We start from the raw sequence: 57,188 nt of genomic DNA, 5'->3' as shown, positions 1-57,188 counted from the left end.
AGATATAAAATTATATATTTCAATAACTTAGAATTTTTTTCTTCTAGAAAACGTTATTTAAAATATTCCGAACAACCAAATCGCAACAATGCTTAGGGCAATAAAAAACCCGCGAATGCGGGTATTCAAATGGCTCTGCTTACCAGGCCAATTTATATTGTTCTAATTCATGCGGCACAAGCTCAACCTGATCCTGGAAATCAAGCAAGATATCATTTTTAATAGCCGCCAGACGGTAGTCTTCACGCTTACGCGGACGTTCCAGATCCACTTTCACAATACGTTTGATTCGTCCCGGATGTGGCTGCATTACCACTACCCGATCACCTAACAATACTGCTTCCTCTACATCATGAGTGACCAGAATAGAGGTGATCTTTTCTGACTGCCAGATCCGCTGTAATTCCTGTTGCAAGTTGGCACGGGTCAAGGCATCCAAGGCACCAAAAGGTTCATCCAGTAATAAAATTTGTGGACGATTCACCAGACTACGCGCAATTGCCACACGCTGGCTCATCCCCCCAGACAGCTGACTTGGATAGGCAGTTTTAAACTGGCTCAATTGCACCAACTCCAGATGATAATCAATCAGTTCCTGCTTTTCGGCTTTGCTCAGACCTGATTTTTCTAGCGCTAAAGCTACATTCTGCTCGACACTCAGCCAGGGAAACAAACGGTGATCCTGAAACACAATACCGCGATCCAGACTGGTGCCCTGAATCGGTTTGCCATCAATCAAAATACTGCCTTGAAACTCGGCATCAAGGCCCACCAAAAGCCGCAATAAGGTTGATTTACCACAGCCACTATTACCGACAATACTAATGAACTCGCCTGGCTGGATATTCAAATTAATCTGATCTAAAACCTGTAACTCTTCCCCATCTTTAGGGAAGAACTTGTCGAGTTTCTGGATCTCGACATGACCCTTAATATTCACCTGTTGATTCATGTTGTTATCTCACATCTTTTATTTATTGGCCGCCTGACGCCAGCGTAAGTTATAGTTTTCAAAGAATTGTGCTGCCTTGGAAAATAACAGCCCGACAATCGCAATAATGGCCATGCCATATAGCACCACTTCCATCTGGAACAGGTTCTGTCCGTCCATGATTGGATTGACCACGCCAACCGAGGACACAAAAAAATACTCCGCGCCCACAGTCGCCACCCATGAAAATACCAGCGCAATATTCAAACCGGCAAAAATACTTGGGGCTGCTGCGGGTAAAATCACTTTAAAAAAAGTACGTACCGGACTGAGCTGGAAAATCTGCGCCACTTCCTTAATTTTGACCGGCACATTCTTGACCCCGTCATAGGTATTAAAGAACACCGGATAGAACACCACCAAGGCAATAAAAATCACTTTTGAAACTTCACCATGTCCAAACCACATGATCATCAGTGGAATCCAGGCAAATACAGCTACATGCTTGATGGCATTCAGTGTTGGAGAAAAGATTCGATCCAGCCAGACGTTTAGACCCAGGGCCAAACCCAGCACTGCACCCATCCCTCCACCGGCAATAAACCCTGCCGTGTTGCGAAGTAGGCTGGCGATAATGTTTTCTGTCACCTCGCCTGCCTGCCAGCTTTCTACAAAGGCCTGCCATACAGCAGCTGGCGGTGCCAGCAAAGCAGGATCAACCCATTGTTTTGCGGTCACGATCAACCAGGCAACCCACAGAACCAGAGGAATGACCCAGCCGCGATAATCTATTTTTTTCATGACATTTTCCCTATCTAGCCTGATCCCAACCACGGAACTGTTTTTGTATGAGGCGGATAATGACGTCAAAGCCAAATCCCACCAGTCCAATCACCACTACAGTTGCCATCACCACATCGAGCTGGAAAATCTGACGGCCATAGACCATCACATAGCCGATCCCTTCACTTGAGGCCAGCAGTTCTACTGCAACCAGAGCGCCCCATGAACTTGCCAGAGATAAACGCAGACCACCGATAAAACTGATAAAGGCACCTGGCAGAACCACATTTTTAAATCTGGACCAGGTGCTCAACTGATAAACTTCCGCGACTTCGGTCAATTGCTGTGGAATATTGCGCACGCCTTTAAATACATTGATGGTCATCGGTACCAGCGCGGCTTTAGCAATCAGAATAATCTTGAGGGCTTCATCAATCCCGACCAGTAAAATTAACAGTGGAATCCAGCCGATCACGGGTACCAGATTAATGGCTTTGAATGTGGGCCAGATATAGGCTTCTGCTCGACGTGACAGCCCCATAGTCAGACCTAAGACCAGTGCCAGTACAATGCCGGCACTAAAACCATAGCCAATCCGGCTCAGACTGACACTCAGATTGCTCCACAGTTCGCCAGTTTGATACAGATCTTTCAGGGCGACCCAGACCAGTTCAGGTGCAGGCAGCAATAAAGGATTCACCCAGTTCCGTTCTACCGACACATGCCACAGATAGAGCAGCGCGATGGGGAAAATGATTCCGATTCCCCATATGAACACCTGATTCTGTTTTAAAAAATTCAGAATACTTTTTCGGTTCAATCTGGATGCAGCATTGTCCTGTGTCGGTGTCTTGGCTGTTTCAAGCTCGATTTCCTGTAACATCACTCAACCTCCTCAAGGGCATGATGGTTATTGCCCATTGGCATTCAGAGGTTTCCAATAGTTCTGTAAATTCAAAGTTTTTAAAGCATTATTGACATACTTCGGCTCAATCCAGGAATCAACATCAATATTGCCGCGAATCAGTTTCAAATCTTGACCCGCTTTAAGCTTCTGCTTAATGAGTGACACGTTATAGGCATCAAAAATCGGGGCACTATGACGTTTCAGATCTACCCCAATATGGGCTTTATTGATGTTGCTATACGATATTCCAGATTTTGCCCAGAGTTTAAACAGGGCATCTTTATTAGCGGGCTTGCTTTCCCAAGCCGCTTGTTTGACCAGCACATTCACTACACGCTGAACCACTTCAGGATATTTTTGCTCAAACTTGGAATTCACCAGTACATAGCCTGAGGTTTTATAGAGATCAGGTTCATTTTTGGCACTATAAATAATCTTGGCAATACCGCGATCGACTACAGGAAAAATATAGCTACTGCTCCAGATTGCATCAATATCACCACTGGCTAAAGCGGAATACGCCACTGGGCCATCCATGTTGACAAAACGGAAGTCTTTCTCACTGAATCCGTATTTTTTGACCACATTAATAATCGATAAATGCAGATTGGTTCCTTTAAAGAAGCCTATTCGTTTCCCTTTTAAATCAGCAATCGATTTAGCCGGAGAACCCGGTGCTACCACCAGATAAGTATTATCCTGTGAGCCAGCCATGGCGACCAGTTTAGTGTCCAGACGACTGGCTTTGCCAATCAGTCCAGGCAAATCACCAATCCAGGTAATATCGACCAGACCATTCGCATAAGATTCATTAATCGCAGGACCCGCTCCTTTAAAGTTATTCCATTGTACTTTGATGCCATCTTTCTGGAATTCTTTTTCAAATAAACCCAAGGTCTGTGCAGTCGCATAGTAATTACCATAACCTACAGGGCGATTACCTGTACCGACCATCGGCGAAGCAAAACGGATCACGCTGGGTTTCGCCTCTGCGGCAGAGGTCTGAATCGCTGGCAGCAGTGTTGTTGTAGAGAGAAGGCCAGCAAATAATACTTTTGACCATTTAAACATGTGAAAATTCCTCAAAATATAAAATTAGAATCCGTACTGGAATTGTGCGACCAGTTCGTTATAGCTCTTGTTTGTAATGTCATTGTTGACATGGTTCAGGTTGATCTGAAACTTGGTGGTTTCCGCAAAGAATGCATTCAGGCCCAGACTGTGAATATCAACAGTTTGATCGGCTAAATTCTTGTCACGATCAATGGTGTCGTAGCGATAGAAGGCCTGGTAAGACTTTGGCCACCAGTCGTCATAACGGCCCTGATTACGGAATCCTTTGACAAACTGCTCACCAAAGTTCCAGAACAAGGTACCTGTGTGCGACTCACTTTCACGCTTATAGGTCTGTGCAGTTTGTGAAATGTAGGTGTCATCTTCACCTTGTACATATTCATAGGTCACACCGAATGGATGGTGGTTATAGTAAATATCGAAGCCTTTACGCAGCACATCGCCCTTACCAGCAAAGGCCGCGCTGGTACCATCAATTTCAAATAGATTGCTCTTGCCTTGATACCAGGACAGACCAAAACTCAGTTCACGCAGCCATGAGTTATATTCCGCAGGCAAGGTATAACGCAGACGTCCAATAAAGTTTTTGTCATCATTGTCATCCGATTTATTGGCTCCATTACCATTCACCAGACCAAAGGCATAGCTAATCATTGGTGAGCGATAGTTATATCCATAGTCCACGGTTGGTAAGGCATCCCCACGTACAATCAAGCCGACTTCACGCAGTGCCAGTCCATAACCTAGGCCCGGCAAACTGAACAAGGCATTGTTAATGGTAGGTTTTAGGTCTTCAGTGGCCTGAACTTCCTGGCCAAATGGTAACAGTTGCTGACCTAAAGTAACGCTCAAGCGCCCCGTGTCGGCACTTAAGGTTGGCAATACGTGATAAGTCAGTTGCGCATCCAATAAGTTCAGATAACTGTTATTGGTCCCTGTCTGTGGAGAAGTACCAAAACGCAGATTGAAATCCAGGTTTTTGCCTTCTTCATAGTCTTTATACAGATTGCCAATAAAACCAATTTGGACTGCACCTAAATCAAATGAAGAATGGCGGTCTTGAACAACCATCCCGGTATTGGTACCCGTAGGTGGAGTGCGCTGTGCTTCATCGATATAAGAAGCTTTGGCCTGCACGACTCCATTAATCAGCAGTTGACGTGTTGATAATGCCGTTTTGGTATCGCGGTCACGTTGTACCTGATATTTATAGTTTTCCAGATCGCTTTGCAGACCTTGCAACTCGGCACGTGTCACAAAGCTTTGGTCATCATCAAATTCAGTTTCTGCATCAGCAGATAGTTCAGCCTCATCAGCAGTAGTGGCTTCTGTAACGGCTTCGTTCTGATTCTGAATCTGCGCTAACTGGGTTTTTAATTGTTTTAATGACTGCTCGAGTTGACTGACCTGTTGTTGTAACTGACCTACCTCCGCATCTGCATGCGTTAAGCCAATACTCGCGCTTAGCAGAGTCAGTACCGTTGCCCCTTGTTTAAAATATTGCTTCATACAATCGACACACCTACAGTTTTGCCAGTGAAACATCAGTCGATTTGATCAGCACAATCACCTGACTTCCTACCTGCAAATCCAGCTCTTCTACAGAACGTGTCGTAATTACCGAAGTGAAAATACCCGAAGCAGTCACCACATCGACTTCAGAAACCACATCACCTTTTACAATTTCCTGAATAGTACCTTTTAACTGGTTACGCACATTAATAGATTGAATTGTCATTATTAATTCCTGTTGTTTTGGTTGGAATTAATATGCATGATTTTTAATATGCAGAAAAATAATATAAATAGATTTTGATATATTATTTTATAAAATCCAAAAATATTATTTTAAATCCATTTAATCTGATAATTTAAATATTCTTTGTCTTTAATCACGATATTTTCATATTGCCAATCCAGAATATTTTGACTCGCCAGATTCTTTATCTCTTTATTAATGGTTTGGCGTGAGGCAGAGAGTAAATCTGCTAAATCATGCTGGGAGATCTTGAGTTTAATTTCAGTTCCCAGAGGATGAGATCGACCATACTGAATCGAAAGGTCATGCAAAACCTTGCATACTTTTTGATGTAAATTAGCGACTTGCAGGAATTTGACCTGCTGGATCAGATATTGCATCCGATGGCTGAGAATATTTAAAGCATCCTGCTTTAAGTAATTGTTATCATTTATTTCTTCTATAAATATATGCTGTGGAATTTGCAGGACCTTGACCTGATTAAAAGCATAATAATCATAATCAATCACTTGTGTATTGAGGCAAGGAAGCAGGTTAATCAGATGCTTTTCCGAGAAATAATTAAAGGCATGAAAACGACCTGATGGGCTTAAATATCCAATCTGGATAATCCCATCAAGCAATATATATAAAGCAGTATGGCAATTTTCTTTATTTAATATCAAATCGCCTTTTTGATATTTTCGAATCGTTGAATATTTTAAAATATAATCCAGCTTATCCTCAGAGATATTTTTAAATATATTTTTTAATATGTCATAATCCACATTATTTTTTGCAGTATGAATTCTCATAAAATGATCCACCCTATATTTTATTTAAATATTAGATGGATCATTAATGACTGGCGAATCATTTATTCTTGATTCTTTAGCTATTTATATGCAAAGTTTCCAATTGAATAAGAATTACTTATGAAACTTTTTCATAAATACCGTCTTCGCTGTTATAGCGGAAGTTGCTGATGTCCTGCTTGACGTCTTTACGCAGTTCACGGCTTGGACGGCCATCCACACCGACTGGCACATCACCCTCTAAAGTCACACGGCGAACTACACGGTGCTGGTCACCATAGTCATTAATCGCTCGGTGTTGCGTTGCACGGTTATCCCAGATCGCCACATCACCTGCACTCCAGCGCCAGCTCACAATATTTTCCAGCTTCTCTACATAACTTTGGAACAGGTCGAATAAACGGCGTGATTCACTTGAGCTATAACCGACCAAGCTCTTAAAGAAATGACCCAATAACAAGGTTTTTTCACCTGTTTCAGGATGAACGCGTACCAATGGATGTTCAGTTTCATATTCAGTTGAATTGAAATAATTTTTATATTTTTCCAAAGCTTCTTTTGGAACACTGACTTTTGCAGCATAGTCAAAGTTGTTGCTGTGAATCGCACGCAAGCTATCTGCCAGTGTTTTTAATTCTTCAGGTAAATCATTGTAGGCAGCGGTTGTATTTGCCCATACGGTATTACCACCCACTGCGGGTGCAACCACGCTACGAAGAATAGAAGCTTTTGGATAAGCATCAATAAAGCTGATGTCCGTATGCCAGCTGTCTGCACGTGCACCACGTGAATCAATTTCCAGAATATGTGCAGAGCCATCTTTTACCGGCACAGTCGGGTGATTTAACGGCGTGCCTAAACGTGCTGCAAAGGCTTCTTGGGCGACATCATCCAGATGTTGCTGATCTTTAAAGAAGATCGCTTTATGCTGCAATAATGCCTGGTTGATTTCATTTATCACTTCATCAGCCAAATCTGCTGACAGTTTTACGCCCTGGATTTCAGCGCCAATACGGCCACCAATTGGTTGTACCTGGATGTGTTTATATTCATAAGCCATGATCATTTCCTCTATCTATAATTATGTCGACCTTCGGTCTGTAAAATCATCATGCCGAATCGGCTTATCTAACGCTGTCAATTTATTGACATTCTTATGCACCATTTTTGATTTATAAAATACTTTAGCTGCTTAAGTTTTCGGGCATAAAAAAACCCGCTTACGCGGGCTTTGATCAGATCGTTTTAAGCTGACTTTTTCTTCTGCTTGCCAAGGCGGGTAGCTAAAGCCGTGACCTTCTGATAGCCAGTTGGCATGAGGCGCTGGATTAAATCAATTGCTTTAGCATCATTCCCAATCAGCAGACGGCGTTTGTCTTTTTGCACCGCGTCCAGAATTTGACGGGCTGCTTCTTCCGGTGGACAACGCAGCAGCTTATTGAAATTCTGTGCAGATTTTTCCGGGTGCATTCCCAGACTACGAATACTGTCATTCATTTTCGCTGCAATGGCGATATTGGTACGGATTCCGCCTGGGTGTACACAGAGTGCGCTTACGCCGCAGTTTTCCATATCCAGTTCCTGACGCAAGGATTCAGTAAAACCACGCACAGCGAATTTAGTGGCATTATAAGCGGACTGGGTTGGCTGGGCAGTTAAACCGAACAAGCTGGAAATATTAATGACATGACCATCACCGGTTTTCTTGATTAAAGGCAGGAACTCTTTGGTGCCATAGACCACGCCCCAGAAGTTAATGCCGACGATCCATTCCAGCTCTTCATAGCTGGCGCCTTCTACGGTAGAACCAAGGGCAACACCAGCATTGTTAAAAATCATATTCACGCTGCCATGATCTTTCTCGACCTCAGCGGCCCAAGCGTGCATTTCTTCCAGATTAGCCACATTGACCTTTTTAGTTGTGACACGAACATCAGTACCTTTCAGCAGCTCAACGGTTTTAGCCAGGCCCTGTTCATTCACATCACTGAGTGCTAAATGACAGCCCTGCTTTGCTAAAAGCACCGCAAGTTGTTGACCGATACCTGAACCTGCGCCAGTAATGGCCGCGACCTTATTATTAAAATTTTTCATTGAATTTCCTTGATTAAAACACTGCCCTTCCATGACAGCCTGTTTTTCTGTCGCATAGGGATACAGCACATTATTTCAATATAGTTTTGACAATCCATATTGTCAATAATTCCAGCATGTCTCTACGGGCCAATTTTCAAGCTTGAATTTCAGCATAGGTCAAAGCCGGATTTATTGATAAGATACTTAAAATCTCAAGCACATGAGTCTATGGTCTTTATGACGGATGCAGTAAATTCAGGACAAAAACTAGCAAGTAAAAGTAAGGAACGCCAGTTTAAAGGACTTTCCATGGCTGAGCGTCAGCAGGCGCGTCGTGAAAAGCTGATTGAGGCCGGGATTGAAGCTTATGGTCGTTATGGTTTCTTTTCAGTCACAGTGAAGGATATCTGTAACGAAGCAAAACTGACTGAACGTTATTTTTATGAATCCTTTAAGAAAAGCGAACATCTGTTCCAGACTATTTTCCTCAAGCTGATTGACCAGTTACAGCAGAATGTCATGCAGGCCATGATGCAAGCCTCTTCTGATCCAAAGAAAATGATCGAAGCCGGTCTGACTGCCTTGCTGACGACCTTACGTGACAATCCGGGTATGGCACGAATTATTTATATCGATGCGATGCTGGTTCAGGAACTGCATAATCAGGCCACGATTCATGAAACCATGGGCCGTTTCGACCGTATGATTCAGGCCTTTGTCATGCTGATGATGCCGAACCTGAATCGTTCTGAAAGAGAGATTTCCCTGGTCTCGACCGGGCTCAATGGTTATGTCACCCAGATTGCGATTCGCTGGGTCATGAGCGGCTTTAAACAGTCACTGGAAGAAATTCGGTCTTCCTGTAGTCTGGTGTTCTTTGCTTTATTAGACACTTTGGGTACAGAAAAACCGGCGGATCCGGTTAGATAATTTTTAAATCAGGATAAGGTCTATATAAATCTAGTTGTCAGTGATCTACAAGATTTTGAATTAAGACCCTCTTATAAAATAACAGCTTAAATTGTGACAAATCTTTGCGAAAGGCCCCGGAACTACCTATTCTGCAATGATACTGTCATAATTAATCTTTGTAATAAGCCTGTCATAAATATAAAACGGTCCACCGTTTGCATGAAATAGGGTATTGCGCTGTGAAAGATGACTACATTCTAATTGTTGATGACGAACTGCCGATTCGTGAAATGATCCATACTGCTCTGGATATGGCGGGCTTTCAATGTTTACAGGCAGAAGATGCCAAGCAGGCTCATCAAATGATTGTGGACCAGCGTCCAGCATTGATTTTGCTGGACTGGATGATGCCGGGTGGCGTCAGTGGTGTCGATCTATGTCGTCGTCTGAAACGTGATGAAAACCTGTCCGAAATTCCGGTCATCATGCTGACTGCGCGTGGTGAAGAAGATCATAAAGTTCAGGGACTGGACGCCGGTGCCGATGACTATATGACCAAGCCGTTTTCGACCCGTGAGCTGGTTTCACGTATTAAAGCTGTTTTACGTCGCTCCAATGCCCTCAGTGGTGAAAAATCCATTGATGCTAATGGATTGGTATTAGATCCAGTCAGTAAGCGTGTGAATTTTGGCAATACTATACTGGACATGGGACCCACTGAATATCGTCTCTTGGCATTTTTCATGACCCATCCGGAACGTGCTTATACCCGTGCGCAGTTGCTGGATCAGGTTTGGGGTGGCAACGTCTATATTGAAGACCGGACCATTGATGTGCATATCCGTCGCCTGCGCAAGGTACTCGAACCTTATGGCGCTGACCGCTATGTACAAACTGTGCGTGGCACCGGTTACCGTTTCTCGACCCGTGTCGATGTTGCACTCGGTTAATTATTTTTAGGTAAATCTCGTTTTATGTATGAGCCCTATCCTGTTCCCGAACTGTCACACGAGCACAAAAGACTTCGTTACAGCAGCCTATGGGATTTTGCCAAGCAAGATTTACGTCTCCTTCTTCTCTTCCTGGTAATTGCCAGTTGTATTGGCCTAGGCATCGGTTATTTCTGGATCTGTATCGTTCTGGCCTTTGTTGCCTTTTTTGGTACACAGTTGCGTTCACTCTACCTGGTCAATGAATGGATCTCGAACCGTCCCTATGATGTACCGCCAAATATCAACGGAATCTGGGGCGCTTTACTGTTCAATGTTTATCGGGCCCAGCGTCAGGAACGCGTTGTTCAGGCTGAAATGGTCGAGCTGATTGACCGTGCACAATCCTCGCTAGTCGCCCTTCAAGAAGCTGTAGTGCTGATTGATGAAAACCAGCAGATTGAATGGTGGAATCCGGCGGCAGGACGTTTACTAGGGATTGGTCAGGAAGATCGCGGCCGTAATATCCTGAGTTTGTTACGTCAGCCAAATTTCATTGATTACTATCATCATATTGATGATGCACCTGATGGCCTTAAAATGAAGTCTTCGATATTCGAAGATCATTATGTCCAAATCAAAATGACCCGTTTTGGCGGTGAAAGCCGCTTACTGGTCGCTTATGATGTGACCCGGATGCATAATCTGGAACAGATGCGTAAGGACTTCGTCGATAATATTTCGCACGAACTGCGTACACCTTTAACTGTGCTCAGCGGCTATATCGAAACCTTTACCGATCAGGAAGATATTAGCCCGCGCTGGAAACGCGCCTTTGACCAGATGCAATCCCAGACCCGTCGCATGAATGCACTGGTCAATGACCTGTTGCTGCTATCCCGTCTGGAAAATGACAAGAATATTGCCAAGAACCAGATTATTGACATGCCTAATCTGATGAACCAGCTGTTTGATGATGCGCAAGCCTATAACGTGGATTATGGCCATACCCTCAACTTGGATATTGATAGTCACTGTGACCTGATCGGCTCAGATATGGAAATTGCCAGTGCCTTCAGTAACCTGATTACCAATGCCATCAAGTACACGCCTAAAGGTGGAACCGTGACCATGGGCTGGCATGATGATGGTGAATCGGCCTATTTTGTCGTAGAAGATACCGGGATTGGGATTGATCCTAAACACTTGCCACGTTTGACCGAACGTTTCTACCGGGTAGATTCTGACCGTAGCCGCCGTACTGGTGGCACAGGCCTGGGTCTGGCAATTGTGAAGCATGTACTGATGCAACATCAGGCCCAGCTCGAAATTGACTCCCGTGAAAATCAGGGATCCACCTTTAAAGTGATTTTCCCTAAAGAACGCCTCAGTTTCCCAGACTGATTCAAAAATAAAAAAAGGTGCAAGTCGCACCTTTTCTTTTTTAGCGAAGGCTTTAAGACTTTAATGCCTGCTCTTTGGATAAGGCCCGGAAATAAGCCGCACGATGCGAGATTCGTTCCAGATAGGCCTGAATCGCCGGATAGCTTTTACCGGTACGGCTTTGCATAGCTTCAAGTGGGAAGCTCATCTGGATATCCGCAAAACTGAAACGACCGGCAAAATATTCATGCTGGCTTAAATGATCTTCCAGAAACTGGATATGGTCTTTTAGACGGCTTTGTACAAACTGCTTTTTTACCCCTTCACAAATTGTTTTAGCCACGGGACGAACCAGAAATGGCACTTGCTCAGGAACTTTGGTCATCACCAGTTGCATGACCAGCAAAGGCATCAAAGACCCTTCTGCATAATGCATCCAGTAGCGGTATTGCGCCTTGTTCTCGGCACTGATCGGCTGAAACTGATAGGTCGAATCATAGGTTTCTTGGAGATACTCCAGAATGGCGGCAGACTCAGCCAGTACCAGATTCTGATCTTCCAGAATCGGGGCTTTACCCAGAGGATGAACCTGTTTCAAAGCAGGCGGAGCAGAATAGTTTGGCAGGCGTTTGTAATACTTGATCTCATAATCAAGTTCCAGCTCTTCCAAGGCCCACATGATTCGAAATGATCTTGATTGTTCGAGATGATGTAAAACACGCATATTAGACTCATGATTTTATTGTTATTACTGCGTGAGCATAGCAAAAAGTCTGGCTCTAACTAAAGAGTTTATCAGTCTACTTACATTTTCCCTACCGGATATAACGTACCCTCTTTTAGCTTAAATCAGGCTGGTCCGAATCTCCAGACTACGTAACAGGGTTTTGGTCACTGGGGTTTTGGCACAAATCTCCAGAATTTTCTGCTGCAAAGCCGAATCATGAGTAATATCGAAACTTAAGCGTCGTTCAATCCATTCCTGTCCTTCTTTATTGGCAAAGAATTCTGCTTCAACCTGAAAGTCGCCCAGTTCAATGTCCTTATGCTTGGCATACATGCGCAACGTAATCATGGTGCAAGAGATCAGACTGCCTAAAAGCAGATCATAAGGTGCAGGACCTGCATCCTGCCCGCCGAAGGATTCAGGTTTATCGGTCAGATAATGATGTTGACCATGACTGATTTCTCCCTGCCACGGTATGGTTAAGCTCTGTATTTTGGCAATTGCGATACGGGCCATACTGATCCTTTGTTCTTATAGTTATATGAAAGATTTATCGAGAAACACGCATATGTTCTGGAAATGCCGGCGCTTCCATACGCGGCCCATCATAACTAGGAATGGTGCCAAAACGCGGGTGTCCCATCATCCACTGTTCACGGGCCAGCTTCAGTTCTTCCACATCACGACCAACCAGATTCCACCACAATAAAATAGGGCTTTCAAATGGCTCTCCACCAATCAGCAAGATTCGCCCACCCGCATGAATTTCGACATCTACATACTGTAATCCCGGCTCAAGAATCACCATATTATCTTCAGTCAGTTCATGCCCATTAATACTTGCCAGACCCTCAAGGGCCATAAAGCCATATTCAAATCTTGGATCTAAACTCAAATGGGCACGGGTACTTTCAGCAGCAAATAGATCCACCCCCAAGAGTTCAGTATGCACTTTAACTGGTGATAGTGTATCCAGGAATTCCCCGACCAGGACCGTACATTGAATGCCTTGTTCTTCGATCACGGGTAATTGCGGATAATGATCAAACGCCGGAGCCATATTGATCTTGTCATCAGGTAGGGCGATCCAGAGCTGTGCTGCATGCATCTTGGTTTCAGTTTCCGGTGAAACCTCTGTATGCGAAATGCCATAGCCTGAAGTCATCAGATTAACCTGTTTCGGCCGGATCAATTGCCGGTTACCCAGACTGTCACTGTGCATCATGGTGCCTTCAATCATCCAGGTAAAAGTTTGTAGGCCAATATGCGGATGCGGTCCGATATCCAGACCATCTCCCTGAGGAAACTGAGTAGGACCGGCATGATCCAGAAAACACCAGGCGCCAATCATGCGTTTATGCCGACTCGGCAAGGCGCGTTTAATGACTGTTCCCTGCCCGATTTCCGCACGCCGTAAAGGAACTTCCTGTATGAACTGATTGATATACTTTTCACAATCATCTGAATTTGACAGTTCAATATCATTATTATTCGACATGGTTGAGCTGACCTCGGCAAGTTCATTCTGGCTGTATGCTGCATCAAGACATCTTTCCCTGATCATTACAAGATGTCTACCTCATACAACAATGTACCGCGTCTACCCACAAAATCTATCTTTGGAAATATTTCGATACGTATAAAATGTGCTACTCATCAGAACAGTTCAAATACTTAAAGGCTTCAGTCTTCCAAATCCTGTAATCAAGATCTTGGTGATGAATCATATAATCATTCAAGCACCTTACATCAGTTCGTTTAAATCAACTTATTCATCATACTCATGTTTCACGTGAAACGCCTATTTTTATTGATATAAATGATTAAAATCAGCAATCTATAAAAATGTGATCCGTCTAGTTTTATGTTCACAAAACAAAAATTTTGTTACGTTTTCTTTTTAAAATTCGTACTACCCCCTGATTCTAGGGAGATTTTTTTTTATTCATTTGGTCCATAATAGGACCCAATAAAAATAAGATTGGATCAGGACATGTCATCCTCGAATGAAAATATATATTCAACGGCGAATATGTCTTTTCAAAACTCGACCACAGATAGATCATTAAAGTTGGCCGAATGTGATCTGCAAAATCGCCAGTTAATTGAAGATGCGCTTGTACATCGCGCTGCACCTATTCCTGCGCAATTCCAGCAGTACTTTTATAACTATCTTTATGTGCATCGTCATCAAAATCTTCGCCAGATTAATTACATGGCGCAGATCGCCTTTTTGCTGTATTTCTTTGCCGATATTTTTATTATTCCTGACATGTTTTTCCTGTCTGGCCTGATCCGGGTATCACTGGTCATTGCTGTCATGTTTTGCTGCTATTACCTGTTTAAGCATCAAAAGAATATCCGGGTTCTGGACATGATTTTGCCTGTGGGCACGACTGTGGCTGCAGCGACCTGGATTAGCCTGCTCCTGCTGTCGAATAGCCCGCATGTGTCAACTTATATCTATGCCTCTGCGATCTTTGTTTTAATTACCAATCTCTGTGTACAGACCGAGTTTAAGGGTGCGCTGTATTGTTCTATTTTTATCGCCCTGTTTATCATGATTGGGGTAACCCATCTCATGAGTCTATCGCAGGCCTTTATTTTCGCCGTTGTTTTCACGCCTCTCTGGGCGTTTAGTATTTATATCAACTGGAATAATATCATCAACATACGGCGCTCTTTTTTACGCACTTTGCTGGATGAATGGAACTATCAAACCTTAAAAAATCTTGCTCATACTGATGATCTGACGCAGTTATTTAATCGTCGTCATTTTGTGGATATGGCGGAACGTTCAATCCATCAATGGCCAAAGCCTGCCAGCACCTGTCTTTTGATGTTTGATGTCGATTATTTCAAGAAAATCAATGACAACTATGGTCATGATGTGGGTGACCGGGTGCTACAACTGATTGCTGAAATTACCCGTAAAGAAATGCGCTCTAGCGATGTACTGGCACGTTTTGGTGGAGAAGAATTTATTGCCTTGCTGGAAGATACCCAGCTACAGGACTGCCTGATGATTGCAGAACGGATTCGCTGTTCGATTCAAAAGCAGGTGATGCACATCAATCCCGACCAGAAAATCCAGTTCACGATCTCTATTGGTATTGCTGAACTTGAATCTCCACAACAGGAACTTGAAGACCTGATTAAGCATGCGGATATTGCGCTTTACGAAGCCAAAAAAGCAGGACGAAATCGGATTCGGGTCTATCATCCTAATATGCTACAACCGACTAAACCGCTCTCTCCAAATCCCTGGAATGTATTTAAACCTTTGAATAAACAGGAGCAGTCTGGCGCTCATCATAAAGCGAAACAGTCTTGGTCTGCTTTGTAACCTGATAGCAAAATCAAGATTATTAGACAAGAATTTAAGAATTAGGCCTAAATTTGTTTGTGATGCTTTTCAAATAATTCCTAAAAGAATAGAATATTTTTCATACAAATATAAATATTCATCTTATTCATTTCTTTGGATTTAATGTGGGAAGGCGGCATGCCAGATAAATATGAAGAAGAAGCTCGCCTCCTGTTTCAGGATGCCCTTCAAGATCCTCTTGTTCGTATTCCTGGGTCTTTAAAACCTGCCTACTTTAGCCATCAGAAACAGCTCACTTTAAAATACCTGTTGCAGGTGAACCTATTCGCACAGGTGGCATATGCCTCCTACACCCTTGCCGATATTCTGGTGCTGAATAACATTATGAATTTGCTCATTCTGACCAAGCTAGGCTATACCTTGGTGATCGTGCTGATAACCATCTGGATGTATCATTTTTACCGGAATTTGCCTGTATTTGACCTGCTGTTGCCGACCTCGATTATCGGAGCAAGTGCAATCTGGTTTTTTAATCTAAACCAGTCTGAAAGTCCGCATACGCTCATTTATCAATATGCTTCACTGGTATTTATTGTCCTGGCCAATTTATGTGTACAGATCCGCTTCTGGCCTAGCCTGATTAATTCCGGTCTGATTACACTGGTGATTTATATCGGTGTGTATTTCAATACCCAAGCTAACCTGTACCAGATGTTCTTGTTTTCCCTGATCTATATGCCGGTATTGACCTTCAGTTTATATATCAGCTGGAGTTCTACACTAAAATCCCGTTTGGTATTCCTGCAACATACCCTGAATAAATATCACCGTCAGACTTTTGAAAATCTCGCCCATACTGACTCGCTGACAGGCCTGAATAATAGACGCTGTTTTGAATATCTGGTGCAACAGCTGATCCAAAACAATCTTAAAACAGCCTGCTCCAATCAGTTTGCTGGTCTTTGATGTAGATCATTTCAAGCAGATCAATGACCGTTATGGGCATGATGTTGGAGATCAGGTACTCCAGATGATTGCGCAGACCACACGCAATGAAATGCGGCGCCATGATGTGCTGGCACGGTATGAAGGTGAAGAATTTATCGCATGCCTTCCTGAAACTTCACTGGATTGGATGATGCACTCAAAATTGCCGAGCGTTTAAGACATAAAATCGAGAATATTGTGGTCAATCTGGAACATGGGCATCGTCTTGATTTCACGGTTTCAATTGGTGCGGCCATTCTGGAAAGCAGTGAAACGGATTTAATGGCGTTAATTAAACAGGCTGATATTGCCCTGTATCAGGCTAAAGCCAATGGTCGGAACCGGGTCGAGTGCTACGATCCTGAACTCGATCAGGGCTTGCTTGGAGAGCTTCAAAATTGGCAGGTTAAACCGACTTAAATGTCATTTGAAAGATAATAAAAAAGAGCGCCGAAGCGATTTTAAAAATGATTCGAAGATTACCTTCTTTAAAAAAAATTTGTCAATTTTATAAATATAAAAGCCCTTAAACTGGAAATATTTGAATAAAATACCGTTAATAACTAATTAATGAAATTCTAGAAAATATCTATGTTAATTAAATATATGAGTGCAGAACACCTAGCCTTTTTAGATAATAGTTTGTTCCGTATTACTCAACCTCAATACTTAAATGATCCTCCAGGTGAAGCAAGATTTGCACCATTTTATAATCACTTTTCAGAGGCTGACTTTGAATACGCTCGAAAGAAGTATCAAACCTCTTGGCTAAATGATGGCAGCATTCCTGATAATAACTTCTTGCTTAATAATTTTCTTTTACCTACAGGGATGAGATATACAGTCGAATTGTTTCCTTCTTTAAAAGGCTTTACAGACTATGAAACAACAGACGAAATTGAACGATTTCAAGCAATTCAACTAATTGAAATAATAAATAATTGTTTGTTAGAGCATATGAACCAAATGATTGGGATTTTTTCATTAAGTGACTCTTTAACCAATCATGATATGTGGATTAAATATGGTCAACATGGTAAGGGTATAGCTTTAGAATTTGATAAACAGCACCAATTTTTTAAAAAATATCCTACTAGAAAAGTCATTTATTCCAATGAAAAACGAGCTTCAATTACTTATTATGAAGGTTGTATTCGTATAAATGGCATTAGATTAAAAGATAAATATGAATCAGCTTTAGATGTACAGGATCACCTTCTTAATGAAATTAATCTAAGTGATCTTATAACAAGGTTATTTTTTACTAAAAACTTAAAATGGTCGACTGAAAATGAACATCGTATTATTTTCGACTTACAACAATACGATCAAAGAAAGGAAAACATTTTTCTAAAAAAAATTCCTTTCGAAGCATTTAAAACATTAACATTCGGCTGGGATACACCTGAATCAATAATAAAAGAAATCTTCCAAAAGATTAAAAATAATCCTGCATTAAATCATCTGAGAATTCAAAAAGTACGTTATGGACAATTAGAAAATTATGACAATTTAGAAGTAGTAGATATATAAAAAGGACGCTTTCGCGTCCTTTTTATTTGAAAGGTTTAGTAAAAACTAAACTGCCTCGAACATAGTTCTTGGCATAATTTAGGCAAGAAGCGTTGCTTCTTGAAACCCCTAAATTACTCCCATTCAATTGTTGCTGGTGGCTTAGATGAAACGTCATACACCACACGAGAAACTTCAGCAATTTCGTTCATGATACGTGTAGAAATACGGTCTACCAAATCATATGGCAGATGTGCAAAACGCGCTGTCATAAAGTCGATGGTTTCAACTGCACGAAGTGCAATTACCCATGCATAACGACGGCCATCACCGACCACACCCACAGATTTCACTGGTTGGAATACGGCAAAAGCTTGAGCAGTTTTGTCGTACCAGCCGCTTGCACGAAGTTCTTGCATGAAGATGTCATCAGCAAGACGAAGAATATCTGCATATTCTTTTTTTACTTCACCTAAGATACGAACACCAAGGCCTGGACCTGGGAATGGATGACGGTAGATCATGCTGTGTGGCAAGCCTAGAGTTGTACCCAATTTACGTACTTCATCTTTAAACAGGTCACGCAATGGTTCAACTAGGTCAAATGCCAAGTCTTCTGGCAAGCCGCCTACGTTATGGTGTGACTTGATGACATGTGCCTTGCCTTGTTTGCTGGCAGCAGATTCAATCACGTCTGGATAAATCGTACCTTGTGCAAGGAAGGTTACGCCATCGAGCTTACGCGCTTCTTCAGCGAAGACTTCGATGAATTCACGACCGATGATTTTACGTTTTTTCTCTGGATCAACTTCTCCAGCCAATGCAGAAAGGAAACGATCTTCAGCATCAGCACGGATCACGCGGATCCCCATGTTGTCTGCAAACATCTGCATCACTTGATCGCCTTCGTTCAAACGAAGCAGACCGTTGTCTACAAATACACAAGTCAACTGATCGCCAATTGCCTTGTGTAGAAGTGCCGCTACAACCGATGAATCGACACCACCTGAAAGACCTAACAATACTTTTTCATTGCCAATCTGTGCACGAAGCTGTTCTACACGCAGGTCAATAATATGTTCTGGTGTCCACAGACCACGACACCCACAAATCTGGTGTACGAAGTTAGACAGTAATTCTGCACCTTTCGAAGTATGTGTTACTTCAGGGTGGAACTGGATCCCATAGAAACGGCGAGTTTCATCAGACACCATGGCAATCGGGCAGCTTGATGTGCTTGCAGTCACCTGGAAGCCTTCTGGAATGCGTGCAACCTTGTCACCATGACTCATCCAGACATGCAGCTGGTTTTCACGGTCTTGCAGCTGACCAATCAGCTGGTCACGTACCACGATATCCACTTCTGCATAACCGAACTCATGTACAGTACCTGGCTCAACTTTACCGCCAAGTTGTTCACACATGGTTTGCAAGCCATAACAGATACCCAGTACAGGTACACCTAACTCAAATACCACTTGCGGCGCACGCGGGCTGCCTTCCAGGTGAACACTTTCAGGTCCACCAGACAAGATGATACCGTTTGGATTAAATGCGCGAATGTCTTCTTCAGACATGTCATAGGCATACATTTCAGAATATACACCAGCTTCACGGACACGACGTGCGATGAGCTGACTATATTGAGAACCGAAATCCAGAATCAGGATACGATCTTCAGTAATTTGAGTATTGGTAGTCATGACAAACAACTATGAAAGGCAAACGAAAGATAAGCGCCGTATTCTAGCATTTTTATTAGGTTTAAGCACACTATTCCCATCAGCATAATAATTAAGCAGTTTATTTTTTTAAATAGAATAAAGCTTTTGATTCAGTAGAAGAGTCCTCCCTTCTCTCCACGGAATTCAGCGTATTTACGATATTACGATATTACGATATTTGGATTTCAATCATTTCAAGATCGGCCAGTTAAGTTGCTATTGAAAGTTTATTTCGCTTACCTCTATCCTCTATTACGGTCTTCACTTGGATGGCGTTAAGGGTTAAACATGGGAGCCACCTTTTAATTTTTATTTTAATGACATTTTCATGCTAAGCCTGTTTTATAGGAATTTACCGCCAATTTGTAAGATAAATTTTTAATTCACCCATCAGGGATGAGCGGGCAATTATTTTCCTGTTCGGTACTGACTTTCATGCCGCAGACTGTTAGGATTTGATCACCTTTTCGCTTGTTTTTTCCCTATGGAACTGCTTGATTTTATCCTCCACGTTGATGATCACCTGCTCGAATTCATTACCAATTACGGCATCTGGATTTATGGCATTCTTTTCCTGATTATTTTTGTTGAAACGGGACTGGTGGTGATGCCATTCCTGCCGGGAGACAGTCTGCTATTTGCATCAGGTGCACTAGCGGCTTCAACGGGTGCAATGGATCCATGGGTACTGATTCCGCTACTGTTCACTGCGGCAGTGCTGGGCGACACCCTGAATTATCATATTGGTAAATATATTGGGCCACGTGTATTTGAGATTGAATCACGTTTTATTAATAAAAAGCATTTGCTTGCTACCCAGCAGTTCTTTGTGAAACACGGTGGTAAAACCATTATTTTTGCCCGCTTCATTCCTTTTGCACGTACCTTTGCACCTTTTGTTGCTGGTGCGGGAAGTATGAATTACAAATATTTCCTGACTTACAATATAATCGGTGGCTTTCTCTGGATCAGTTCATTTGTGATCCTAGGTTATCTGTTTGGCAACATGCCAATCGTCAAAGACAACTTCACTCATCTGATTTTCGGTATCATTATTTTAAGTATCATGCCAGGTGTGATTGGCTTTATTCAGCAGAAACTCAAGAAAAATAAAATCGCCTGAAAGCCTAGAATTATTGATTGAAAATTTATTCCAGCCAATTGATCAACAAGGGCACCAGGCAAAGCAGTAAAAACAGAGCCGACCCTTTATAAATCAGGTCGGCTTTTCTTTTTGCCGACTCTCCCGCCAGAATCGCTTGTCCGAAGATCATCCAGAACAACGCAACAAGCAAGGCAATCCCGGTAAAAATCGCAAAGACCAGAACAAAGTTACTCGGGCTTTTCCAAGTAGACAGCGGCAAGATTCCGGTCGCCAGAAGTGCTGCTTTGGGGTTTTTTAGGGTTCCCTTAAACATCTGCCAGGGACGGATCTGAGGATGACTCTGATTATATTGTTCCAGTTGCCGCGCCTTGAATAAATGGAAGGTCATCCAACCCACACCGATTGCACTCAGCACATGCACCAGTTCCTGAAAACTGGGCCAGATCGGTGAAAACAGATGAACCAGCAGAGCCCACCCATTGATCGCATATAAATACCCCACCAAAATAACGGGAATATACAGACTGGTTTTGGCTGTTCCTTGCTGATAGGCAGAACTGGCCACCAATGCATTGGCAGGTCCAGGGATCATCAGCACTGCTATTGTTGCAAAAACAAAGAGCCAGTTTTCAATCATGGTGGTTAAACATATCAGACAAGGTGATTACCTTAACCAATCTCGTGTTCCGATCACAAGACGAGATCTTTCAAAATTTTATGCGCATCGGTCATTTTTTCTGGTGAATACCGTGAACTCCATCACTTGACCAATCATTTTAAGGTAGAAAAAATGCCGACTTAAGTCAGCATTTTTTTTGATGTTTAGAGGATTATTTATTGGTATTTTGACGGATCACAATTGGACAAGCTTTAAATTTTGCAGCTTGTACAATAGCTTCCTGTTCACCCATTAGACGTGCCGTTTCAGTGCGTTTGGTATTGGAAGACTGTCCCATATTCACTGATACACTCGGGCCAATGCCCCAACCGCCACGGCTGCCCCAGCCACCACCGACGCCTACCCCTACGCCGACACCTGTACGTTTAGGCGGCTCAACACCATTATCAAGATACTGCTGAATACGGTTGTATTCACCCTGAAGCTGCTGACAGTTGAGGGTCTGATAATGGGTCGGTGAAACATAGGTCGGTTTGACCGTCGTTGCACAGGCGCTCAGCAAGCTAAGTATGCTGATCGCCAGGCTTATTTTCACAAGTTTCATAGTTAACTCGATCTTAATGCTGCTCTATCTCATTGAACAATGATTGATAGGCCTGAGTCAATTTATGATCAGTTGCCAAGTGAATTAATGGCTGATTTTTTTGATGCGACTCTTTCATCAGCACCGAGGGCGGCAACATGCTGTTCAGCACCGGAAGACCTTCATCTATCAGTTGCTGTACCACTTCGCGTGGCAGTTTTGCCTGAGCCTGAAACTGGTTGACCACGATGCCTTCAATTTCCAGACGTTCATTATGATCATCCTGAGTTTCGATGACATTCTCAATCAAGGTTTGTAAGGCCCGTTTAGAAAACACATCACAGTCAAATGGAATCAGAACACGGTCTGCAGCAATCAGTGCTGAAAGCGTAAAGAAATTAAATGCCGGCGGAGTATCGATAAATACCCGGTCATAATGCTCAGCAAGTGGTTGCAAGGCATCGCGCAGCTTATAAATCTTATGTTTGGATTCCAGTGCATGGGCCAGCGTGCCCAAACTCGGACTCGCCGGAATGACATCCAGATTTTTAAAAGGTGATTGATGCAGATAACTTTCCAGCCCTTTAGCCCGGGTCTTGAGAATGGAGCCAATCGCATTACCAATTAAACTTTTGCTCTGCTGGTTCCCCAATACATCTTCAAAATAGTTTTCAATATTCGGCTCCAACGCCGGCTTGTCACTCGAATAGGTTGCATCATCTCCTAGTAAATACTGGCTGGAGTTTGCCTGCGGATCAAGATCGATCAACAGGGTTTTAAGCCCCTGATGCGCACTGATTGCAGCCAGATTGACTGCAATACTCGATTTCCCTACCCCACCTTTTTGATTAAATACCACACGAGTATGCATAAACGCCCCTCTTTATTTTTCTAATGATCAGTATGTTTTAGTTCATTGACTGATGAATAATTTAGCCAAAATTCGGCTTGATCATGACCAATACCATAATCGCAATAAGTGAAACCACAGCAATAAATAAGCCAGCACGGCGTTGTACCAGCAGAATTGAATCATCTTTTTTATAGGCTTTGCCCAGGGATGAAATCAGCACCAGAAATAAAATGATTTTGGCATAAAACCAAGGCTGTATATCAAAATTCTTTAAAAACAGGGCAATAATCCCAGTTAAGGCAATCACGCTAATCACCAGGTGCTGCAAAGCGACCAGAAATACACGTGCTTTTGGATTCGGTTGATTGCCCTGTGTACCCATAAACAGGGTAATAGCACGCGCAAGAATGGCCACAATGGCCAGTCCTGCCGCAGACATATGAATAATCTTGACTAAAAGCTGGGTATCCATAAAGTCCTCTTAGTTTTTTGGTGCATGTGCACATTCCGGACTAGACGTATCCTGTCCTGTCCACTCTTCAGGCAAGAAAGCATGAATTGCCAAGGCATGAATTTTGTCTTTAGACAGCAAATCACCTGCCGCAGCATAGACCTTTTGATGGCGTTGTACCGCACGCAGGCCGGCAAAGGCTTCACTGACAATCACCGCCTTAAAATGCGATTCCTTACCTGGAAAATACCCACCATGACCTGAAGATTCATTCACGACTTCCAGATAGGTAGGTGACAATTGTGCCAAACGGTCTTTCAGTTGTTGTTCTAAGCTCATGGCCTGACTCCGATTCAAGATATGGGTCCAGTATACCCTGTTCTATCCGCTATTTCGGTGCAAGAAATGTCTGCAATTATTTGATTGTGCCGAGATTTCATTAAATTTTGCATAAATTTTGTCTAATTGTCTGGAAGCACAGAGAATATTGCTTTTATTTTATGCAATCGACACAAGATTTTTCATAAAGTTATTGACCCTGTTTTTGCATGCTGTATTATACACGGCATGCGGGAATAGCTCAGTTGGTAGAGCACAACCTTGCCAAGGTTGGGGTCGCGAGTTCGAGTCTCGTTTCCCGCTCCAAATTCTTTTTTGTTCATTTTTTAAAGTAAAAAATCGATCGACCCTGCGGGAATAGCTCAGTTGGTAGAGCACAACCTTGCCAAGGTTGGGGTCGCGAGTTCGAGTCTCGTTTCCCGCTCCAAATTCAAAAAGCCCTGATCGAAAGATTGGGGCTTTTTTCTTGTTGATTTTATTATATTTTTTAAAAACTCTTCTTCCTTTGTTATTCGATTCAATAAAAAATATTCTTAATGTAATTTGTATTTTGTGACCAAGATGTGACCATGGCGTGCCCAGGACAATAAAAATGGTCTCAATTGACCTTAAATGTCCTCAATCGATCACCACTTTCAGAGCTTTTTTTAAGGCAAAAAATCACCCTGTTCTCTTCCAAACAAGGTGTTTTTTACCAAATGATCAATAATTTGTGACCATTTCACTTTTTGATGTGACCATTTGTGACCAAACCATTAACTAACAGATTGTTTTTTATTGTTTTTTTCAAAAACAAATAAATCTCCCACCTGTACATCTAAATAATCGCAAATACGATCGATAGTCTCCAAATCAATTCGAGTCAATTCGCCATTATAAAGCTTATGCAAAGTTGTCTTATTAATGCCTGTACCACGAATTAAGTCAGCTACACGCATTTTTCTTTCAGCCAACAATATTGGTAGCTTACAAATAACCATTAATTTTTCCTCTAATACAATGAAAATTTAATTGCATTTAATTAAATTTGAGGTTATTTTAGGTCTAAGGATGAAAAATTACTTACATCCGATGAATTACACCAGGAATACAATTATGTCATATACCTATCTCACAGCCCAGCAACTGGCTGAAAAAATCCAGTACGACGCTCGTACTATCCGCAACCAACTGAAGGACAGTGTCTTTATTGAAGGTGTTCACTACATCCGTCCTTTTGGTGGTCGAAAAATTCTTTTTGTTTGGGAACGTATTGAAACTGAAATGCTTAAATTCACCGGTTTAAGCATGGATGCCTTGCAATAAGGCTTAGGAGGTTTAACTGATGGCTACCATCCGGGAACGAAGTGGCAAACTGATTGCCGACTTTCGCTACATGGGCATTCGTTGTAGAGAGACAACCAATCTTGAAGACAATGCTTATAACCGACGCATTTTGAAAAAACGTCTCGAACAGCTTGAAGCTGAAATTACTTTGGGAACTTTTGAATACGAAAAGTACTTTCCAAAAAGTAACCGTGTTGAGGAGTTTAAGGAAAAAAGAAGTCAGCAAATTGCTGTACAGACCAAAGTTCCTCTTTTTAAAGAGTTTACTGAATTGTGGTTTAAGCAGAAACAAGTTGAATGGAGAACCTCATATCAGCAAAAGGTTTCAATTGTGATCAAAAACTATTTGATTCCTGCTTTTGGTAATCAGGTTCTCTCGAAAATCAAGAAGTCAGACTTGCTGAACTTCCGTGCCTCTCTCGCCAAAGTGACACACGGAAAAGATCAAACAAGTCTGAAAGCATCGAGGATCAATCAAATCATGACGCCTTTACGTATGATACTCAATGATGCGGCTGAACGATACGAGTTTGAGTCGCCTTATAAAAATATTAACAATCTGAAGGAAAGCAAGATTGAAGTCACACCTTTTTCTCTGGAAGAGGTGCATAAAATTCTTACCACAGTGCGTGAAGACTTCCGCCCCTATTACACCATTCGCTTTTTTACGGGTATGCGTACCAGTGAAATCGATGGTCTGCAATGGAAAAATATCGACTTACAGCGTCGTGAAATCCATATCAGAGAAGCGTTAGTAAATGGCGAGCTTGGTGGAACCAAAACTTATGGTTCTGACCGTACCATCCAAATGAGTGATCGGGTTTATCAGGCCTTTCTGCAACAGAAAAGGTTAAATAATGGTAAATCAGAGTTTGTATTCTGCAATCGTGATGGTGGACCTCTCGATTATCGTCTGGTAAACAAGCGTGTCTGGCATCCCCTGCTACGCTATTTAGGGCTAAAACCTCGTCGTGCTTATCAAACACGTCATACTGCAGCTACGCTCTGGCTGTCGGCAGGCGAGAACCCAGAATGGATTGCACGCCAGCTGGGACATTCAACGACTGAAATGCTATTCCGGGTCTATAGCCGTTACATCCCTAATGTTACGCGCCGCGATGGTAGTGCTTTTGAAGCCATGCTGGAGAGACTGAATACAGAGGAGCTTGTCCATGAACAGTAAAGCTTTCTTTGGCGGCGTAGTCGTTAGCCCAGAAGCAGATATGGTCGCTCGTGAATTAATCCATGAGCTCCACATTCCCAAACTGCACAATCTGGCCTTTTTGCTGGAAATCAATAAGTGCTTCGATGATCACCAAGTATTAAGACTCTGGTTACAACGAATGCTGGATGAAGGGCAAGCCCATTACGATGACTTGGCCCAACAGGCCCGTCTCCGGTTAATGAGTCTCGCCCACCAATAAAACCAACATAGAAGGTCATCCAATCGATGACCTTAGCCCCTCTATACCTATAAAAAGGTGAACACATGCATAAAGATATTTCAATTTGGATGCCACTCTATATTGGCGACCTACAGGCAAAATTTGCACGAATGACAGCAGAACAAATTGGTGCGGCACTGCTATTAATGATGGATTTCTGGAAAAATGGTGCCATTCCTCATGACCTAGCTACTGTATGTAGCATCACAAAATTATCGCAACATACCAAGGCTAAAACTTTGTTGAATACGCTAATGGCCCTGGAATTATTTGAAGTCGAATCTGAGCAGATTCATTCAAATTTTTTAACCAGTTTAAAAAGCCAGGCATTGCAAAATCAGCAAATGAAATCTGATAAAGCTAAAAATGCAGCTCAAGCACGTTGGGGGAAATCCGCAAGTAATGCTCAAGCATCAGCCAAGCAACGAAAAGTAAATGCTCAAGCAGCTCCTGAGAAGAGCTCGAGTATTACTCAAGCCATGCTTGAACCATGCCCTTCATCTTCATCTTCATCTTCATCTTCATCTTCATCTTCATCTTCATCTTCATCTTCATCTTCATCTTCATCTTCATCTTCATCTTCATCTTCATCTTCATCTTCAAATTTTGAAGAAAAAAATGAGGATTTTTTAGAAAATTCCAAATGGATTTAGGAGAATAATCATGAATACCATGCTTAAAACGCTCCAGTTTCGCGCAGAAACAACGGAAACACTTTGCCCTACCCATCATATCCCCCTGATGGAAATCTCCGGTCACAGGCTCTGTAAATTGTGTGCCAAAGAAACCGTCCATCACTCACATGCAGCCTATGCAGATGAGTTGCAACAGCGATTGCTACAACAGAAAATCAAAAACTCAGGGCTCAATAAACGCTACCTGGATCGTGGCTTCAAGAATTATGTAGTTGCATGCCCTGCACAAGACAATACCATCAAACTATGTCAGGCCTTTGCACAGCAGATTATTTCTGACCTCAACCCGAACATGTTGATGATTGGTACACCAGGTACAGGTAAAACCCATCTGAGTGCATCAATTATTCGCAACATTCTGCATAACAGTACAAAATCTGCACGCTACTATACCAGTGCAGAAATTGCTCAAAAAATGATGGACACTTGGTCAGATGCTTCACGCTCTGAAAAGGAAGTCATCGACCATTTCTCCAGCTTTGATTTATTAGTGATTGATGAATATGGCCTGCATGACCGGCATGAAAAACGCCTGGAGATGGTGCATAAGGTCTTATATAGTCGTTATGACAATATGAAATCTACCCTGCTGATTTCCAATTTCACAGTCCAAAATATGCAGCGGGATTTAGGTGTCCGATTATGGTCAAGGTTGCATGAAAATAGCCTGATCATTGTTCCATGCTACTGGGCAGATCAAAGGATTACTTAATACTGCTTGCAAAAAAGAGCCTTGTTAGACGGCTCTTTTTAACTTATCTCTTTTTTAAATTAAGTGGCTTTGTTGCACAAACCTATCTGTAAAGGGTTTTTCAGCGATATAATTTTCAAATGAAGAAGCCTACACACAAAATCTACCGCACAACCAATTGGCCCGCATATAACCGAGCACTCATGAGTCGCGGAAATATTGCCATTTGGTTTGATCCTGCTACGCAATGGTATGCGCCCCTTCTAAGCTAGGTTTGTGCAACAAAGCCTTACCTCAATTAAAATCCCACATAAAACTTCTCAATCAATTGCCTTGTCTTGACCAGCAAATTGCTAAAAATGCTCTCCCGTTCAAACAGCTTAACCTTATAGTTTGGTAAGTCCTTCAACTCTTCTTTACGTGGTAGGCGTTTGGTGAACTCATAATGCTCCAGAACCTGCTTCATCGCTTCTGGTTTCAGGTTTTCTTCTTTACAAAGATGCTGATAGGCCTGTTCTTTTTCAGCATCCCAGAACTGAGCAAAAGCCGTTTGGACGCTTTGGCCGTTGATCATCTTCGGCATGTTTTCTTCAATGAATTTTTGAATGAGGTCTTGCTTATCGTGCAAGCTAATATCGCTACTGATTAAATCGTAAATTTGCGCTTGGTACTTCTTACGCTTGTCCTCTGAGTCCGTATCAACAACAAGCTGTAGGAGGTTGATGATATAACCAACATTAATGCGATCACTATGCAGTAAATCCAGTTGAAAATCGACATCATCAAGTACCGATACTTTGTCTTTCTTGGTGGTCTTTCTAACGGCACGGCATAGGTCAGCATACTTAGAGGCGAAGTTTGCAAAGTGCTGCTTATCAAGTTGTGTTTGGTCTTGATCGTATTCAATAAAAGTTTGTAATTGCGCGTTATAGCGCATCACTTCACGGAAAGCTTTAATAAATTCGAGTTGCTGTTCTTCAGTAACAAGATCATCGACTGATTGGTAATTGGGCGTTAAGGCAAACAATTTGCTCACCGCAGCTTGATAATCCTGTTCGATTTCCGCATAGCTGGGAACAAGTACAATCTTGGTCGTTTCTTTATTGGAAAATAGTGCCAGTGCTTCATCTGTTGCACGTTTTAGGTTGCGGAAACAGATGATATTGCCAAATGGTTTTTTATCATTGTAGACACGATTGGTACGAGAGAATGCTTGAATCAAGCCATGATATTTTAGGTTTTTATCGACATACAAGGTATTTAGCGGCTTAGAGTCAAAGCCCGTGAGGAACATATTGACCACGATTAGAATATCAATCTGTCTGTTTTTTACGCGCTGTGCAATGTCGCGGTAGTACGCATAAAATTGATCACCAGAATTGTAGTTGGTTTTAAACTGTCGATTGTAATTCGCTATGTAGCGATCTAGCTTATCCCGACTGGATGAATTGACCTGACTTGGAATATCTGCGGCTTCTTCATGAATTAAGCCATTTAAGTCATCAGTCGGTACAGCCTCATTTGCAGCATAGGAAAAGATAGTGGCAATGGTCAACGGTTTAAATATCCGACCTTGTGCTTCATCTTCAATTTGCTTTTCAGCCTGCACCTTTTCAAAGAGGTCGTAATATTGGGTCAGTGTTTCGACCGAACTGACACAGAACATTGCGGTAAATTCACGATTACGGGTTTTGGTATCGTGGATATTGACAATGTAGCGGGCAATCATTTCTAGGCGTTGCGGGTTGTCATACAGTTCTTTGGTATCGATGCCTTCTACATCTTCCTCATAACTTTCATTCGTCGCCATGCCTTTGGCGGTGTATTTGCCACGATAATCAATCTGGAACTGCAAGACATTACGGTCACGGATGGCATCGACAATCACGTATTTATGCAAACACTCATTAAACAGGTAGTCTGTGGTGAGTTTTAAACCTGCTTTGCTTTGGCTGTTCTTTTCAAAAATAGGCGTACCGGTAAAACCAAACATTTGTGCATTGCTGAAGAATTTTTTGATGTTCTGATGGGTCTCACCAAATTGACTGCGATGACATTCATCAAAAATAAACACCACTTTTTTATTTTTAAGATAATCAATCGATTCTAAATAACGGTCGGTACTGATAGCTCGATTGAGTTTTTGGATGGTGGTCACAATCAGTTTGTCGTGGCGTTGATCCAGCTGTTTCACCAGGGTCGATGTGTTATCGGTGCTGTCCACGCTGTCGGCTTTAAAAGCATTAAACTCACGTGAGGTTTGTGTGTCGAGGTCGTTACGATCGACCACAAACAGGACTTTTTCTACATCAGGCATTTGCATGATGATCTGACTGGCTTTAAAAGAAGTCAGGGTCTTGCCTGAACCTGTAGTGTGCCAGATATAGCCGTTCTGATCGGAGTTTTGCACATGCTCCACAATTTTCTGTACTGCATAAATCTGATAGGGACGCAGCACCATCAGGCTTTTGGTGGTTTCTAGCAGCACCATGTACTGGGTCAGCATTTGGGTCAGATGCTGCTGATTTAAAAAAGCTTCGGCAAAGTCGACAATTTCATTGATATGTTTATTGGTAACATCAGCCCAGGGAAAGGCAAACTCGATGCCTGTGGTGCCGTTGGAGTAATAACGGGTATTGGCACCATTACTAATGACAAAGAGCTGAATAAAACCAAACAGGCCTTGCCCTGCCCAATAGGCTTCACGAATATAGCGTTGCGTTTGATTAAAGGCTTCGGCGATTTCCATGCCGCGTTTTTTTAGCTCGATCTGTACCAGTGGCAGACCATTCACAAGTAAGGTCACATCAAAACGGCTGGTTCTGCCATTATAGTCGCGGTGGTCGATAGTGATTTGATTGGTGACCTGATAAATATTTTTGCTTGGGTCATCGGACAGGAAAAAAAGGTGTTTACTGGTTCCATCATCAAATTTGACTGGGAACAGATCACGCAGATTTTTGGCGCGCTCAAACACGGTGCCCGTATTTAAAAAACTGATGACTTGTTTCCATTCCGTTTCTGACAGAGGCGCTAGTCCATTGGCGCGTTCAATCTGGGTTTTGAGGTTTGACAGTAGTTGGCTTTCATCCTTGAGCGTCACTGAGGCATAACCCAATTGCTTGAGCTGGCTAATCAATTCATTTTCAAGTTGGTATTCGCTTTGTACTGTCATTTCCTTCCCCTCTAAAATCTTAAATTATTCACTTCAATGTTTGTTTAATTAAACTCAAGATATATTCTAAATTTTCTGTATCTGACACGATCACCTCACAATCACCATTTCCCCAATGTCCAATATTGGTCACATCTTTCGCGAGCTGTTTCGGGTCATCCAGTTGATTAAAAGGCATATTCAGCCATATACGAATTTGCTTTGTCCCAATACTCATATAGACATAGTTACGCTTACCCTTACGGAAGGCTATGTACATTTTCTTGGGATGAACCTCTAAATCGGTGGTTAAGCCCAGAATTGAGTCCCTGAATTGCTCATATAGCTCTTTGATGTCATCGGACTTATCCGCCAAGTGATAGGCTTCATCATATTGCTGGATTTCTTTGGCAATCTTTTGAATATCTTCAGACTCAACCTTTTGCACTTGCTTGATTGAAGGGGCTGATTTGGCTTTCTGCAATGGATTGACTGAAACAATTCCACCTTGATAGCGTTTGATTTCCCACAGCTCAATGCCCAAATCTTTAAAATTGGTGGACTGCTTTTGAAAGTCGGTAAAGCTCGGTGAAACAAAGATGATTCGGCTCTGGGACCAGTCGACATCCTGACGTTTAAGCTGTTTGCTCTGGCTCTCATTGTACTCAACGATAAAATCAGCCTTATAGTCGAGCATCAGATTCAGATAAGAAACGCCTTGGTCAATCACGCTATAATTGCGTTCTCGCTTATATTCGATAATTACGAAAGCTTGGCTTTCAGGATCGAAAGCCAGTGTATCAATACGGTTATTTTTAATGGTGAATTCAGACTTGATGAATTCCAGACCTGTAAAACTGTAAAGATTGTTTTCAAACAGGCTTTGAATTTCTCTTTCCAAACGAAAAGGATCTTCTGTAAGTTCTACTAATGACTGTGCTTGGGTTTGATAAAGCTGCATTAAAAATCTCGAATTATTTATTCTTCAAATGTTTGTCTAAGCGGATTCCTCAAAGAAACGCTATATAAAAGTTTTAATCTCTCAATTGTCATTGGAATACCATTTTCGGTTTTATGCAGCATTGCATGACAATTTGGGCAGACAGGTCTTAGATCTTCTTTAGGATCAACCTCATACTCTTCACCAATCGTATTTAATGGCTCAATATGATGTACATGGATAAAATCTTTAGCAAATGAGCCATAGGTATGTTCAAAGCTCATGCCACAGACATAGCAACGAGTCCCATAAATGGCAATACATTCAGCTCTCGCTTTGGGACATCTCTCATAGCCATTTACAGTAACAGTTAGTTTTTTGCCTTCAAAAAATTTGGGGCTATTCACACCTGCTTCATCAGGATAGTTGGTCTCTTCAACATTACTAAACTGGTCAGCAATATAACTAAGCAATTTTTTATGTGCTTCAACCTTATCTAAAGATTTACCTTTTACAAATTTAGTGGTCTTATGCGACTGCAAAGTATCTTTTGGTGTGATTAGACCTAGTTCGGCTAAATATCGTCTAGACAGTGATGCTTTCTCAACTTTTTCAATTGGTTGAATTAGAAAGTAATCACCTTTATATGCCTCTAATTCTTTTTGATCTAACCAATATTCTCTATCTTTTTCTGGCAAATCAGATTGACCTGCAAATCCAACAACTTGATATTGATATTGAATTTTTCCTATTGGCTCTGTCACATACAAAAATAGAATGTCATTAATTTGGAATTCAAAATCGTATTTTGCCCAACATATTTGATGTGCATCATGATAAGCACGATCTATATCATAAATTGCAGGATTAACAGGAAATAACCATTCAGACATGAGATCCCTCTACACAAACATCTGCTGCAACAAGCCTTTTTTCCAATGTTTGGCTTGTTCAATTTGCTGTGCCACTACTTCAATTTTTTGGTCGATGGCAGATAAGAAATTAGAGATTTTGGTTTGTTCTTCTAGGCAGGGAACAGGTATTTCCTGTTTGGAATACTCTGAAATCCAACGTCGTTTATGTTCATCACCTAAAGGTAAATTCAAAAGGCTAAAGACTGAATAAATATAGAAAATATTATTCTGAAAATGGTTTAATTTTAAGATTTTCATTGCTGATGATTTTACTTTAAACCTAAAATTTACAAATTTATAAGCTGTTGTAAAGTCATCAAAAATAATCACATTTTCTTTATCACCTTCAAAAATACCACTTGTTTCATTTGTATAACCAAGAATGAATGTTTTTCCTGCTGTTAAAACAGGGGTTAAATAACTACTATCATAGTCAGTTGATTTCACAATATATTTGGTTGGCTGCTCATAGTCCAAGACTTCATTTAATTCTAAATAATCCCACTCCCCAAACTCACTGCCATCATCCGCCTTAAAACGAATTTGCTGACTAAATAGCTTTTGCATCATGCCTTGTTTATATTGGCTCAGCAGCGCATGTTTTTGCGTGAGTTGACTAATCTTTTCATCCACTGCGGAAAGAAAAGAAGCGATTTTGGTTTGTTCTTCTTTTGGAGGAACAATTAACTCAAAGTTTCTAATAGTTCCAAGATTTAATCCTGCTTTTGCGCCTGAGTCATTTAAGCTATTAAGCTTATTATTATATTTTTCAGTCGAAAGACTATAAGCAATGAATTTAGAATCAACGCTGTCTTTCATTCTCACCAAGGCAGTATGTTGATTAATATAAGCTGTTCCTAAACCTTCGGGAATCCAACCTAATTTACCCAATTCAGCGGTAATAGAAATTAAAATATCGCCAAATTTTAAACTTGTTCTTTTTCCTTCATTTGAATCTTTAGGCAACTGAACAAATTTTAAATCTGATAAATCCAAGTAAATTCCATCTCGTACAAGATTGGTCATACGAATGAATTTATCACCAGATTCAGAATAATATTGAGCCCAATCACGTGAGCCACTTGTAACAGTTTGGGCTTGATCGTTAATCTTTATTTTATCCCATTGATTATCAAACTCTTTAAACCTTAATTTTGGCGCAGCCATTACTTCACCTCCGCAAAAGGCGAAACAATGCCTAGCTCGGCACAGAAACCATTAATCACGGCATCGGTCTTTTGGCTGTCTTGTTCCAAAGCTTGAAGCTGTTTTGCAATGGCATCTAAATCAATCTCGGCTTCCGCTTCAAAAGTATCCACATAACGCGGAATATTCAGGTTGTAATCGTTATCTTTCACTTCTTGCAAAGTCGCCACATGCGCATATTTTTCAATATTTTCACGCTTTTCAAATGCCGCAACAATCTTATCCAAATGCTCAGGCAATAACTTGTTTTGATTCTTCTGCTTTTCAAAATCATTGCTGGCATCAATAAATAGAATATTGCCGCTCTGCTCACGGTTTTTCTTCAACACCAAAATACAGGTTGGAATAGACGTGCCATAGAAAATATTGGCGGGTAGACCAATAATCGCATCCACCACGTTCATCTGTTCAATCAAATACTGACGAATCACGCCCTCACTCGAACCTCGGAACAATACGCCATGCGGTAACACCACCGCCATAGTGCCGTTATCATCCAGTTGATACAGCATGTGCTGTACAAAAGCCATATCGGCTTTAGAACTTGGCGCCAGTTTGCCATACGCAGCAAAACGTTCATCTTGTAAAAATAACGGATCGGCAGACCATTTTGCAGAAAATGGCGGATTCGCCACCACCGCATCAAACTTTTTATCTAAATGCTGCGGACGGGTTAAAGTGTTTTCCTGCTTGATGTCGAACTTGGCAAAATGAACATCATGCAAAATCATGTTCATGCGTGCCAAGTTATAGGTGGTACGGTTCATTTCCTGACCGTAAATCATATCGACATCTTTCACTTCACGTTTTACCCGAAGCAATAATGAACCTGAACCACAAGTCGGGTCATAGACTGAACGTAAACGCTCTTTGCCTTGGGTGACAATCTTCGCCAGTAAAGTCGATACTGTTTGCGGGGTGTAAAATTCCCCCGCTTTTTTGCCCGCGCCTGAGGCAAATTCACCAATCAGGTATTCGTAAGCATCCCCCAGTACATCGGCTTCGGTATTACTAATATCAAAATCAATGTCATCTAAATGACTGAGGACTTTCGCCACCAGTGCATTACGGTCACTGGCATTATTGCCGAGCTTGGTCGAGTTTAGATCCAAATCTTCAAACAGGTTGGCAAAGTCATCGGCAGAGTCGGTGCCTAACGTGCTTTGTTCAATCGATTTTAAGGTCGCAGTTAAATCATCCAGAATGAATTTGCCCTGACGACTACGCTCGGCGAGAGTGTGGAATAGCTGTTTTGGTGTGAGCGCATAACCGACTTCGGCAATGGCATTCTTTTTAATTTCTTCAATGTAAGGCACATGCTCAGCATTATTTTCATCTAATTCTAAAAAGCTGAGGTCTTCACCATCGAGCAACTCGTTGGCAAAGTTCACCGATTTTTCTGATAAATATTTAAAGAAAATAAAACCCAGTATGTAATCACGGAATTCATCGGCGCCCATGGTGCCACGCAAAGTATTGGCAATATTCCAAAGTTGTTTTTGTAATTGTTGCAGTTGTACGTGGGTCATTGTTATAGGAGTCCAAATAAGTAAATCATTAATAAAATGATTTTACCTAAAATTCTAAATTATGCAGCAGTAAAAAGGTGGACAAGGACATGAATTGTCGTGGTCAAGCGATGTAATCTGTCAATTCAGGCGCTAGATAGAGACATAATCTAAACTATATAGCAGCCTACTCCAGTAATCTTCACTACAGAAAAATAAAGACATTAAAGTACTCCAGATATGGGACTAAACACCTAATATATGTTTATCTTTTCCACCTAGCCAGACTAAATATTCATTCTCTATTGCCTGCTTATACGCCCAGTCGGCAACCCGATGCGAACGTTGCAGATCGGTTAAAAAACCTAATTGAGAAATTTCCCGAACAATAGATTGATCATGTAGATAGTTCCGCTCCTGCCACTGTTGCAGAAATTGTTCTGACGCCAAATAATTACTTTTTTGTGAGTTGCACTTTTCATCCGCCAGGACAAAATTATGTCCGGTATCGGCAGGATATAGAGACCAGGGGATAAAATGATCTACAGCATATTTTGAGTTTTTTAGGCTTTTTCCACAGTAAAAACACTGGCATTGCTGTAAATCAATTAAGAAGTCCGCGACCTGCCCCAGTTGATTGCGACTCGGGGCAAACATGAATTCATCCAAGTCAGGCAAACCATCCAGTACCACTAGGTTCTGCTTGTTTAGCCGAACAAAATCAATCCAGCGCTTCTGGCACAACTCTTCAATAATTTCACTAAACTGTCTCAAGCAATACATCACTTTGGGTAAAAGCTTGAGGGACTGTTTGCAATCTTCCAAATGGTAAAGAAACTCCACCGCTTGACCATTCAGGTTCTGTAAATACACCACCGGCATTTGCTTGACCGTTGTCGCAACTGCTCGCTTCAACCTGTTCCAGTAAAGTACATCCTTTCTCAACGCGGCCAAGGTCTTGAATTGTTGCTGTGCTTTCTGGATTTCACTGATGATCTTTGCCTGCTTACCAGTGCTTTGATGAATAGTAAAAGGCTCATACTGGTTAAACTGAAACGGCAGTGACTGTTTCCAGTATAAGTCAATAAACTTTTCAGCAATATCCTGATATTCTAAATGCAACGCAGCACCAGTATCTTGCCCCTGTTCAATCGCCAGACGCGTGATACTTATCAGCAAAGCAAACTTATATGTCGAAGTAAAAGTCCCTGACTGCAAAATCTGCTGAATATGCTTTAAGAATTTCAACTGTTCTTGAGGGGTTGGTATTTCGGCTATACTGAATAACATATCTAAGCCTGCACTTTTCTAATCAGAATATTCATCCACTCTTCTGTACGCTCTGGACGTTTATCTACAGTAATCCATTGTTGTAACAGTAAAGCCTGATCGATCTGCTTAAGTAAGTCATGAGCTTGCTGTTCATTCAAGTCAGTAAAGCTACGCCCCTCTATCTCACGGTCTGTATTGCCATACTTAAAAGACATGTAACACACACCATTTGGCTTTAATGCTTTGAATATAAGCCCCAGCACTTCAGTTAGGCGATCTCTTTCACAATGTAAAAGAGATGCACAAGCCCAAATACCATCGTATTTATTATTCTCAGCTAGGTCATAAAAACTTTGCTGACGTACTTCAATATTGGTCAGCTCCCTGGCCTTTTTAACCAGCTCGGCAGAATAATCAATTGCCTCAACTTGATAGCCTTTTTTCTTAAATGCCAAAGTGTCCCGCCCCGAGCCACAGCCCAAATCTAGGATCAATGCCTGTTCCGGCAAATATCTTAGAAATGGTGCGTAAAGACTTTCCATTTCAACCTGATAGGTATTTTCAAAAAATGCTTGAGCATGTTGATTGTAATAATTTGATGTTTGATTCATTGTCTAAAAGCCAATATCTTATGTTAAAGAACATACTGATTTTTCACTAGATAAGTCAAATGATCAGTCCTATGAATGAATCAAACTCTTATTTCACTGTATCCGGACAACTGAGATAGAAACCAAACTGGTTCTTGTAAATGGAAAAAATATGGGCTTCAGATTTCGCAAGAGTATTAAACTGCTACCTGGATTAAAAATTAATCTGACACACAAAGGTATAAGCAGTGCAAGCATTGGCAAACCCGGTGCTTCGTTAAATATTGGCAAAAAAGGCGCCCGAACCAGCATTGGTATTCCTGGCACAGGCCTATCCTATTCAAAACACCAGCCCTATAAGAACAGAGTTGGCAACCCAAAAAATCCTACTCAGGAACAGCAATCGTTCTATACATCCCATACTGAGCAACCCAAATTGAATGTCTGGATTTGGGTGATTTTTGGATTATTTTGTTTTATTGTCGGGGCAATTATTTTTTGAATTTAGCCATTCTTTGTACCCCATAATATCCACTGCTAGGCAAAATTTAATTCATTCATTACTATGGACGGATGTTAAATACAATAAAGGCTGCCGCTGATGTCTGATCATGACAGTACTATGGATTATGATGAAAATGATTTAATCGATTCTCCCTTGTCTCAAATTTTAAAAGAGGATAATGAGCAAATTGAAGTTCTAATTTATCGATTACCCGATAGTGACTGGACACTGGAAGTGGTAAACCAAAATGGTACTTCTACGGTATGGGATGAAACATTCCCGTCAGATCAGGAAGCTCTATCTGTTGCTTTAGATGGAATTAAAGCTGCAGGCGGTATTCAAGCCTTTTCAGAACTCAGTGACCTTGAAGCAAAGAACAATATTTTTCCTGAATCACTTACTCGCCATTAAAAATGAAGCTGCTAGCGTGGATATGAATCAGTATTTTCTGGATTCTTAGAACCTATCGTGATGATAGGTTCACTTCAAGCCTACCCTCTCTAGGGTCGAAGGGTCAAAATTTTCCTCAAACATAAACTCATCTGCTCGCTCTTTTTTCAATATTGCCAAGGCATAAAAGAAACATTTTTCACATAACTGCAATTCATATCATTCCCCGTCATGCCTGGAGCCATAGCCCCAATGTGCCGATAAAGTTCCAAACTCCAATTTCGTTGATTGGTTGCATACATCACATAAAACATCGGTAACGACTTCTACCTGTTTCAGTTGTTTAATTTCCATATACGGCTCCCGGTATCAATCAAGTTAAATTTGTCCCCTGCTTAGAAAAAACTTATTTATTTTTGATTTAAATCACACTTTTACAAACAACAGATAACTATATATAGTGATTTAAATAATCTAAAAACACAATATATGGTATTTTTAGCCATTACCCCCTATTGAAAATTATATGAATATTATTGTTTTATTTTCAGCCATTTGGCACAAATATGGGGAAGTATCACTGTATGTCTGTAAAAAAGAAAAGCATACCCAATTACCGCGTACCTGCAAAAAATCTGCAATTAATATGCTATCCAAAATGTATGCACGCCTACCAAGTTTGGATCGCTTTATTTTTTCAACTTAATGAAAAACAGCAAAGCTATCATTTGGATTTTACTTTTAAACAGAATATCAACATCCCGCTCCTTACAACTAATAAACCGGACCTCTATTTTTTTAGTAGTCATTTCAGCTGGATCTATGCCTATTTTTACAGCAAAAATAAAAATGAATTCAAGTTCAGAGCTTATGAGAAAAATAATTCCTACGAATTCACCATCCAGGCTTTAAGCGAAGTAAGGGCCTTACTGTGTTCCGGATTACATCAATCAATTCATGGCTTAGACGTCATTTCAAATTGGCTAAATGAACAATACTTAGCTGTACATCTTCAGGACGTTTTCGGTCATGAAGTTTTAACTATCGATCATCTACGAGAATTATCAGGACTGTCTAAATCCAAAAGTCCAGTAAGTTCTGTTTCAAATTATGCCGGCCCACTGTCATTAGAAAAGATTCTGGAGGGAATTGCATAATGAACGGATATAGTTATTTAGAAGATACTCAAGAATTAAAGCTTGAGCCATTTCGAGACTTCTATCAAGCACTGGCGGAAGCAAAACTGAAAAATGATCAGGACTTCTTTAAGCTGAATGATTTCATCCAACCAACTGAAGTCGTTAAACTAATTAAAATTATGACTCAGCATCCTACTGATCTATCGATTAGTAAATATCCATTGGCGCATTATCTCTTGGCACTGATCAACACTCCATCAGCATATCAATCAAATGCACTGAAATGGGCTATTTTCAATACTCAATGTATCGAGTTACTGAATAGTAAAGAACATACAGCAACTGTAGCTAATCTATGTAGGCGTTTTCGTTTAGCAAGTACAAAGAAAGAATACTATTGGCTTTACAATTTTTTACCGTCTCTTCCGATCGAATTAGACGATCTTGTTAAATTTCTAAAAGAAGCTGAAACTGAGAATGGAAAATTATTTGACGAATCTAAAGAGAGTTTAGAGAAAAGGGAAATGGGCCAACTGGCAGAAATCCGCGTTATTTATACGTATACCCATATTCAATCAGAACGTCAAAAAAGAAATCGTCAAAGTAATCCAAACACCCCAAAACAGTCTCAAACTGACGTTAAAAAGACATTAAGAATTTCACTTGATGGAGAAAAAACATATCAAACTCATTTTGAGCGAGGTGTGGCAAAACAGCCACCTGAGGATAAAACTATAGAAAAAGTTGAAGATCATAATTTTGAATTTAACTCACTAGAGCAATGTTCTATTACAGCTCAGATCAATAATCTCAAAAATAAAATTCTGCATCAAAACAAGAATGAGCTAATGAGCAAGCCGAATCCTCGGGTCTTCGATTTGCCTACCGCACAGTACATTATGCAAATTTTATTAGAACAGGCAGAAAACTCTCCAATTCATACCCTGCTTTTATTTTCAGCCCTCAGTCTTACTCATTATAAAGATCTGCCGGTATTTCAAAAAAATTTACGAGTCAGTACGAAAAACAAAGAAGTATCACTGAAACCCCAAAAATGTTTCTTTAAGCAAAGCTTTGAAGTCTCAAAATTCAAGGATTTTGTTTTAAGAAAACATCGGTTGAATACCGTGAATTCTTTTACGATTCCTCTGCCTCAATATTATCTGGAAAATCTAAGTCAGTTGAAAAAAATGGATGGTGTTGAGATTGATTCCAAGATACAGGAGTATTTACAAAAAATTAATAAAGGGCTGACCTTCCAGTTAACAACACAAAATCTTCCGCGCTTACTCAGTGATATTGCATTGAATGAACTTGAGTATGAACTGGAAAGCAAATTGCTTAATGGAGAAAGTGTTCAGCACTATATTCCATGCCATTACTTTTCAACACAAATCGTGGATATTATTAATATTTATACTCAAATTCTAACTTTGACTGTTCCTCAGCTGGAAACTGAATATCTTGAAGAATTCAGTAACCCGCATTCTTTTGGTAGTCAGCAGACACCTAATCTACCATTTGTTAAATCATTTTTTCACCAGCTTGACCAACGAGTGCGGGAACATCCGAATCCATTTCAGACGTTAAATCATTATTCAATCTGGCTGTGGCATATTTGCATGCTGATAACTTCAGCACGACCAAGTGAGTCCTTCCCCCCCAATCTAGATTATATTGACCTCGACAATCAATTGATGGCTGTTGCAGATAAAGAGCAGCGTTATTTGGGCACCATTGGACGCTATTTACCTTTTAATAATTTTCTTCGTGATGAAATACAGCATTACCTAAAGTATTTGAAACATTTTCTGCACCTCACTAAAGCCTATCTGTCGCAAGAACAAGTACAAGCAATCCAAGAGGTCTTCGAGGGGGAACGCCCCTTTCTATTATTTTACGATCCACAAGGATATATCCGAAATCTGGAACTTTCTGATATTCAAAAATACTGTACTGAAATAGCATTACAGCGCAATTGGACCCGCCACTTCGCTCGCTATTTTTTTGCCCAATACTGCAATGAAGATCTAATAAAAGGCATCTTTGGTCATGACGAAGCTATGCAGGAACTGTTTGACCGCTATTCAGGTTTTGAGACAACAGATTACGATCAAATTAGAGCAGCACAAGACAAGCTGGTCGAAATTTTAGAACTTAAAAGCATGTCAAGTTTCACAGGAATAATGATTACATGAGCAAACATCCTCACTCGCTCAAACGATTAAAGAAACATAGAGAGAGAAAAGCGTTTCTTCTGCAATTATTTAGCGAAAAATGCTCAAAGATGACACCTGAAAATTATCCTGAAGTTTATCGACAAATTGATGACCGGCTTTTAGAGCGCTGTAAATCCAATATCCGAAGCTACCAAATAGCACGTATAGAATTTGCTAAATATATCAAGCGCTTTAATCTTTCATCGGATCACCACTATCCGGTGCCTGCTGCCCCCGTGAGGCACGAAAGGTCTCTGCCACTACAAAATATTGAAACCTTAAAACATGGTAAAAAAGTTACTCAATTTGCCAAAAATATGATTGCTTACTGGACACGACATAATGACTTCAGTCCAACCCAATCACTTGGCTTCTGCTTGATCAGTTCAATATTATTTAATGGCATTTATAACCATGCCGAACTGCAAAAGTTTTTAAAAATCATTTTAAAAACAAAGAAATTTCAAAGTTTTTTAAATCTAAATCATATGATTACACTCGAAATCCCGAACCGGCATTTCGGTAATCAGCGGATAAATGACCCTGATTTTTCAGTCAGCTATACAAAAACGTTTGTGCTACACGACATTGTGAAATGCTGGATCTACAGACTAAAACATCAAAAATTTGATTTATTTTCAGATATTGAAGATGCAGAACATCTGATTAACGCTTGTATTATTGAATGCTTCCCTGAGGAAAAGGTGCGTTGTAAAGACCTGTTAAAATACGGTTTTTACTATACACAGTTCCTGAAAAACAGCGGGCTAGATCAAATGTCCATTTGTATCTTAAAAAATGAAATTTACAGTTCCAGTCCTCTTGAAAAACAATTAGCAGCTTATTTTATTCAACCTGAACCCACGCCTACCCATACGATTCAGAAAGTTTATGAGAACCCTCAGGACCAGTCTACAGTCACTATTGCATTAGATATAGCCGATATTTTAGTAGAAATACGTCAAGCTATTCGTGCAAAAAACTATAGCGATCAACTCATAGAATTATATGCTAAAGAACAATCTCCAGCCTTGGAACGTTTGCTGCTGTGGAGCATTCTACGCTCAAAAGTAACGGAACCTCAACTGGACCTTCTCAATCATATTATTCAGCAGCAGCAACGATTTAAGCGCAAGCTTATACGCGCAGATTTTCAGCCAATTAAACAAAGCTCTCTAAAAACCATGTTTTCACAATTTGCAGTCCATTGGCTGCAGGCAACGCAAGACAAAGATATTTCATCATTTTCAGATGCTGATTTTGAAGATCTGTATGGAGAAATGCTTCTATTAAAGAAAGAAACAACTAGAGCGACTTTACAAAAACGTCTACAGGAGTTTCATCACAAACAGACCTTATTTTTTAACGCACCCACTGTTGATCTGGATAATTTAATCCAGGTAAAAATCTGCAGAACCGCATTGATCTCGCCCCATATTTTTCACCACATGCTAGAGCAGCTCGAAAATACTCAAGATATTTCGATTCAGGATAAAAATATATTTAAACTGATTTTTATTCTGGGGTTCAGAGTCGGACTACGGATCAATGAAACATTGAATATCTTTGTACGTGATTTATTTATTAGTGAAGATGCTGTGATGCTCACCATTCGCAACAATCGCAATAAAAATCAAAAAAGCTACTCTGCTTACCGCAAGATTCCTCTGCATCATCTACTTAAAGCAGACGAATTACATGCATTTAAAACATATAGTCAGAATAGAAAACGTCTGCTAAAAGAACAAGGAAAATCAGTTGCACAACCGCTGTTTTTAAAACAGTCCTTAGAAGAAACTCATGAAAATGAAGTGAATTCCCTATTGAAACAATTGATCCAGCCCGTTTTTGGAGAACACAATTTTACTTACCATAGTCTGCGCCATTCTGCATTTAATCATCTTTACCTGGTTTTAAAAAACTCAACTCTTGCAAATGCATTTACTGACTATAGCCCACATGAGCAATTACGTATACGTTATGCCTTGCTACGAAACAGAAATACTCAGCAAACCTGGTATGCACTTTCTCATTTTGCCGGGCACTTAACCCCTGAAACGACCTGTTCAAGCTATCTGCATTTAATGCACCTGGCAATTAGCTACCAATTGAATCAAATCGAAAGTCCACTCCCTAAAGAAGCCTATTTCAATATTCTGAAACATGATGATGCTATTAAATATCCTGTACAGCAACGGGCGATCAAACAGTTTTTATTTGACCGACTTACTAAAGACCGTTACAAGCAACATGATCATCAATATCAACCAGGGCAACAGAAATCACCTGATTCACTGATGCTAGGAGCTCATGACTCAGAGGTGACTTTTGAACTATTGCATCACATTCTTGCAGTAGAAAAAGAGCAAGACCTTCTGTTACCTGAAGCCATTCCTTTGCAAATCGCGCAAAAATTACGTGCCAGAGCTCTGCATTTGAAAACCTCCTGTGTAAACCAAAAAAAATCATCGAGGTTATTTACCACAGATTTTTTAAGAAAATCTCCTAATGCATTAGTTACTATGTTGCCAAAAAATCAGGAGGAGAAAAAGGTCATTCACCATGTCCAGGAGCGTTATGCAAATGTACAAAGTAAATATAAAAAACAGCTCAATACTATCTATTCAATTTATCTTGAAAAAGTTCAGCCCAATTCTGCTCAGTTCATTTTTGAAATAAATGAAAAACGTCAACTGAAAAAGTTTCTGTCTTTTATTAGTAAACTGTTTCCAACAGAATATCTTCACCTCGAACTTTCTAAACAGAGCAAAGAACAGCTCAAGAATACATTACAGGGTTTGAAATTAGGTTCAAAAAACTTCAGCCTGAATGAAAATGAAAGGCGAATTAAGTTCTGCTTTAAAAGTAAAGATGTAAAAGCACTTGGGGTATTCAAGTTACTGATGTATCTCATGATAGTTTCTCATCTTTAAGCTGTTTGTAATAAAAATTTGAACTCTGAGAAACGATAATCAAATAGTATAAACTCTAGGTATCAGCAACGTCTGAAACTGAGATCAGTCATGCATAAAACATCAGAAAAAATTGCAAAACAAAAAAAGGTATTAGCTAAAGCTGTTTTATCTTCTGCAAAGCAGCTTGGTTTGACACAGGAGCAGCTTGCCATCGTTCTCAATTTAGATTCAATGGAAACTTTAAATTCGCTTGAGTTAGATCCAGATTCAAGTCAGGGAGAACTCGCAATTATTTTAATTCGTATTGCGATATCACTAGATGCTCTAACTGGTGGAGAGACTAAATGGATGCAACATTTTATGAAGTCACCAAGTAAGTTAACCAAAGGCATTCCGATAGAGCAGATTCAGACTACTGAGGGATTAACCACTGTATTAAACGTAACCGAAGGACTTCGGCTTCAGGGTAAATATTAATAAAACAAAGCTTCATTACACAGAAAATTAAAAGTCATAATTTTGTCTAATCATTCAAATTCAAGGCATATGAAGTTCCTCTTCTCAAGAGGTATATGACTGTCTCATTATTGATAACTGCCATACATATACGGATTCTATTAACTTAATTCGAGGCTAAATTGAATCTTATAAGTTCAATTTAGCCATTCAAGAGTCATTATAAAAGTTTGCTATATAGCGAACATTAACTATTATTAGTTAAAAGTTTGCTATATAGCTAACAAATTTGGGGAGCAAAAAATGGCTACACGAGGTGAAATAGGTAAAAAAATACGTTTGGCCAGAAAAGGATTGGGCCACACACAGAAAAGTCTTGCAGAAAAAACTAAAGTCAATAAAACAACAATTTCAGAGATGGAAAATGGCCGTTTTACAGGTTCATTTGACATATTTGAACGTGTGCTTGATGGTGTTGGTTTACAATTCGAAGTGAATAAAAAAAATTGTAAATTGCCACAGTGGGATGAAATTGAAGAAATATTTTCAGAATATGATAAATAAACAGCTTTTTTACACAAACATTCAAAAGGTGAATTCTCCCCAATCCATTCAAATTAATTTTTTTATATGAAAGCTGATTGAAATACACATCTAGATCATAAATCTGATTAGATAAATGCGGATCAAATCGACATGGCTTTGTTGCACAAAGATTTCATAACTATATGATTTTAAAAGTTTTGATTGTTTTTGATCCAAAATTAAATTTATTTAAATCAGATGCTTACATATTTATGCAACAAAGCCAAAATGACTTAAAATAATCTGAGAACTACAAAAACTTATACATATTTTGATTTCAAATCAAATCTGATAAAACTAAAAATGCAGCCCAAGCACGTTGGGGAAAATCCGCAAGTAATGCTCAAGCAAATCATGAGCACAGCCCGAGTATTACTCAAGTCATGCTTGAACCATGCCCTGAATAGCCACCACTTTCCTAGACAAATACAGCCCAAAGAATGATTTCACCCTGAAAATGCCGACCATGGAAGGGATTCATATGCTGCACCTTTAGCTAAAAGAGGATTCAGCTTACCATTAGTGGTTATTTGCAACAGTGCCCTTTTTCTTATGCACGTGGCATGTTCCCTCAGGTTTGATTTAAACCTTCTGCAGTAGAAGTTGAACCTCAACAGCTTGGGCTGCAAATAATTTTTAGCTCAAGTTTGATTGCTCTAAGTAATCTATAACCACCTTCTGGTGAGATAGATATTCAGAACACAATCCGACGAATGGAGTTGTTTTTTTCCACTGCTGTTTTACCATCTTGATTATGTTACACAATCAAGATGAACAAGTAAAATGGATGAATTTCAGCATGGTGGTGCCCGTGAAGGTGCTGGTCGCAAACCAGTTCATGAAGGCCCAACCAAAGTGATCCGGGTTCCCGAAGCCCGTGTACTGGAGATCAGGCAGTATCTGGATCAGATAAAAAAACCAGCCCGCAATGATGTTGCTTCGATTACTCCGGTTGAAGCCAGAACACATTATGAGATTCCGGTTGCCTTGCAAAAGGTGGCTGCAGGTTTCCCTTCCCCAGCCCAAGACTATATCGACAAGACCCTGGATCTGAACGAGTTCCTGATCCAGAACCAGCAGGCTACCTTTATCGTTGAGGTGGAATCGCTTTCCATGCGCGATGCCGGGATTGATCTGAAGGACAAGCTGATCGTGGACCGCAGTATTGAGCCCAAGCATGGTGATATTGTTCTGGCCCTGATCGACAATGATTTCACCATCAAACGACTGATGATTGAAGGCGACAAACGCTGGTTACAGGCGGAAAACCCGGATTATGCGGATATCCATTTGAAAGACGGTCAGACCCTGCTGATCTGGGGTGTAGTCACCAGTGTCATCAAGAAGTTCAGATGAACAGCCCCGAGCGGATTTATGCCCTGATCGACATCAACAACTGTTATGTCAGTTGTGAACGGGTGTTTAATCCCAGCCTGAATCACCGTCCAGTGATTGTGCTGAGCAATAATGATGGTTGTGCAGTGGCCCGCAGTAATGAGGCCAAAGCCCTGGGCATCAAGATGGGTGTTCCGTTGTTTCAGGTTCAGGACATTGTCCGGCAGCATCAAGTGGTGGTGCTGTCGAGCAACTATGCCCTGTATGCGGAAATGTCCAATCGCTTCCATTCGATTTTGGCCGGTTATGTGGCTCCGCATGAACAGGAAATCTATTCGATTGATGAATGTTTTCTGGATTTAACCAGTTATGCACAGCATTTTGACTTGACCCGCTATGCCAGAGAGATGAAACAGCGGATCTGGGACTGGATCGGGTTGCCGGTATCCATCGGGATTGGTCGCAGCAAGACCGAAGCCAAGCTAGCCAATCACCTTGCCAAGAAATGGCCTGGCTTTGCAGGCGTATGCAATGTGCTGGAGCTGGATTATCTGGATCAGGAAACGCTGTCTGCTGGAATTGAGGTGGGTGAAGTCTGGGGTGTGGGACGTAAGCTGGTCAAAAAGCTGAACCAGATGGGCATCCATTCGGTACTGGATCTGGCCATGCAGGATGCGCATCGCATGGGAAGTTTGTTTTCAGTGCTGATGCAGCGCACGGTGCTGGAATTACAGGGCATCTCCTGTTTGCAACTGGAGGATGCTCCTGCACCCAAGCAGCAGATTGTGGCTAGCCGCTCCTTTGGAGAACGGATTACTGAGCTGGATGATCTGAAAGAAGCCATGGGTAAGTATGTGCAAGATGCAGTCATGCGCTTGCGTGCGGATGCCTCGCTGTGTGGCTGTATCATTGCTTTTGTGCAATCCAATCCCTTTGATCAAAACACAGCGTATTACAGCAAATCGTTGGCCTTTGAATTCCCGGAACCCACGGACTGTGTACTTGATCTGATTCATGCTGCGATGCAGTTACTGCAAGGCATCTATAAGCCAGAGGTAAAGTATAAAAAATGTGGGGTGATTCTGACCGGTCTGGTCAGCAAGACCCGCTATGTGCCTGATCTGCTTACAGACCATCGCCAGCGTGAAAGCAACGAACAGCTGATGCAGGCTTTAGAAGCCGTGCAAGCCAGATATGGCAAGACTAAACTGGCAGTGGGATCGTGTTATTTACCACAGCGGAAATGGTCGATGAACCGGACACATCTGACCCAGAACTATTTCAGCTGGCAGGGATTATTGAAAATTACCCATTAAGCCAACACCCCTTTTTAGGTTAAACAGGTGACAATTAACAACCGGACATCTATCCTGCCCCCCTATTGCGGACGGATCGCTGCTGGGAAGATACTCATATCGCTATGGTAAAACATTGAGCTCATCATATTGCAAGCAACTCAGGAGGCTTAAATCGCATGGCTAAAACAACAAAGGACGAAATCCCTGTAGAAGAATCAACTCAAGCCAGTGAAGTTTCTGACAAAGTAACGGAAGCTAGAGCGTTATTGGGCAAGCAAATGTCCGCAAACCTGATTGCGATCGCAGAACTGACCCATACCCCGATTCCACACATGCAGGTAGATGAACACGGGGTTTTTCACGAGATTCAAAACACTGATAGGTAGACCGGCATGGATTGCAGTAACGGACGGTATTCTCCTGTTCAATCGGTCGAGTGCTCAGATCCGGTTTGATCGTTATCGTTAAGTCCATATTTTTGTACCTAACACATGGTTTTATACAGTTAAGTACAGGAATACGTACTGAACAGACAAAGCGTTTTTATGGTCCTTAGGCTTTTTTTCTATTCCTTAAAGGTGTCATTGAGCGCCTGCTGAACCGCCTCAATCCTTGATTTGCAGGCTTTGTAGGCGGTCATGGATTCTTCAACGATCGCCATCAGGTTATCAATATCCGGTTCTTCCTGCGATTCCAGCAGTTCGGCATTCTTCTTCAGAATCTCGTAGCCCTGTTTGAAACTGAGTTCTTCATTGTTCATGTGTATTTACCTGTGTCACGGTGGCATCAATCATGCCATCCTGGAGTTCGATCTGGAGTTGCTGGCCAGTGATTTGTTGCACTGAGCGGATGGCTTTGCCCTGACTGCGGACAATCGCATAGCCTTTAGCCATCACGTTTCGTGGGTTCTGTAGCAAGGTTTCCCGCATCAGGGATTCGGTCTGCTGTACAGCCTGCCGCAGCTGTTGCTGGGCAAAATACTGGGTATCGCTTTTCAGCAGATCAACGCTACGCTGCGCATCATTGAGCTGGCTTTGTGCCAGGGTTTGGATGGTTTTCAGATACTGGTCATTCTGGCTTTGATAGGCGGTCAGCTGATGCTGGGACAGCAGTTTGATGGTTTGCAGCGCAGTACTGGCTTCATTGACCCGTTCGACAATCAGGTTACGGATCCCGGCGATGACTTTACTTGGGGTATCAAAGGAGCGATGCGCGATTTCATCCAGAATGGTGCGGTCTTTCTCGTGGCCAATGCCCACCCAGATCGGCACTGTTCTTTTACACAACAGTGCAGCCAGATCATAGTCGTTCAGGTACGCCAGATCATTCACTGCTCCACCCCCACGGATGATCACAATTAGGTCGGGAGCGGTCTGGTAATCTTGAGCCCACTGCCTGAGTGCACTGGCCAGAGCCTGCATGATGCTGGTTGGGGCAGTATTGCCCTGGAAGGTGGCTGAATGATAAACGAAGTGGCAGACACCCGCCTGAGCCAGGGCATCGGCATCTTTTTTAAAGTCTCCCAGCCCGGCGGCATTTTCCGGGGCGATGACCAGTACGTTCTGCAAATCAAAAGGTGCCGGTAGCTGTTTGTTGTTATTGAGCAGGCCTTCCTGGGTCAGGCGCTGCAGGATCTGCTGATAGCGTTTGGCAATGTCACCTAAGGTGAAGCTGGAGTCGATATCTTCAATATTGACGGAGAAACCATATTGCGGATCAAATTTGGCTTTGACCTTGATCAGGACATTCAAGTCTCTGGACAGTTCAATTCCGCTTTCCCGTTCAAACCTTAACACGATTTTTTGTGCGGTGAATTTCCACAGGGTGCCTTTACAGCTGGCAATCACTTTATGGCTGTCTTCATCTTTCTCTGCCAGTTCCAGATAGTAATGCCCGCCTTTGATGCTGAGATTACGGATCTCGGCTTTGACCCATACCGCTTCATCGAAAGTCAGCTGGATGACTTCCTGTACGGTGGTCAGGTATTCACTGAGACTGAGTTGGGTTTCTGACATGAAAGAAAATACGGAATGCGGTCATTTGATCCTACAAAATAACAGCTTTCATTTCAAAGCATAGAATTGTTTGGAAAATCTGGAGCATTGCCATGTATGTCCACAATGTGCTGAAAGCCTCTCATCAAGATTTGACTATTTTGCGCTGAGGATAAACGGGTCAGACTTCAATTTTTATCCAGTAAGCTTATCAAGTGCTCTCATTTCGCATGTTCTTTATAGTACTGGTTTTTCCGTTTGGAATTGTGCTTCCAACTTTTGGAAAATTTATAGACATAAGTCGGGAAATCATCCCAAACATAGGGCAAACCACTACCACGGGCAACACGTATTTTGAGCGGATAGTCTTTATATTCAATGCAATGCATGAAATAAAAACTTCTTTCTTGTTGCGTACTGAACTTTTTAAAATAAACACTTCTCAGATTAGGATATTTTTTCCAAAAATAATCATGAGGATGTGCTTTGATAGACTGTTGGTACTGATATTTCAGTTTTTTCATGATTCCTCCTAGGTAACATTACCTAGAAGGGATCCTGTGCAAAGTAATTCATCATAGTTAATCTCTTTGTCTTTCTATAATTGAGTATTGATTTGATAACGTGTGTTACGTCCACCACCTTCTAATTTGACTATACATGCTTTTTCAAGCAAGTCAGATAAGTGGCGGGTAGCTGTTGCCTTACTGACTTTAGCAACCTTTTGATATTGTGAGGCACTAATGCCATGTTCAAAGCCATTTTCCCCGCCATCCAATAAACGGTTTAAAACCTTTCGTTGCCCTTCATGCAGGTCTAAACTAGAATATTTATGCCAAAACTGACTTTTAAATAAAGTTCGATTGATCCGCTTTAAGGTTGTTTCAAGGCTGTCATTCAAGGTATCTAAAAACCAGACCAGCCAATCTGTGATATTGGAATCATTTTTTTGGGTTTGCTCCAAGATGTCATAGTAACTTTTGCGTTTGTTTAATATCGCAGGAGATATGGCATACAAACGAATGCTCTGTTCATCCATTTGAGCCAGGGCAAGATCTGTCAGTGTACGTGTAATACGACCATTACCATCATCAAAAGGATGTAGCGTCACAAACCATAAATGAGTAATGCCTGCGCGTAAAAGGGGGTCAAGCAAGGAATCGGTCAGACTATGGTTAAACCACTCGATAAAGGCATTTAAGCGACTTTCTAGCCCCTCTCTAGGAGGAGCTTCAAAATGTACCGTAGGATAATCCAATCGACCTGAAACGACCTGCATAGGTTCTGAGCCTCTGAGTTGACCAATGCGTAAACGTTGCATTGTCCAATCCGGGTCATTGAAAAGCCAACGATGCCATTGCATGAGGCGTTCAACTGTGAGCGGTTGCTTCACATTGTTAAGCGCATCGAGCATGATATTCGCTAGACCTTCTGATCTGTCTGAGCTTGGATAAGGTTGTTCAAGAGTAACGCCCAAACGTCGAGCTAGAGATGATCGCAATGAAAAAACATTTAGAGTTTCATTTTCAATCGCTGATGAAGCAACTAGATTGGCAAGTAGAGTATCTAAAGTAAATTGTTCTTTCGCTAAATCATGCTGACTTTGCCCAAGAAGAATTCCTATTTTTTGATGTATTTGTCTAGTTTTAGGCAGGATGATTTCATCTTGCCATGTGAAGTTTGTCCAGTTTTCTGTTTGCCAAATCCATTCCTGCATCTTCAATCTATAACTCGAATCGTTCCAAGATGAGTTAAATATAGCATATATTCGGCTCACAATATGAGCTGAATATAATGTTTAATTAGCTCATCTATTTGTCAGAATTTGCATCAGCCGACTTATTTTAAAGTCGAATTGTTGGTGTCTTTGTGGTTATTTTAAATTTTCAGAAAATCTGAAACTTTTAAAGCCAAAATTTCGTGTTCGTCTTGTGATTCCACAATATCAACCATAAGATCATCAAGCTCAGTATCATCTTTAATTGAAACACCTTGAATATTTTCTGATCCTTACTTCAGGTATGATGATATTGCTATCACTACATTTAAAAATCATTATGAAACACTTAGGATTTGTAGGAAAAAGTACAGTACATATTGGATATACCCATGTTGAAATTATTAACAGCGCTCTTCGACTGTCCTTCAACGTGCCCTTAAAGAATAATCCAGAGGGAGTCTTTAGAAAAATCGTAGAAAACAACTATGATTTATTGATATCGACTTCAGCAGAAATCTCATTTGAATTAGATAGCGAAACGATTACAAAGGCTGAAAACTTAATTAAAGAGCAAGGTATTGAGTTAGAAGAATTTATTCAGAATACGCTGATTGAATTTATCAATCAGAACCAATTAGATACCACTAACTAATTACCATAGTTAGACAATAAAAAACCCCGACATATCGGGGTTTTTCGTGTTTGGCTGCTAGGTAGGCTGCTGTTCTACCTCACGTCCTGGTGCTTGAACTTATCATTATTGTTGTATGTTTCGGAACTTCCTGTTCCTGTATGACTTCATCATAAGCAAAAAACTACAGATCCCCTAGCCGCAAAATCCCTAAATGTTTGTGCGCCAGGGCGTACAAATCTGGCTAAAAGTTGTCCCGGTTTTATCCGCAGAAATTGGGGATAATTTTTGCCATGGACACCTGATAGAATCAGGAAAAGCCGCAAAAAAAGACTATTTTTTAAACAAATTGATTGGCAAGAACTATCAAAACCGCTCATAAAAAAGCCGACTTGTTTCAAAATCGGCTTTTTTATGGTTTTTAGATTTTTATGCTTTGAATAAATATCTGATATTTATATTAATATACAAATGTATTGCGTATAATATCCATTATGTTAAATAGCATAAAAAGGGACCTCAGATTTGGGTCCCTTTTATCTAAATTATTTGTATGCTTGGATAGATTTTAGAATCTCCTGTCTGGCTTCTTCTACATTGCCCCAACCATTAAATTTCATCCATTTACCTTTTTCCAAGTCTTTATAATGTTCAAAGAAATGTTTCATTTGATCTAATTGAAGCTGAGGGAGGTCGCTCAGATCTTCAACATTGTTATATAGAGGTGTGAGCTTAGAATGAGGTACAGCAATGATCTTTGCATCAATACCGGCTTCATCTTCCATATACATGACTCCGACAGGTCTGCTGCGAATTACTGATCCTACAGCAACCGCATGGGGAGCTATTACAAATACATCTAAGGGATCACCATCCTCGCTTAATGTTTGAGGAATATAACCGTAATTGTACGGATATGACATTGCTGTACTTAGAAAGCGATCAACCAATAAAGCATCATATTCTTTATTCACTTCATACTTGATGGGTTTAGCATTTGCCGGGATTTCGATGATGCTATTAAAGTCATCTGGTGGATTAGTACCTGCTTTAACATTTTTAAAACTCATTGTTTTACCTTCTAATATTTAGATTATTAATGATTAGTGAAAAATTGATAGGAAAGTATTCCTAGTACTGTAAAGATTAATGAACCTATTACATGGATGGCTATTGTTGAGATAGCATATTCAAACTTTGAAGCTTGTAGCAACGCAACAATTTCAACTGAAAATGTTGAAAAGGTCGTTAAAGCACCGCAGAAGCCTGTCACAACGAATAACTTATAATTAGGGCTTATTGAGCTATTTGAAAAAAATGATACAGCTAATCCAATAATAAAAGCACCGATTAAGTTAACAATCACTGTCCCGAAAGGAATATTTTCAAATACGCTATTAAATCTTAGACTTATGCCCCAACGAAGCCAGGCACCGATTACAGAACCGAGAGCAATTGATAAAAGAGAAAGATACATGTCTGCTCCTAGTTATGAGCAGCAAAAGATATATAAATAAAGAACTTTATGACGGGAAAACATAGCGTAGCTCCATTTTGTAAAAGCAGAGCACGCGACTACGTACCCTGCTTGAGGGAAACGTAGGTATCATCAGCCAGAATTGGCGGTTTGTGTAAGGAGGATAGCCATCTCCTTTGAGTACTATTATTTAAAAATTGATTAGCTAATTCAACAACCTTCTATTATTAAAATACGTAAGTTTGATACTTTTTATCTTTAGTTTAGTAAAACTTGAAACTTTTCATTTTTTCTATAATCTTTTTGGAAAGGGTGTCCAGCTAAGCTGAGGCAGGTGTTTGTTGTAGTCGGGCCGCTACAATATTGATAAAGAGCACCTGTATGTTTAATTTCAAGATTTTTAATAAAGTCTCTACGGAAGTATTGACGATCAAAAATGATCTCCAGCTTAATGCTGAGCTGCAATTAATTAATAAATATAAAACGGCTATTTCTGAAGATTATAAACAGGCTATTGTTTTGATCTTTAAAGAACGCGGCTACACACGTTTGGAAATAGGTCAATTACTTGGGGAGCTAAAAGCTTCATAAAATACAGATTAAACAAAGCTTGGATATACATCCAGGCTTTATAAAAAAGTACCTAGCTGTTACCCTTGTCCTGATTTTTTTACTCTAAAAAGTTTCTTCATCTTATGACACCTACGCCACCTTAAGTTTATTTACCTTCTTAAATCTGTAAATAACTCATCACTGTCTAGCTAGTGATGTGGTGTAGTCGCTTGTGTGTTGTATATATCACATCACTAGCCTATCTGAAAAATTAAAAAACAGGCTATGTTTATGTTATCTAATGTCCGAGAACAGTGGTTCTCTAACATCCGTGGGGATGTACTTGCCGGATTAGTCGTCGGTCTTGCACTCATCCCTGAAGCCATCGCATTTTCAATTATTGCAGGTGTAGATCCTAAAGTTGGTCTATACGCATCCTTCTGTATTGCCGTCGTGATTTCTTTCGTAGGTGGTCGTCCTGCCATGATTTCAGCAGCCACTGGCGCAATGGCGCTGCTTATGGTCACATTGGTCAAAGAGCATGGGCTTGAATATCTGCTGGCAGCAACAATTTTGACAGGCGTGATTCAAATATTGGCAGGCTATTTAAAGCTCGCCAAGTTAATGCGGTTTGTATCTAAATCTGTGGTTATTGGATTCGTAAATGCGTTAGCGATCTTAATTTTCATGGCTCAATTGCCTGAACTGATTAATGTGACCTGGCATGTATATGCTTTTGTTGCTTTAGGTTTAGCAATTATTTATCTATTCCCTCTGGTTCCCAAATTAGGAAAATTACTCCCTTCTCCACTAGTCTGCATCATTGCAATCACATTATTGGCAATCGCTTTAGGAATTGATGTACGGACCGTGGGCGATATGGGGTCTTTACCTGACACACTTCCAATGTTCTTGATTCCAGATATTCCTTTGAATATTGAAACATTGATGATTATTTTGCCTTATTCAGTCGCACTGGCGGCTGTAGGTTTACTTGAATCGATGATGACAGCAACTATCGTGGATGAAATGACTGATACGCCAAGTGATAAATATCAGGAATGTAAGGGACAAGGGATTGCGAATATTGCTTCTGGCTTTATGGGTGGCATGGCCGGTTGTGCAATGATTGGTCAATCTATGATTAACGTAAAATCAGGTGGCCTTACACGCTTATCAACATTCTCTGCGGGCATTTTTCTTCTTATTCTGGTTGTATTTATCAGTGACTGGCTCAAAGTGATTCCAATGGCTGCATTGGTAGCGGTAATGATAATGGTCTCTATCAGTACCTTTGAATGGAGTTCTGTCACTCAGTTAAAAGATAATCCTAAGAGCAGTAATTTCGTCATGATTGCGACGGTGATTGTAGTTGTTGCTACGCATAACCTGGCTTTGGGTGTGTTAACAGGCGTATTACTTTCAGCCTTGTTCCTGGCGAATAAACTTGAAAATGATATCCAGGTGACAGCATCTTTTGAAGGAATGGCCCGTTTATATGAGTTGAGAGGTCAGATCTTCTTTAGTTCTTCTGAAAAATTCATGCAAGGTTTTGACTTTAAAGAGGATGTAAAGGATGTGATTATTGATTTGACCCATTCTCACATTTGGGATGTAACATCAGTCGCCATGCTTGATTCTGTTATAAAAAAATTTCAAAAGAATGGTGTGAATGTCACTGTGCGTGGCTTAAATGAAGCCAGCTCTATCATGATTGATAAGTATGGAACACATGCCAGAATCTAAGCGCAGGAGATTTTACGTTTATGTAGAATCTCTAAAATTAACACAATACACCTTATACGAAGTCAAAAAAATATATCTATATGATAATTAATGAAATTGTAAAACCTATTCATAATGAACATTATGTAAAATGGAGATGATAGAAGTGTACTCACTAGTACACTTCTATCATAAAAAAGAGAGCTGCCAGCTCTCTTTTTTATGTTTTATTCAAAATGAAGTTGATATTTATCCGTCGTAATCTTGATCTTGAGGTTCTTATATTTTCGTTTTGTGGCACTCAGGGCTGAATCTGTCACTTCTGCATGAAATTTAGGGTCATTCATTAGATCATGAAATAGTTTATATCCAATCAATAACTTACTGGATTTTTTCTTTTCCTTTAGATCATTTTCAATCAACTGATCCAATTCTTTTACAGAAAAACTATGCATATTACTCTCTATAGTATCTTTCTGATAAAACACCATACAGACTTAGTAAGAGAATTTAAAGCTTATTAGATAATTGATATTTATGAAATTGTGAGAAAGATAATATATTAGATTTATCTATTTAAGTTAAGTTTTTCTAAAAATAACATCTCTGTACACGACAAATTTCACAGAACCCTTATCCTATCAGGATTCTGCTTTCTTAAAATTGCCAAAATTTCCTTAAACTCTTCTTTTTTCCCAAAACCAATTAAACGCTGAATCGCCATTTGAAC

At 40.7% G+C, this 57,188-nt stretch carries 57 protein-coding genes, 2 tRNA genes, 4 pseudogenes and 1 riboswitch; of the genes and pseudogenes, 28 read left to right on the top strand and 35 right to left on the bottom strand.

The genetic code is table 11. The features are described from left to right. Positions 1-139: 139 nt before the first annotated feature. The 9 genes from FTU46_RS12985 to FTU46_RS12945 form a co-directional block, all read right to left on the bottom strand. The gene (locus tag FTU46_RS12985; RefSeq protein WP_166138948.1) at positions 140-952 is read right to left on the bottom strand and encodes an ABC transporter ATP-binding protein; all 813 of its coding nucleotides are present in this window, start codon (positions 950-952) and stop codon (positions 140-142) included. A gap of 18 nt (positions 953-970) precedes the next feature. Further along, on the bottom strand, positions 971-1,732 hold the full coding sequence (locus FTU46_RS12980) for an ABC transporter permease (RefSeq protein ID WP_180105144.1): 762 nt from the start codon (positions 1,730-1,732) through the stop codon (positions 971-973). Positions 1,733-1,742: 10 nt separating this feature from the next. After that, positions 1,743-2,597 (bottom strand): ABC transporter permease, encoded by an 855-nt coding sequence (locus FTU46_RS12975; protein WP_159124141.1) that lies wholly within the window; start codon positions 2,595-2,597, stop codon positions 1,743-1,745. A gap of 27 nt (positions 2,598-2,624) precedes the next feature. Continuing rightward, positions 2,625-3,692, bottom strand: a complete 1,068-nt coding sequence (locus FTU46_RS12970; RefSeq protein WP_180105143.1) for an ABC transporter substrate-binding protein — start codon at positions 3,690-3,692, stop codon at positions 2,625-2,627. Positions 3,693-3,716: 24 nt separating this feature from the next. Beyond that, positions 3,717-5,204: a hypothetical protein gene (locus FTU46_RS12965; protein ID WP_179992728.1), complete on the bottom strand. Its 1,488-nt coding sequence runs from the start codon at positions 5,202-5,204 to the stop codon at positions 3,717-3,719. A gap of 13 nt (positions 5,205-5,217) precedes the next feature. Then, positions 5,218-5,433, bottom strand: a complete 216-nt coding sequence (locus FTU46_RS12960) for a molybdopterin-binding protein (RefSeq protein WP_179992729.1) — start codon at positions 5,431-5,433, stop codon at positions 5,218-5,220. A 110-nt stretch (positions 5,434-5,543) separates the two neighbouring features. Further along, complete coding sequence (locus tag FTU46_RS12955; protein ID WP_180105142.1) at positions 5,544-6,248, bottom strand: Crp/Fnr family transcriptional regulator; 705 nt, start codon at positions 6,246-6,248, stop codon at positions 5,544-5,546. 118 nt (positions 6,249-6,366) lie between these two features. After that, positions 6,367-7,308, bottom strand: coding sequence for a TauD/TfdA family dioxygenase (locus FTU46_RS12950; protein WP_180105141.1), 942 nt, complete (start codon positions 7,306-7,308; stop codon positions 6,367-6,369). A 185-nt stretch (positions 7,309-7,493) separates the two neighbouring features. After that, positions 7,494-8,342: an SDR family oxidoreductase gene (locus FTU46_RS12945; RefSeq protein ID WP_180052699.1), complete on the bottom strand. Its 849-nt coding sequence runs from the start codon at positions 8,340-8,342 to the stop codon at positions 7,494-7,496. 219 nt (positions 8,343-8,561) lie between these two features. Here FTU46_RS12945 and FTU46_RS12940 point away from each other — a divergent pair, with 219 nt between their 5' ends. From FTU46_RS12940 to phoR, 3 genes are all read left to right on the top strand, one after another. After that, the gene (locus tag FTU46_RS12940) at positions 8,562-9,254 is read left to right on the top strand and encodes a TetR/AcrR family transcriptional regulator (protein WP_180105140.1); all 693 of its coding nucleotides are present in this window, start codon (positions 8,562-8,564) and stop codon (positions 9,252-9,254) included. Between the two features lie 221 nt (positions 9,255-9,475). Then, on the top strand, positions 9,476-10,186 hold the full coding sequence (gene phoB, locus FTU46_RS12935; RefSeq protein WP_180011595.1) for a phosphate regulon transcriptional regulator PhoB: 711 nt from the start codon (positions 9,476-9,478) through the stop codon (positions 10,184-10,186). A 24-nt stretch (positions 10,187-10,210) separates the two neighbouring features. Then, complete coding sequence (gene phoR, locus FTU46_RS12930) at positions 10,211-11,569, top strand: phosphate regulon sensor histidine kinase PhoR (protein ID WP_004780666.1); 1,359 nt, start codon at positions 10,211-10,213, stop codon at positions 11,567-11,569. A 52-nt stretch (positions 11,570-11,621) separates the two neighbouring features. Here phoR and FTU46_RS12925 read toward each other — a convergent pair whose 3' ends face one another. The 3 genes from FTU46_RS12925 to FTU46_RS12915 form a co-directional block, all read right to left on the bottom strand. Continuing rightward, positions 11,622-12,272 carry a glutathione S-transferase gene (locus FTU46_RS12925; protein ID WP_180105139.1) on the bottom strand — a complete coding sequence of 217 codons (651 nt, stop codon included), beginning with the start codon at positions 12,270-12,272 and terminating at the stop codon, positions 11,622-11,624. 120 nt (positions 12,273-12,392) lie between these two features. After that, a complete protein-coding gene (locus tag FTU46_RS12920; protein WP_180047783.1) occupies positions 12,393-12,791 on the bottom strand; it encodes an OsmC family protein in 399 nt (132 codons plus the stop codon). 34 nt (positions 12,792-12,825) lie between these two features. Beyond that, entirely contained in the window at positions 12,826-13,773 is a 948-nt protein-coding gene (locus FTU46_RS12915; RefSeq protein ID WP_180105138.1) for a pirin family protein, read from the bottom strand. 495 nt (positions 13,774-14,268) lie between these two features. Between FTU46_RS12915 and FTU46_RS12910 the strand changes: the two genes are divergently transcribed. The 3 genes and pseudogenes from FTU46_RS12910 (at position 14,269) to FTU46_RS12900 (ending at position 18,123) form a co-directional block, all read left to right on the top strand. Next, complete coding sequence (locus FTU46_RS12910; protein WP_180105137.1) at positions 14,269-15,621, top strand: GGDEF domain-containing protein; 1,353 nt, start codon at positions 14,269-14,271, stop codon at positions 15,619-15,621. Between the two features lie 159 nt (positions 15,622-15,780). Then, a pseudogene (locus FTU46_RS16860) lies at positions 15,781-17,010 on the top strand (GGDEF domain-containing protein). 186 nt (positions 17,011-17,196) lie between these two features. After that, positions 17,197-18,123 carry a DUF2971 domain-containing protein gene (locus FTU46_RS12900; protein WP_159124120.1) on the top strand — a complete coding sequence of 309 codons (927 nt, stop codon included), beginning with the start codon at positions 17,197-17,199 and terminating at the stop codon, positions 18,121-18,123. Positions 18,124-18,236: 113 nt separating this feature from the next. On the opposite strand, the gene guaA is transcribed toward FTU46_RS12900, so the two are convergent. Continuing rightward, positions 18,237-19,805 (bottom strand): glutamine-hydrolyzing GMP synthase, encoded by a 1,569-nt coding sequence (gene guaA / locus FTU46_RS12895; protein WP_180069998.1) that lies wholly within the window; start codon positions 19,803-19,805, stop codon positions 18,237-18,239. Between the two features lie 505 nt (positions 19,806-20,310). Between guaA and FTU46_RS12890 the strand changes: the two genes are divergently transcribed. Continuing rightward, on the top strand, positions 20,311-20,949 hold the full coding sequence (locus FTU46_RS12890) for a DedA family protein (protein WP_180105136.1): 639 nt from the start codon (positions 20,311-20,313) through the stop codon (positions 20,947-20,949). A 25-nt stretch (positions 20,950-20,974) separates the two neighbouring features. Here the strand turns inward: FTU46_RS12890 and FTU46_RS12885 are convergent, their stop codons facing one another. The 5 genes from FTU46_RS12885 to FTU46_RS12865 all read right to left on the bottom strand — a co-directional run bounded on the left by FTU46_RS12885 (position 20,975) and on the right by FTU46_RS12865 (position 23,776). Next, on the bottom strand, positions 20,975-21,568 hold the full coding sequence (locus FTU46_RS12885; RefSeq protein ID WP_180105135.1) for a threonine transporter RhtB: 594 nt from the start codon (positions 21,566-21,568) through the stop codon (positions 20,975-20,977). Positions 21,569-21,761: 193 nt separating this feature from the next. Further along, positions 21,762-22,154, bottom strand: a complete 393-nt coding sequence (locus FTU46_RS12880) for a hypothetical protein (protein WP_180105134.1) — start codon at positions 22,152-22,154, stop codon at positions 21,762-21,764. 13 nt (positions 22,155-22,167) lie between these two features. After that, complete coding sequence (locus FTU46_RS12875) at positions 22,168-23,004, bottom strand: ParA family protein (protein WP_159124118.1); 837 nt, start codon at positions 23,002-23,004, stop codon at positions 22,168-22,170. A gap of 61 nt (positions 23,005-23,065) precedes the next feature. Beyond that, positions 23,066-23,458 carry a SirB2 family protein gene (locus tag FTU46_RS12870; RefSeq protein ID WP_180105133.1) on the bottom strand — a complete coding sequence of 131 codons (393 nt, stop codon included), beginning with the start codon at positions 23,456-23,458 and terminating at the stop codon, positions 23,066-23,068. Positions 23,459-23,467: 9 nt separating this feature from the next. Then, positions 23,468-23,776 (bottom strand): BolA family transcriptional regulator, encoded by a 309-nt coding sequence (locus tag FTU46_RS12865; protein WP_004780643.1) that lies wholly within the window; start codon positions 23,774-23,776, stop codon positions 23,468-23,470. A gap of 230 nt (positions 23,777-24,006) precedes the next feature. On the opposite strand from FTU46_RS12865, the gene FTU46_RS12860 reads away from it, so the two are divergent. Both FTU46_RS12860 and FTU46_RS12855 read left to right on the top strand, forming a co-directional pair. Beyond that, positions 24,007-24,082: transfer RNA gene (locus FTU46_RS12860), tRNA-Gly, on the top strand. Between the two features lie 45 nt (positions 24,083-24,127). Further along, positions 24,128-24,203, top strand: a tRNA-Gly gene (locus FTU46_RS12855). Between the two features lie 328 nt (positions 24,204-24,531). On the opposite strand, the gene FTU46_RS12850 is transcribed toward FTU46_RS12855, so the two are convergent. Further along, positions 24,532-24,756 (bottom strand): helix-turn-helix transcriptional regulator, encoded by a 225-nt coding sequence (locus FTU46_RS12850; RefSeq protein WP_163143184.1) that lies wholly within the window; start codon positions 24,754-24,756, stop codon positions 24,532-24,534. A 115-nt stretch (positions 24,757-24,871) separates the two neighbouring features. Here FTU46_RS12850 and FTU46_RS12845 point away from each other — a divergent pair, with 115 nt between their 5' ends. From FTU46_RS12845 to FTU46_RS12820, 6 genes and pseudogenes are all read left to right on the top strand, one after another. Next, the gene (locus FTU46_RS12845) at positions 24,872-25,081 is read left to right on the top strand and encodes a hypothetical protein (RefSeq protein ID WP_000122748.1); all 210 of its coding nucleotides are present in this window, start codon (positions 24,872-24,874) and stop codon (positions 25,079-25,081) included. 19 nt (positions 25,082-25,100) lie between these two features. Continuing rightward, positions 25,101-26,285, top strand: a complete 1,185-nt coding sequence (locus FTU46_RS12840; protein WP_163143187.1) for a site-specific integrase — start codon at positions 25,101-25,103, stop codon at positions 26,283-26,285. Continuing rightward, positions 26,275-26,526 carry a hypothetical protein gene (locus FTU46_RS12835; protein ID WP_151203593.1) on the top strand — a complete coding sequence of 84 codons (252 nt, stop codon included), beginning with the start codon at positions 26,275-26,277 and terminating at the stop codon, positions 26,524-26,526. Before FTU46_RS12840 ends, FTU46_RS12835 begins: the two co-directional genes overlap by 11 nt. Before the next feature lie 65 nt (positions 26,527-26,591). Beyond that, a complete protein-coding gene (locus tag FTU46_RS12830) occupies positions 26,592-27,200 on the top strand; it encodes a DUF1376 domain-containing protein (RefSeq protein WP_180105132.1) in 609 nt (202 codons plus the stop codon). 10 nt (positions 27,201-27,210) lie between these two features. Further along, positions 27,211-27,954 carry an ATP-binding protein gene (locus tag FTU46_RS12825; protein ID WP_180105131.1) on the top strand — a complete coding sequence of 248 codons (744 nt, stop codon included), beginning with the start codon at positions 27,211-27,213 and terminating at the stop codon, positions 27,952-27,954. 119 nt (positions 27,955-28,073) lie between these two features. Further along, positions 28,074-28,190, top strand: a pseudogene (locus tag FTU46_RS12820) (IS5/IS1182 family transposase); the annotation flags it as partial. Positions 28,191-28,231: 41 nt separating this feature from the next. On the opposite strand, the gene FTU46_RS12815 reads toward FTU46_RS12820, so the two are convergent. The 7 genes from FTU46_RS12815 to FTU46_RS12785 all read right to left on the bottom strand — a co-directional run bounded on the left by FTU46_RS12815 (position 28,232) and on the right by FTU46_RS12785 (position 37,538). Next, complete coding sequence (locus tag FTU46_RS12815; protein ID WP_180105130.1) at positions 28,232-31,108, bottom strand: type I restriction endonuclease subunit R; 2,877 nt, start codon at positions 31,106-31,108, stop codon at positions 28,232-28,234. 28 nt (positions 31,109-31,136) lie between these two features. Further along, positions 31,137-32,048, bottom strand: a complete 912-nt coding sequence (locus FTU46_RS12810; protein ID WP_180105129.1) for a DUF5655 domain-containing protein — start codon at positions 32,046-32,048, stop codon at positions 31,137-31,139. Between the two features lie 17 nt (positions 32,049-32,065). Next, on the bottom strand, positions 32,066-32,920 hold the full coding sequence (locus FTU46_RS12805) for an HNH endonuclease (RefSeq protein WP_166138773.1): 855 nt from the start codon (positions 32,918-32,920) through the stop codon (positions 32,066-32,068). Between the two features lie 9 nt (positions 32,921-32,929). Further along, positions 32,930-34,108 (bottom strand): restriction endonuclease subunit S, encoded by a 1,179-nt coding sequence (locus FTU46_RS12800; RefSeq protein WP_180105128.1) that lies wholly within the window; start codon positions 34,106-34,108, stop codon positions 32,930-32,932. Continuing rightward, complete coding sequence (locus FTU46_RS12795) at positions 34,108-35,676, bottom strand: type I restriction-modification system subunit M (protein ID WP_180105127.1); 1,569 nt, start codon at positions 35,674-35,676, stop codon at positions 34,108-34,110. The genes FTU46_RS12800 and FTU46_RS12795 overlap by 1 nt, the downstream gene beginning before the upstream one ends. Positions 35,677-35,901: 225 nt before the next feature. Then, on the bottom strand, positions 35,902-36,945 hold the full coding sequence (locus FTU46_RS12790; protein WP_180105126.1) for an HNH endonuclease: 1,044 nt from the start codon (positions 36,943-36,945) through the stop codon (positions 35,902-35,904). Positions 36,946-36,947: 2 nt separating this feature from the next. After that, a complete protein-coding gene (locus FTU46_RS12785; RefSeq protein ID WP_104490050.1) occupies positions 36,948-37,538 on the bottom strand; it encodes a bifunctional 2-polyprenyl-6-hydroxyphenol methylase/3-demethylubiquinol 3-O-methyltransferase UbiG in 591 nt (196 codons plus the stop codon). A gap of 151 nt (positions 37,539-37,689) precedes the next feature. Here FTU46_RS12785 and FTU46_RS12780 point away from each other — a divergent pair, with 151 nt between their 5' ends. Then, entirely contained in the window at positions 37,690-38,019 is a 330-nt protein-coding gene (locus tag FTU46_RS12780) for a DUF4236 domain-containing protein (RefSeq protein WP_127801939.1), read from the top strand. Between the two features lie 99 nt (positions 38,020-38,118). Beyond that, a complete protein-coding gene (locus FTU46_RS12775) occupies positions 38,119-38,433 on the top strand; it encodes a hypothetical protein (RefSeq protein ID WP_180105125.1) in 315 nt (104 codons plus the stop codon). Positions 38,434-38,502: 69 nt separating this feature from the next. On the opposite strand, the pseudogene FTU46_RS16855 reads toward FTU46_RS12775, so the two are convergent. Then, positions 38,503-38,766 (bottom strand): annotated as a pseudogene (locus tag FTU46_RS16855) (hypothetical protein). A gap of 308 nt (positions 38,767-39,074) precedes the next feature. Between FTU46_RS16855 and FTU46_RS12770 the strand changes: the two are divergent. The 8 genes from FTU46_RS12770 to FTU46_RS12735 all read left to right on the top strand — a co-directional run bounded on the left by FTU46_RS12770 (position 39,075) and on the right by FTU46_RS12735 (position 48,745). Beyond that, a complete protein-coding gene (locus FTU46_RS12770) occupies positions 39,075-39,569 on the top strand; it encodes a hypothetical protein (RefSeq protein WP_168396133.1) in 495 nt (164 codons plus the stop codon). Further along, positions 39,569-41,749: a hypothetical protein gene (locus FTU46_RS12765; protein ID WP_180105124.1), complete on the top strand. Its 2,181-nt coding sequence runs from the start codon at positions 39,569-39,571 to the stop codon at positions 41,747-41,749. Before FTU46_RS12770 ends, FTU46_RS12765 begins: the two co-directional genes overlap by 1 nt. Continuing rightward, positions 41,746-44,703: a tyrosine-type recombinase/integrase gene (locus tag FTU46_RS12760; RefSeq protein ID WP_180105123.1), complete on the top strand. Its 2,958-nt coding sequence runs from the start codon at positions 41,746-41,748 to the stop codon at positions 44,701-44,703. The genes FTU46_RS12765 and FTU46_RS12760 overlap by 4 nt, the downstream gene beginning before the upstream one ends. 90 nt (positions 44,704-44,793) lie before the next feature. Beyond that, positions 44,794-45,162 (top strand): antitoxin Xre/MbcA/ParS toxin-binding domain-containing protein, encoded by a 369-nt coding sequence (locus FTU46_RS12755; RefSeq protein ID WP_016658943.1) that lies wholly within the window; start codon positions 44,794-44,796, stop codon positions 45,160-45,162. Positions 45,163-45,444: 282 nt separating this feature from the next. Next, a complete protein-coding gene (locus tag FTU46_RS12750) occupies positions 45,445-45,705 on the top strand; it encodes a helix-turn-helix domain-containing protein (RefSeq protein ID WP_016658942.1) in 261 nt (86 codons plus the stop codon). Between the two features lie 804 nt (positions 45,706-46,509). Then, positions 46,510-47,082 carry a LexA family transcriptional regulator gene (locus FTU46_RS12745; RefSeq protein WP_005180682.1) on the top strand — a complete coding sequence of 191 codons (573 nt, stop codon included), beginning with the start codon at positions 46,510-46,512 and terminating at the stop codon, positions 47,080-47,082. Continuing rightward, positions 47,079-48,377: a Y-family DNA polymerase gene (locus tag FTU46_RS12740; RefSeq protein WP_180105122.1), complete on the top strand. Its 1,299-nt coding sequence runs from the start codon at positions 47,079-47,081 to the stop codon at positions 48,375-48,377. Before FTU46_RS12745 ends, FTU46_RS12740 begins: the two co-directional genes overlap by 4 nt. 158 nt (positions 48,378-48,535) lie before the next feature. Next, the gene (locus FTU46_RS12735) at positions 48,536-48,745 is read left to right on the top strand and encodes a hypothetical protein (RefSeq protein ID WP_180105121.1); all 210 of its coding nucleotides are present in this window, start codon (positions 48,536-48,538) and stop codon (positions 48,743-48,745) included. A gap of 179 nt (positions 48,746-48,924) precedes the next feature. On the opposite strand, the gene xseB is transcribed toward FTU46_RS12735, so the two are convergent. From xseB to FTU46_RS16850, 5 genes and pseudogenes are all read right to left on the bottom strand, one after another. After that, positions 48,925-49,119, bottom strand: coding sequence for an exodeoxyribonuclease VII small subunit (xseB, locus tag FTU46_RS12730; protein ID WP_005180690.1), 195 nt, complete (start codon positions 49,117-49,119; stop codon positions 48,925-48,927). Then, positions 49,109-50,374 carry an exodeoxyribonuclease VII large subunit gene (xseA, locus tag FTU46_RS12725; RefSeq protein WP_016658934.1) on the bottom strand — a complete coding sequence of 422 codons (1,266 nt, stop codon included), beginning with the start codon at positions 50,372-50,374 and terminating at the stop codon, positions 49,109-49,111. Before xseA ends, xseB begins: the two co-directional genes overlap by 11 nt. Before the next feature lie 200 nt (positions 50,375-50,574). Further along, positions 50,575-50,877: a hypothetical protein gene (locus FTU46_RS12720; RefSeq protein ID WP_127801937.1), complete on the bottom strand. Its 303-nt coding sequence runs from the start codon at positions 50,875-50,877 to the stop codon at positions 50,575-50,577. A gap of 74 nt (positions 50,878-50,951) precedes the next feature. Then, positions 50,952-52,070 carry a Fic family protein gene (locus tag FTU46_RS12715; protein WP_095706045.1) on the bottom strand — a complete coding sequence of 373 codons (1,119 nt, stop codon included), beginning with the start codon at positions 52,068-52,070 and terminating at the stop codon, positions 50,952-50,954. A 161-nt stretch (positions 52,071-52,231) separates the two neighbouring features. After that, positions 52,232-52,351, bottom strand: a pseudogene (locus tag FTU46_RS16850) (type II toxin-antitoxin system death-on-curing family toxin); the annotation flags it as partial. Between the two features lie 59 nt (positions 52,352-52,410). On the opposite strand from FTU46_RS16850, the gene FTU46_RS12710 reads away from it, so the two are divergent. Continuing rightward, the gene (locus tag FTU46_RS12710; protein WP_095706048.1) at positions 52,411-52,725 is read left to right on the top strand and encodes a hypothetical protein; all 315 of its coding nucleotides are present in this window, start codon (positions 52,411-52,413) and stop codon (positions 52,723-52,725) included. A gap of 524 nt (positions 52,726-53,249) precedes the next feature. Here FTU46_RS12710 and ppa read toward each other — a convergent pair. Together ppa and crcB are read right to left on the bottom strand one after the other, a co-directional pair. Further along, positions 53,250-53,774 (bottom strand): inorganic diphosphatase, encoded by a 525-nt coding sequence (gene ppa / locus FTU46_RS12705; RefSeq protein ID WP_005225406.1) that lies wholly within the window; start codon positions 53,772-53,774, stop codon positions 53,250-53,252. Positions 53,775-53,800: 26 nt separating this feature from the next. Then, a complete protein-coding gene (gene crcB, locus FTU46_RS12700; RefSeq protein ID WP_005225409.1) occupies positions 53,801-54,181 on the bottom strand; it encodes a fluoride efflux transporter CrcB in 381 nt (126 codons plus the stop codon). 116 nt (positions 54,182-54,297) lie between these two features. Then, positions 54,298-54,365, bottom strand: a riboswitch (Fluoride riboswitch). Positions 54,366-54,562: 197 nt separating this feature from the next. Here crcB and FTU46_RS12695 point away from each other — a divergent pair. Both FTU46_RS12695 and FTU46_RS12690 read left to right on the top strand, forming a co-directional pair. Then, complete coding sequence (locus FTU46_RS12695) at positions 54,563-54,772, top strand: hypothetical protein (RefSeq protein WP_004282305.1); 210 nt, start codon at positions 54,563-54,565, stop codon at positions 54,770-54,772. A gap of 252 nt (positions 54,773-55,024) precedes the next feature. Further along, positions 55,025-56,479, top strand: coding sequence for a SulP family inorganic anion transporter (locus FTU46_RS12690; RefSeq protein ID WP_095706044.1), 1,455 nt, complete (start codon positions 55,025-55,027; stop codon positions 56,477-56,479). Positions 56,480-56,685: 206 nt separating this feature from the next. On the opposite strand, the gene FTU46_RS12685 is transcribed toward FTU46_RS12690, so the two are convergent. Next, positions 56,686-56,913: a hypothetical protein gene (locus FTU46_RS12685; protein ID WP_000555568.1), complete on the bottom strand. Its 228-nt coding sequence runs from the start codon at positions 56,911-56,913 to the stop codon at positions 56,686-56,688. Between the last annotated feature and the right edge of the window lie 275 nt (positions 56,914-57,188).

Source organism: Acinetobacter sp. YH12108, from assembly GCF_013419055.1.
Taxonomy (GTDB): Bacteria; Pseudomonadota; Gammaproteobacteria; order Pseudomonadales; family Moraxellaceae; genus Acinetobacter.
Note: the sequence above shows the minus strand (reverse complement) of the source record. Positions and strands in the feature narration are given on the sequence as shown.

What these genes read in the sequence shown, in the direction of transcription:
- xseA (WP_016658934.1), bottom strand. Translation starts at nt 50,374, where the DNA reads ATGTCAGAAACCCAACTCAGTCTCAGTGAATACCTGACCACCGTACAG.
- FTU46_RS12945 (WP_180052699.1), bottom strand. Translation starts at nt 8,342, where the DNA reads ATGAAAAATTTTAATAATAAGGTCGCGGCCATTACTGGCGCAGGTTCA.
- FTU46_RS12940 (WP_180105140.1), top strand. Translation starts at nt 8,562, where the DNA reads ATGACGGATGCAGTAAATTCAGGACAAAAACTAGCAAGTAAAAGTAAG.
- FTU46_RS12955 (WP_180105142.1), bottom strand. Translation starts at nt 6,248, where the DNA reads ATGAGAATTCATACTGCAAAAAATAATGTGGATTATGACATATTAAAA.
- FTU46_RS12785 (WP_104490050.1), bottom strand. Translation starts at nt 37,538, where the DNA reads ATGAATCAAACATCAAATTATTACAATCAACATGCTCAAGCATTTTTT.
- xseB (WP_005180690.1), bottom strand. Translation starts at nt 49,119, where the DNA reads ATGAACAATGAAGAACTCAGTTTCAAACAGGGCTACGAGATTCTGAAG.
- guaA (WP_180069998.1), bottom strand. Translation starts at nt 19,805, where the DNA reads ATGACTACCAATACTCAAATTACTGAAGATCGTATCCTGATTCTGGAT.
- FTU46_RS12755 (WP_016658943.1), top strand. Translation starts at nt 44,794, where the DNA reads ATGCATAAAACATCAGAAAAAATTGCAAAACAAAAAAAGGTATTAGCT.
- FTU46_RS12875 (WP_159124118.1), bottom strand. Translation starts at nt 23,004, where the DNA reads ATGCATACTCGTGTGGTATTTAATCAAAAAGGTGGGGTAGGGAAATCG.
- FTU46_RS12790 (WP_180105126.1), bottom strand. Translation starts at nt 36,945, where the DNA reads ATGTTATTCAGTATAGCCGAAATACCAACCCCTCAAGAACAGTTGAAA.
- FTU46_RS12810 (WP_180105129.1), bottom strand. Translation starts at nt 32,048, where the DNA reads ATGCAGCTTTATCAAACCCAAGCACAGTCATTAGTAGAACTTACAGAA.
- FTU46_RS12850 (WP_163143184.1), bottom strand. Translation starts at nt 24,756, where the DNA reads ATGGTTATTTGTAAGCTACCAATATTGTTGGCTGAAAGAAAAATGCGT.
- FTU46_RS12980 (WP_180105144.1), bottom strand. Translation starts at nt 1,732, where the DNA reads ATGAAAAAAATAGATTATCGCGGCTGGGTCATTCCTCTGGTTCTGTGG.
- FTU46_RS12720 (WP_127801937.1), bottom strand. Translation starts at nt 50,877, where the DNA reads ATGAAAAAACTGAAATATCAGTACCAACAGTCTATCAAAGCACATCCT.
- FTU46_RS12865 (WP_004780643.1), bottom strand. Translation starts at nt 23,776, where the DNA reads ATGAGCTTAGAACAACAACTGAAAGACCGTTTGGCACAATTGTCACCT.
- FTU46_RS12715 (WP_095706045.1), bottom strand. Translation starts at nt 52,070, where the DNA reads ATGCAGGAATGGATTTGGCAAACAGAAAACTGGACAAACTTCACATGG.
- FTU46_RS12765 (WP_180105124.1), top strand. Translation starts at nt 39,569, where the DNA reads ATGAACGGATATAGTTATTTAGAAGATACTCAAGAATTAAAGCTTGAG.
- FTU46_RS12975 (WP_159124141.1), bottom strand. Translation starts at nt 2,597, where the DNA reads ATGTTACAGGAAATCGAGCTTGAAACAGCCAAGACACCGACACAGGAC.
- FTU46_RS12915 (WP_180105138.1), bottom strand. Translation starts at nt 13,773, where the DNA reads ATGTCGAATAATAATGATATTGAACTGTCAAATTCAGATGATTGTGAA.
- FTU46_RS12685 (WP_000555568.1), bottom strand. Translation starts at nt 56,913, where the DNA reads ATGCATAGTTTTTCTGTAAAAGAATTGGATCAGTTGATTGAAAATGAT.
- FTU46_RS12770 (WP_168396133.1), top strand. Translation starts at nt 39,075, where the DNA reads ATGCACGCCTACCAAGTTTGGATCGCTTTATTTTTTCAACTTAATGAA.
- FTU46_RS12965 (WP_179992728.1), bottom strand. Translation starts at nt 5,204, where the DNA reads ATGAAGCAATATTTTAAACAAGGGGCAACGGTACTGACTCTGCTAAGC.
- FTU46_RS12845 (WP_000122748.1), top strand. Translation starts at nt 24,872, where the DNA reads ATGTCATATACCTATCTCACAGCCCAGCAACTGGCTGAAAAAATCCAG.
- FTU46_RS12985 (WP_166138948.1), bottom strand. Translation starts at nt 952, where the DNA reads ATGAATCAACAGGTGAATATTAAGGGTCATGTCGAGATCCAGAAACTC.
- FTU46_RS12970 (WP_180105143.1), bottom strand. Translation starts at nt 3,692, where the DNA reads ATGTTTAAATGGTCAAAAGTATTATTTGCTGGCCTTCTCTCTACAACA.
- FTU46_RS12760 (WP_180105123.1), top strand. Translation starts at nt 41,746, where the DNA reads ATGAGCAAACATCCTCACTCGCTCAAACGATTAAAGAAACATAGAGAG.
- FTU46_RS12840 (WP_163143187.1), top strand. Translation starts at nt 25,101, where the DNA reads ATGGCTACCATCCGGGAACGAAGTGGCAAACTGATTGCCGACTTTCGC.
- FTU46_RS12800 (WP_180105128.1), bottom strand. Translation starts at nt 34,108, where the DNA reads ATGGCTGCGCCAAAATTAAGGTTTAAAGAGTTTGATAATCAATGGGAT.
- FTU46_RS12880 (WP_180105134.1), bottom strand. Translation starts at nt 22,154, where the DNA reads ATGAAACTTGTGAAAATAAGCCTGGCGATCAGCATACTTAGCTTGCTG.
- FTU46_RS12835 (WP_151203593.1), top strand. Translation starts at nt 26,275, where the DNA reads ATGAACAGTAAAGCTTTCTTTGGCGGCGTAGTCGTTAGCCCAGAAGCA.
- FTU46_RS12890 (WP_180105136.1), top strand. Translation starts at nt 20,311, where the DNA reads ATGGAACTGCTTGATTTTATCCTCCACGTTGATGATCACCTGCTCGAA.
- FTU46_RS12775 (WP_180105125.1), top strand. Translation starts at nt 38,119, where the DNA reads ATGTCTGATCATGACAGTACTATGGATTATGATGAAAATGATTTAATC.
- FTU46_RS12740 (WP_180105122.1), top strand. Translation starts at nt 47,079, where the DNA reads ATGAACAGCCCCGAGCGGATTTATGCCCTGATCGACATCAACAACTGT.
- FTU46_RS12805 (WP_166138773.1), bottom strand. Translation starts at nt 32,920, where the DNA reads ATGTCTGAATGGTTATTTCCTGTTAATCCTGCAATTTATGATATAGAT.
- FTU46_RS12900 (WP_159124120.1), top strand. Translation starts at nt 17,197, where the DNA reads ATGAGTGCAGAACACCTAGCCTTTTTAGATAATAGTTTGTTCCGTATT.
- ppa (WP_005225406.1), bottom strand. Translation starts at nt 53,774, where the DNA reads ATGAGTTTTAAAAATGTTAAAGCAGGTACTAATCCACCAGATGACTTT.
- FTU46_RS12960 (WP_179992729.1), bottom strand. Translation starts at nt 5,433, where the DNA reads ATGACAATTCAATCTATTAATGTGCGTAACCAGTTAAAAGGTACTATT.
- FTU46_RS12825 (WP_180105131.1), top strand. Translation starts at nt 27,211, where the DNA reads ATGAATACCATGCTTAAAACGCTCCAGTTTCGCGCAGAAACAACGGAA.
- FTU46_RS12710 (WP_095706048.1), top strand. Translation starts at nt 52,411, where the DNA reads ATGAAACACTTAGGATTTGTAGGAAAAAGTACAGTACATATTGGATAT.
- FTU46_RS12795 (WP_180105127.1), bottom strand. Translation starts at nt 35,676, where the DNA reads ATGACCCACGTACAACTGCAACAATTACAAAAACAACTTTGGAATATT.
- FTU46_RS12690 (WP_095706044.1), top strand. Translation starts at nt 55,025, where the DNA reads ATGTTATCTAATGTCCGAGAACAGTGGTTCTCTAACATCCGTGGGGAT.
- FTU46_RS12920 (WP_180047783.1), bottom strand. Translation starts at nt 12,791, where the DNA reads ATGGCCCGTATCGCAATTGCCAAAATACAGAGCTTAACCATACCGTGG.
- FTU46_RS12910 (WP_180105137.1), top strand. Translation starts at nt 14,269, where the DNA reads ATGTCATCCTCGAATGAAAATATATATTCAACGGCGAATATGTCTTTT.
- FTU46_RS12780 (WP_127801939.1), top strand. Translation starts at nt 37,690, where the DNA reads ATGGGCTTCAGATTTCGCAAGAGTATTAAACTGCTACCTGGATTAAAA.
- FTU46_RS12950 (WP_180105141.1), bottom strand. Translation starts at nt 7,308, where the DNA reads ATGGCTTATGAATATAAACACATCCAGGTACAACCAATTGGTGGCCGT.
- FTU46_RS12745 (WP_005180682.1), top strand. Translation starts at nt 46,510, where the DNA reads ATGGATGAATTTCAGCATGGTGGTGCCCGTGAAGGTGCTGGTCGCAAA.
- FTU46_RS12830 (WP_180105132.1), top strand. Translation starts at nt 26,592, where the DNA reads ATGCATAAAGATATTTCAATTTGGATGCCACTCTATATTGGCGACCTA.
- FTU46_RS12925 (WP_180105139.1), bottom strand. Translation starts at nt 12,272, where the DNA reads ATGCGTGTTTTACATCATCTCGAACAATCAAGATCATTTCGAATCATG.
- FTU46_RS12870 (WP_180105133.1), bottom strand. Translation starts at nt 23,458, where the DNA reads ATGGATACCCAGCTTTTAGTCAAGATTATTCATATGTCTGCGGCAGGA.
- FTU46_RS12695 (WP_004282305.1), top strand. Translation starts at nt 54,563, where the DNA reads ATGTTTAATTTCAAGATTTTTAATAAAGTCTCTACGGAAGTATTGACG.
- FTU46_RS12735 (WP_180105121.1), top strand. Translation starts at nt 48,536, where the DNA reads ATGGCTAAAACAACAAAGGACGAAATCCCTGTAGAAGAATCAACTCAA.
- crcB (WP_005225409.1), bottom strand. Translation starts at nt 54,181, where the DNA reads ATGTATCTTTCTCTTTTATCAATTGCTCTCGGTTCTGTAATCGGTGCC.
- FTU46_RS12885 (WP_180105135.1), bottom strand. Translation starts at nt 21,568, where the DNA reads ATGATTGAAAACTGGCTCTTTGTTTTTGCAACAATAGCAGTGCTGATG.
- FTU46_RS12750 (WP_016658942.1), top strand. Translation starts at nt 45,445, where the DNA reads ATGGCTACACGAGGTGAAATAGGTAAAAAAATACGTTTGGCCAGAAAA.
- FTU46_RS12815 (WP_180105130.1), bottom strand. Translation starts at nt 31,108, where the DNA reads ATGACAGTACAAAGCGAATACCAACTTGAAAATGAATTGATTAGCCAG.
- phoR (WP_004780666.1), top strand. Translation starts at nt 10,211, where the DNA reads ATGTATGAGCCCTATCCTGTTCCCGAACTGTCACACGAGCACAAAAGA.